The organism is Halomonas organivorans, from assembly GCF_014192055.1.
GTDB lineage: Bacteria > Pseudomonadota > Gammaproteobacteria > Pseudomonadales > Halomonadaceae > Halomonas > Halomonas organivorans.
In genome coordinates this window covers 1-43,083 of sequence record NZ_JACHXM010000030.1, presented here as the reverse complement: position 1 = coordinate 43,083, position 43,083 = coordinate 1, and the positions used below count along the sequence as shown (strand labels likewise).

Annotated in this window: 34 protein-coding genes and 8 tRNA genes; 20 read left to right on the top strand and 22 right to left on the bottom strand. The window is 65.8% G+C overall.

Going from position 1 to position 43,083, the window contains the following annotated elements; translation table 11 throughout:
• Window positions 1-91 precede the first annotated feature (91 nt).
• On the bottom strand, window positions 92-763 hold the full coding sequence (locus FHR96_RS19035; protein WP_183389303.1) for a YecA/YgfB family protein: 672 nt from the start codon (window positions 761-763) through the stop codon (window positions 92-94).
• A 69-nt stretch (window positions 764-832) separates the two neighbouring features.
• Here FHR96_RS19035 and FHR96_RS19030 point away from each other — a divergent pair, with 69 nt between their 5' ends.
• The 3 genes from FHR96_RS19030 to FHR96_RS19020 all read left to right on the top strand — a co-directional run bounded on the left by FHR96_RS19030 (window position 833) and on the right by FHR96_RS19020 (window position 4,360).
• Window positions 833-1,393: a SprT family zinc-dependent metalloprotease gene (locus FHR96_RS19030; RefSeq protein ID WP_183389302.1), complete on the top strand. Its 561-nt coding sequence runs from the start codon at window positions 833-835 to the stop codon at window positions 1,391-1,393.
• Between the two features lie 150 nt (window positions 1,394-1,543).
• The gene (acs, locus tag FHR96_RS19025) at window positions 1,544-3,493 is read left to right on the top strand and encodes an acetate--CoA ligase (protein WP_183389301.1); all 1,950 of its coding nucleotides are present in this window, start codon (window positions 1,544-1,546) and stop codon (window positions 3,491-3,493) included.
• A 201-nt stretch (window positions 3,494-3,694) separates the two neighbouring features.
• On the top strand, window positions 3,695-4,360 hold the full coding sequence (locus tag FHR96_RS19020) for a response regulator (protein WP_183389300.1): 666 nt from the start codon (window positions 3,695-3,697) through the stop codon (window positions 4,358-4,360).
• A gap of 432 nt (window positions 4,361-4,792) precedes the next feature.
• On the opposite strand, the gene mntR is transcribed toward FHR96_RS19020, so the two are convergent.
• From mntR to FHR96_RS18990, 6 genes are all read right to left on the bottom strand, one after another.
• Window positions 4,793-5,203, bottom strand: coding sequence for a manganese-binding transcriptional regulator MntR (gene mntR, locus FHR96_RS19015; RefSeq protein WP_183389299.1), 411 nt, complete (start codon window positions 5,201-5,203; stop codon window positions 4,793-4,795).
• 7 nt (window positions 5,204-5,210) lie between these two features.
• Entirely contained in the window at window positions 5,211-6,494 is a 1,284-nt protein-coding gene (locus tag FHR96_RS19010) for an Nramp family divalent metal transporter (protein WP_183389298.1), read from the bottom strand.
• 160 nt (window positions 6,495-6,654) lie between these two features.
• Window positions 6,655-10,599 carry a hybrid sensor histidine kinase/response regulator gene (locus FHR96_RS19005; RefSeq protein WP_183389297.1) on the bottom strand — a complete coding sequence of 1,315 codons (3,945 nt, stop codon included), beginning with the start codon at window positions 10,597-10,599 and terminating at the stop codon, window positions 6,655-6,657.
• Between the two features lie 103 nt (window positions 10,600-10,702).
• On the bottom strand, window positions 10,703-11,218 hold the full coding sequence (locus FHR96_RS19000; RefSeq protein WP_183389296.1) for a hypothetical protein: 516 nt from the start codon (window positions 11,216-11,218) through the stop codon (window positions 10,703-10,705).
• 93 nt (window positions 11,219-11,311) lie between these two features.
• A complete protein-coding gene (locus FHR96_RS18995; RefSeq protein WP_183389295.1) occupies window positions 11,312-13,093 on the bottom strand; it encodes a sodium:solute symporter family protein in 1,782 nt (593 codons plus the stop codon).
• Window positions 13,094-13,099: 6 nt separating this feature from the next.
• Window positions 13,100-13,360 (bottom strand): DUF4212 domain-containing protein, encoded by a 261-nt coding sequence (locus FHR96_RS18990; RefSeq protein WP_183389294.1) that lies wholly within the window; start codon window positions 13,358-13,360, stop codon window positions 13,100-13,102.
• 735 nt (window positions 13,361-14,095) lie between these two features.
• Between FHR96_RS18990 and FHR96_RS18985 the strand changes: the two genes are divergently transcribed.
• From FHR96_RS18985 to ttcA, 3 genes are all read left to right on the top strand, one after another.
• Window positions 14,096-15,922 (top strand): DUF294 nucleotidyltransferase-like domain-containing protein, encoded by a 1,827-nt coding sequence (locus FHR96_RS18985; protein ID WP_183389293.1) that lies wholly within the window; start codon window positions 14,096-14,098, stop codon window positions 15,920-15,922.
• Window positions 15,923-15,953: 31 nt separating this feature from the next.
• On the top strand, window positions 15,954-16,580 hold the full coding sequence (locus FHR96_RS18980; protein WP_183389292.1) for a 3'-5' exonuclease family protein: 627 nt from the start codon (window positions 15,954-15,956) through the stop codon (window positions 16,578-16,580).
• Between the two features lie 82 nt (window positions 16,581-16,662).
• Window positions 16,663-17,565, top strand: a complete 903-nt coding sequence (ttcA, locus tag FHR96_RS18975) for a tRNA 2-thiocytidine(32) synthetase TtcA (protein ID WP_183389307.1) — start codon at window positions 16,663-16,665, stop codon at window positions 17,563-17,565.
• 185 nt (window positions 17,566-17,750) lie between these two features.
• Here the strand turns inward: ttcA and fnr are convergent, their stop codons facing one another.
• The 11 genes from fnr to ccoN all read right to left on the bottom strand — a co-directional run bounded on the left by fnr (window position 17,751) and on the right by ccoN (window position 28,286).
• The gene (gene fnr, locus FHR96_RS18970; RefSeq protein ID WP_183389291.1) at window positions 17,751-18,494 is read right to left on the bottom strand and encodes a fumarate/nitrate reduction transcriptional regulator Fnr; all 744 of its coding nucleotides are present in this window, start codon (window positions 18,492-18,494) and stop codon (window positions 17,751-17,753) included.
• Window positions 18,495-18,562: 68 nt separating this feature from the next.
• Window positions 18,563-19,525, bottom strand: a complete 963-nt coding sequence (locus tag FHR96_RS18965) for a hypothetical protein (RefSeq protein ID WP_183389290.1) — start codon at window positions 19,523-19,525, stop codon at window positions 18,563-18,565.
• Between the two features lie 78 nt (window positions 19,526-19,603).
• Window positions 19,604-20,326, bottom strand: a complete 723-nt coding sequence (locus tag FHR96_RS18960; RefSeq protein WP_183389289.1) for an urease accessory protein UreH domain-containing protein — start codon at window positions 20,324-20,326, stop codon at window positions 19,604-19,606.
• The gene (gene ccoS, locus FHR96_RS18955; RefSeq protein ID WP_183389288.1) at window positions 20,327-20,548 is read right to left on the bottom strand and encodes a cbb3-type cytochrome oxidase assembly protein CcoS; all 222 of its coding nucleotides are present in this window, start codon (window positions 20,546-20,548) and stop codon (window positions 20,327-20,329) included. It lies immediately after the preceding gene.
• Window positions 20,545-22,995, bottom strand: a complete 2,451-nt coding sequence (locus FHR96_RS18950) for a heavy metal translocating P-type ATPase (RefSeq protein WP_183389287.1) — start codon at window positions 22,993-22,995, stop codon at window positions 20,545-20,547. Before FHR96_RS18950 ends, ccoS begins: the two co-directional genes overlap by 4 nt.
• Window positions 22,996-23,004: 9 nt before the next feature.
• Window positions 23,005-23,517 carry a FixH family protein gene (locus tag FHR96_RS18945; RefSeq protein WP_183389286.1) on the bottom strand — a complete coding sequence of 171 codons (513 nt, stop codon included), beginning with the start codon at window positions 23,515-23,517 and terminating at the stop codon, window positions 23,005-23,007.
• Window positions 23,517-24,953 carry a cytochrome c oxidase accessory protein CcoG gene (gene ccoG / locus FHR96_RS18940; protein WP_183389285.1) on the bottom strand — a complete coding sequence of 479 codons (1,437 nt, stop codon included), beginning with the start codon at window positions 24,951-24,953 and terminating at the stop codon, window positions 23,517-23,519. The genes FHR96_RS18945 and ccoG overlap by 1 nt, the downstream gene beginning before the upstream one ends.
• 132 nt (window positions 24,954-25,085) lie before the next feature.
• A complete protein-coding gene (gene ccoP / locus FHR96_RS18935; protein ID WP_183389284.1) occupies window positions 25,086-26,015 on the bottom strand; it encodes a cytochrome-c oxidase, cbb3-type subunit III in 930 nt (309 codons plus the stop codon).
• Window positions 26,012-26,227, bottom strand: coding sequence for a cbb3-type cytochrome oxidase subunit 3 (locus FHR96_RS18930; RefSeq protein WP_183389283.1), 216 nt, complete (start codon window positions 26,225-26,227; stop codon window positions 26,012-26,014). The genes ccoP and FHR96_RS18930 overlap by 4 nt, the downstream gene beginning before the upstream one ends.
• 1 nt (window position 26,228) lies before the next feature.
• Window positions 26,229-26,837, bottom strand: coding sequence for a cytochrome-c oxidase, cbb3-type subunit II (gene ccoO, locus FHR96_RS18925; protein WP_183389282.1), 609 nt, complete (start codon window positions 26,835-26,837; stop codon window positions 26,229-26,231).
• Between the two features lie 18 nt (window positions 26,838-26,855).
• Window positions 26,856-28,286 (bottom strand): cytochrome-c oxidase, cbb3-type subunit I, encoded by a 1,431-nt coding sequence (gene ccoN, locus FHR96_RS18920; protein ID WP_183389281.1) that lies wholly within the window; start codon window positions 28,284-28,286, stop codon window positions 26,856-26,858.
• Window positions 28,287-28,535: 249 nt separating this feature from the next.
• On the opposite strand from ccoN, the gene FHR96_RS18915 reads away from it, so the two are divergent.
• From FHR96_RS18915 to FHR96_RS18870, 10 genes are all read left to right on the top strand, one after another.
• Window positions 28,536-29,210, top strand: a complete 675-nt coding sequence (locus FHR96_RS18915) for an alpha/beta family hydrolase (protein ID WP_343066382.1) — start codon at window positions 28,536-28,538, stop codon at window positions 29,208-29,210.
• Between the two features lie 98 nt (window positions 29,211-29,308).
• Window positions 29,309-29,384, top strand: a tRNA-Val gene (locus FHR96_RS18910).
• A gap of 41 nt (window positions 29,385-29,425) precedes the next feature.
• Window positions 29,426-29,502, top strand: a tRNA-Asp gene (locus FHR96_RS18905).
• A 28-nt stretch (window positions 29,503-29,530) separates the two neighbouring features.
• Window positions 29,531-29,607, top strand: a tRNA-Asp gene (locus FHR96_RS18900).
• A gap of 30 nt (window positions 29,608-29,637) precedes the next feature.
• A tRNA-Val gene (locus FHR96_RS18895) sits at window positions 29,638-29,714 on the top strand.
• Window positions 29,715-29,717: 3 nt separating this feature from the next.
• A tRNA-Asp gene (locus tag FHR96_RS18890) sits at window positions 29,718-29,794 on the top strand.
• 228 nt (window positions 29,795-30,022) lie between these two features.
• Complete coding sequence (locus tag FHR96_RS18885) at window positions 30,023-32,035, top strand: oxidoreductase (RefSeq protein ID WP_446685372.1); 2,013 nt, start codon at window positions 30,023-30,025, stop codon at window positions 32,033-32,035.
• Between the two features lie 214 nt (window positions 32,036-32,249).
• Entirely contained in the window at window positions 32,250-34,172 is a 1,923-nt protein-coding gene (locus FHR96_RS18880) for a PrkA family serine protein kinase (RefSeq protein ID WP_183389279.1), read from the top strand.
• 70 nt (window positions 34,173-34,242) lie between these two features.
• Window positions 34,243-35,523, top strand: a complete 1,281-nt coding sequence (locus FHR96_RS18875; RefSeq protein WP_183389278.1) for a YeaH/YhbH family protein — start codon at window positions 34,243-34,245, stop codon at window positions 35,521-35,523.
• 24 nt (window positions 35,524-35,547) lie between these two features.
• Window positions 35,548-37,101 (top strand): SpoVR family protein, encoded by a 1,554-nt coding sequence (locus FHR96_RS18870; protein WP_183389277.1) that lies wholly within the window; start codon window positions 35,548-35,550, stop codon window positions 37,099-37,101.
• Between the two features lie 66 nt (window positions 37,102-37,167).
• On the opposite strand, the gene FHR96_RS18865 is transcribed toward FHR96_RS18870, so the two are convergent.
• On the bottom strand, window positions 37,168-37,482 hold the full coding sequence (locus tag FHR96_RS18865; protein WP_183389276.1) for a high-potential iron-sulfur protein: 315 nt from the start codon (window positions 37,480-37,482) through the stop codon (window positions 37,168-37,170).
• A 389-nt stretch (window positions 37,483-37,871) separates the two neighbouring features.
• Here FHR96_RS18865 and FHR96_RS18860 point away from each other — a divergent pair, with 389 nt between their 5' ends.
• Both FHR96_RS18860 and FHR96_RS18855 read left to right on the top strand, forming a co-directional pair.
• Window positions 37,872-38,147: an Lrp/AsnC family transcriptional regulator gene (locus FHR96_RS18860; RefSeq protein ID WP_183389275.1), complete on the top strand. Its 276-nt coding sequence runs from the start codon at window positions 37,872-37,874 to the stop codon at window positions 38,145-38,147.
• 9 nt (window positions 38,148-38,156) lie between these two features.
• A complete protein-coding gene (locus FHR96_RS18855; RefSeq protein WP_379685198.1) occupies window positions 38,157-39,023 on the top strand; it encodes a DNA/RNA non-specific endonuclease in 867 nt (288 codons plus the stop codon).
• A 174-nt stretch (window positions 39,024-39,197) separates the two neighbouring features.
• On the opposite strand, the gene FHR96_RS18850 is transcribed toward FHR96_RS18855, so the two are convergent.
• The 3 genes from FHR96_RS18850 to FHR96_RS18840 all read right to left on the bottom strand — a co-directional run bounded on the left by FHR96_RS18850 (window position 39,198) and on the right by FHR96_RS18840 (window position 39,571).
• Window positions 39,198-39,284: transfer RNA gene (locus tag FHR96_RS18850), tRNA-Leu, on the bottom strand.
• Between the two features lie 47 nt (window positions 39,285-39,331).
• Window positions 39,332-39,418 (bottom strand) — tRNA-Leu (locus tag FHR96_RS18845).
• A gap of 66 nt (window positions 39,419-39,484) precedes the next feature.
• A tRNA-Leu gene (locus FHR96_RS18840) sits at window positions 39,485-39,571 on the bottom strand.
• A gap of 233 nt (window positions 39,572-39,804) precedes the next feature.
• On the opposite strand from FHR96_RS18840, the gene rnr reads away from it, so the two are divergent.
• Together rnr and rlmB are read left to right on the top strand one after the other, a co-directional pair.
• Window positions 39,805-42,183, top strand: coding sequence for a ribonuclease R (gene rnr, locus FHR96_RS18835; protein WP_183389274.1), 2,379 nt, complete (start codon window positions 39,805-39,807; stop codon window positions 42,181-42,183).
• A 22-nt stretch (window positions 42,184-42,205) separates the two neighbouring features.
• Complete coding sequence (gene rlmB / locus FHR96_RS18830) at window positions 42,206-43,003, top strand: 23S rRNA (guanosine(2251)-2'-O)-methyltransferase RlmB (protein ID WP_183389304.1); 798 nt, start codon at window positions 42,206-42,208, stop codon at window positions 43,001-43,003.
• The last annotated feature ends 80 nt before the right edge of the window (window positions 43,004-43,083 follow it).

Sequence of the window (43,083 nt, the reverse complement as noted above, 5' to 3'; positions counted from 1 at the left end):
TTCCAGCTTCCAGCTTCCAGCTTCCAGCTTCCAGCTTCCAGCTTCCAGCTTCCAGCTTCCAGCTTCCAGCTTCCAGCTTCCAGCTTCCAGCTTACTTCTTGCGTTTGGGCTTGCCCCTGTCTTTCCCCTTGCCCCGCCCGGCAGCCTGCTTGCGCCGGGGCTTGGGCTTGGGCGTTTCCGGCGGCACCCGGTAGTGCAGGTAGAGATCCAGCACCAGTTCGGGCAGTTGGGCGGTGAGGCCTTCCAGGCGTTCGCCGTCCTTGGCCAGCTCGGCCATGTCCGGCTCCTCGGCGAACAGCCCCGAGAGCAGCATGAAGGGCAGCAGCAGGGTGGCGGCGGCTTCCTCGTCGTCGGCGAACCAGGCGGTCTCGTCGAGGAACACGCCTTCCATGAAGCCGGCGCACCAGTCGCCGATGGGGGTTTCCTCGGGGGGCAGGCCGCCCAGTTCCAGGTCGAAGGGCAGTTCGGGCAGTCCGCCCCCTTCCAGCACCTCGATGGCGGTGTGCCGCAGCCGCTCCAGCATCCCCAGCACGTCTTCGCGCTCGGCGTCGTCGGTGAAGTCCGGCTCGCCGTGGAAGAGTTCCGCGACCCAGGCGGCCGGTGCCGCATCGCAGGGTGCCACGGCCAGGGCGACCAGGAAGCCGTGGGCGCCGATCAAGTCGAGCGCGTCGGCGTCCACGCGCTCGGACTCGAGGAAGTCGTCGAGCCGCTCCAGGGCCTCGTCGTCGAGGAGCGGCAGGGGCTGGGGCTTGTCGTCTGACATGTCTCTCACTCGCAGGTATCGTCGCGCGGGGCTTTACGCCATCTCAACGGGGCGCCATTCTAGCATCCCATGACGTCTCCCGCGCTGCCTGACCCCGATCCCCAGTGGCTGGCGGACCTCGATACCGAGGCCTGTCGGACGGCGCTGCTCGACCGTGTCGAGGCGGCCTTCGCGCTGTGTGTCGACGTGCATCCGGGGCTACCACGGCCCCGAGTATGGCTGGATCTGCGGGGACGCTCCGCCGGCCAGGCGCATTTCGGACGCGGCGGGCTGCGCTTCAATCCGGTGCTGCTCGAGGAGAATCGCCACGCCTTCCTGGTCGAGGTGGTGCCCCATGAGATGGCACACTGGCTGGTGCATCATCTCGAGGACGGTCATCGGGCCAGGCCCCACGGCCATGAGTGGCGCACCGTGATGCGCCGATTGTTCGGGCTGGCGCCGCGGGTCACCCATCGCTTCGACACGGCGCGCTCGAGCCCCGCGCCTCATCGCTATCGCTGCGGCTGCCGGGAGCATGCCTTGTCCGCCAGGCGTCATGCCCTGGTACGCTCGGGACGCGCCTATCGCTGCCGACACTGCGCTCAGACCTTGGTCTACTGTGGCCTGAGGAAGCTTGAAAAACAGGCTTAACTATTTGTTATAAAAAAGAAAACCGTTCATACCAATGTCTAAGGGGAAGGCGGATCACCGGGGGGTTATGCTGAAATCATCTTATGGCGCCGGTCGCCTCGACCGGCATCGTCAACCTGAAGGGGCCACCCCGAGGACAGAGGCAATTCCATGAGTGATCAACCGCACGTCTATCCGGTACGCGAGGACATCGCCGCCAAGGCCTGGGCCGACAAGGCCACTTACCAGGCCATGTACCAGCGCTCGCTGGATGATCCGGAAGGCTTCTGGGCCGAGCAGGCCGAACGCCTCGACTGGTTCCAGGCGCCGACCAAGGTCAAGCACACCGTCTTCGACACCCACAACGTCGATATCCGCTGGTTCGAGGACGGCCGGCTCAACGCCAGCGTCAACTGCCTGGACCGCCACCTGGAAACCCGCGGCGACCAGACCGCGATCATCTGGGAAGGCGATGATCCCAACGATGCCAAGACCCTGACCTACCGCCAGGTATACGAGCGCACCTGCCAGCTGGCCAATGCCCTCAAGTCGCTGGGCGTGGCCAAGGGGGACACCGTCACCCTGTACATGCCGATGATCCCGGAGGCCGCCATGGCCATGCTGGCCTGTGCCCGCATTGGTGCCGTGCACTCGGTGGTGTTCGGCGGCTTCTCGCCGGATGCCCTGGCCCAGCGGGTCAAGGATGCCGGCTCCAAGCTGGTGATCACCGCCGACGAGTCGGTGCGCGGCGGCAAGCACGTGCCGCTCAAGGACAACGTCGATGCGGCTCTGACCCGTGACGGTACCGACGTGGCCGAGAAGGTGCTGGTGGTCCAGCGCACCGGCGGCGAGATCGACTGGAAGGAAGGGCGCGACGTCTGGTTCCATGAACTGGTCGATCAGCAGGCCACCGACTGCCCGGCCGAGGAGGTGAACGCCGAAGACCCGCTGTTCATCCTCTACACCTCCGGCTCCACCGGCGCGCCCAAGGGGCTCAAGCACACCACCGGTGGTTACCTGCTGCACGCGGCCATGACCCACCAGTACGTCTTCGACTACCAGGAAGGCGAGATCTACTGGTGCACCGCCGATGTGGGCTGGGTCACCGGGCATAGCTACATCGTCTACGGTCCGCTGGCCAACGGCGCCACGACCCTGATGTTCGAGGGCGTGCCCAGCTATCCGACCACCGGCCGCATGGGCGAGGTGGTCGACAAGCACAAGGTCAATATCCTCTACACCGCGCCCACCGCGGTGCGCGCCCTGATGGCCCACGGCGACCACGTCATGGATTCCAGCTCCCGGGACAGCCTGCGGCTGCTGGGGTCGGTGGGCGAGCCGATCAATCCCGAGGCCTGGGAGTGGTTCTATCGAGTGATCGGCAAGGAGCGCTGCCCGATCGTCGACACCTGGTGGCAGACCGAGACCGGCGGCATCATGATCGCCCCGCTGCCGGGCGCCACCGACCTCAAGCCGGGCTCCGCGACCCTGCCGTTCTTCGGCGTGCAGCCGGCGCTGGTCGACAACCAGGGCAACATCCTCGAGGGGGCCACCGAGGGCAACCTGGTGATTCTCGACTCCTGGCCGGGCCAGGCACGCTCGATCTGGAACAACCACGAGCGCTTCCTGCAGACCTACTTCTCGGCCTACAAGGGCATGTACTTCACCGGCGACGGCTGTCGCCGCGACGAGGACGGCTACTACTGGATCACCGGCCGCGTGGACGACGTGCTCAACGTCTCCGGCCACCGCATGGGCACCGCGGAGATCGAGTCCTCGCTGGTGGCTCACGAGTCCGTGGCCGAGGCCGCCGTGGTCGGTTTCCCCCATGACATCAAGGGGCAGGGCATCTATATCTACGTGACCCTGGCCGACGACGTGGAGCCCAGCGACGAGCTCAAGAAGGAGCTGACCCAGTGGGTGCGCAAGGACATCGGTCCTATCGCCTCGCCGGACGTCATCCAGTGGGCGCCGAGCTTGCCCAAGACCCGCTCGGGCAAGATCATGCGCCGCATCCTGCGCAAGATCGCCGCCAACGAGTGCGATGGGCTCGGCGACACCAGCACCCTGGCGGATCCGTCGGTGGTGGAAGAACTGATCGAGCACCGCGCCAACCGCTGATGGCAGGCTGCTTGCCAAGAGCCTCGCCAACCTCGAAACCGGCCATCACGGCCGGTTTCTTCATCGCGCGAGACAGAATGTCGACAATGGTCATGAGTGGTTGGGCATCGCCTCGGCCATGGGGTAACATGCTGTAAACGATCAAAGCGTCCCGCAGGCGGCGGCCGGCCCCCCGCTGCTCCCGGATCCGGAGGAGAATCCATGGCCTTTGCCCAGAAGTTCATCGTCGCCGATGATCATCCGCTGTTCCGCGCTGCCCTGACACAGGCGCTGCGCCAGGTGGCCCCACAGGCCGAGATCGTCGAGTCCGACACCATGGAGGCCACCACTGAGGTCGTCACCCGGCATCCGGACGCTGACCTGATCCTGCTTGACCTGCACATGCCGGGGGCGCACGGCTTCTCCGGGCTGATCCAGCTGCGCGGCCAGACCCCGGACATCCCGGTGGCCGTGGTCTCGGGCAGCGATGAGCTGCACGTGGTGCGCCGCGCCATCGACTATGGCGCCTCCGGCTTCATTCCCAAGTCGTCGTCGCTGTCGCTGATCGCCGAGGCGGTGGGCGAGATCCTCGACGGTGAGGTGTGGCTGCCGGAGGAGATGGCCGAGGCGCTGGGCGAGGCCGACGAGGAAGAGGCCCGCTTCGCCGAGGCCATTGCCTCGCTGACGCCCCAGCAGTTTCGGGTGCTCAACATGCTCACCGAGGGCCTGCTCAACAAGCAGATCGCCTTCGAGCTCAACGTTTCCGAGGCCACCATCAAGGCCCACGTCACCGCCATCCTGCGCAAGCTCGGCGTGCACTCCCGCACCCAGGCGGTGATCGCCGCCCAGAAGCTCGAGGTCGAGCCGCCCAAGGTCGAGCAGTCCTGAGCCGGCGGAGCCGGCTCAGGACGCGGCTACGCCGCTCGAAGACGTAAGAACGGCGCTTCGCGCCTTGATGAGGGAAGACAAGCTCATAGCCTGTCTTCCTTCTTCCAGCTCGCGTATCGCGCAGCTGGCCTGCAGGGTGCCGGTCAGCAGGGCGCGCAGGTCTTCGTGGGGGGCCATATAAGCCCAATTCATTGGGCGAAAGGCGCCGATAGGCGCCCGGGGGAGATCCTGCAGCGGTACCGCCAACGCCGCCGCTGCGTCGGACCGGATCTGAAGGTCGCTCACACGAAGCGCACTCCACGATGCCAAACTGGACTGGGCAGTGGCTACACGCCGATCTGCGATGCCCCGTTTTTTTGAGTGGCGAGGGGACACAGGCGTGCGACATCGTCGCCCAGGCCGTGGGCGAGTGCCGGTGAGTGCCGACGCCTCTCAGGATGAGGCCAGGAAGCGGCGCATGGCGGCCACCGTCTCCTCGCTGCAGTGGTGTTCGATGCCCTCCGAGTCGGCCCGCGCGATTTCCTCGGGCACCCCCAGCCGGCGCAGGGTGTCCAGTACCACCTGATGGCGGCTGGCCACGCGTTCGGCCATGGCCTCGCCCTCCGGCGTGAGGAAGATGCCGCGGTAGGGACGCGCGATGACCAGGCCGTCGCGCCTGAGCCGTGCTACCACCTTGGAGACGGCAGCGCCGCTGACGCCGAAGCATTCGGCGAGATCGCTGGCGCGCGCCTCGCCGTGCCGCGCATGAAGGTGCGCGATCTCCTCGACGTAGTCCTCGACGAGCTCGGTCTGGTGGTCCTGTCGGACGCGCTGGAAATAGGCATGTTTGGGCAGTGAGTGCATCTGACGATTATCCGTTGCCCAGCAGGGTGAAGAACAGCACATAGCCGTTGAGGGCGATGATCAGCGCGCAGATGATCCCGCCGATGGCGGTGACCGTCCTGGCGTTGACCAGATTGCCCATCAGGCGGCGATCGGCGGTGAAGCACAGCAGCGGAACCAGGGCGAAGGGGATCCCGAAGCTGAGGATGACCTGGCTGGCCACCAGCGCCTTCTGCTCGGAGATGCCCAGCATGATCACCGCCAGCGCCGGCAGCATGGTGATCAGGCGGCGCAGCCACAGCGGGATGGTGAAGCGGACAAAGCCCTGCATGATCACCTGGCCCGAGAGGGTGCCGACGATCGATGAGGAGAGCCCCGCCAGCAGCAGTGCCACGCCGAAGATATGGCTGGCCAGTTCCTGGCCCATCATCGGCGTGAGCAGCTGGTAGCTGTCGCTGATGGTGGCGACGTCCAGGCGCCCCTGGGCATGAAACACCGCCGCCGCCATGGCCAGCATGCTCAGGTTGACCAGCCCCGCGATCGCCATGCCGACGATGACGTCGAGCCGATAGTAGCGCATCAGCCGCTTGCGCTGGTGGTCGTCGCTGGCCTGGATACGGTTCTGCGACAGCGCCGAATGCAGATAGATGACGTGAGGCATCACCGTGGCGCCGAGAATGCCGGCGGCCAGGTAGAGCGAATAGTCGTCGGGGAACCCCGGTACCAGCAGGCCCTTGAGCAGCGGCTCCGGGTCCGGGGTGCCGAGCAGCATCTCCAGCAGGAAGCCACTGGCCACCGCCAGGATCATGGCGCCGATGACGATCTCCATCAGCCGGAAGCCCTGGCGATGCATCAACAGGGCCAGGTAGGTGATGACTCCGGTGAGCAGGGCGCCTTCGATCAGCGACAGGCCGAACAAGAGGTTGAAGGCCAGGGCTGCGCCCAGGAACTCGGCGAGATCGGTGGCGATGGCGACGATCTCGGCTTGCACCCAGTAGAACCACACCACCGGGCGCGGATAGCGTTCGCGGATCACTTCGGCCAGGTTGCGGCCGGTGGCCAGTCCCAGGCGCGCCGACAGGGTCTGGATCAGCATCGCCATCAGATTGGCGCCGAGCACCACCCACAGCAGCGCATAGCCGTAGCGGGAGCCGGCCTCGATATTGGTGGCGAAGTTGCCGGGATCGATGTAGGCCACGGCGGCGATCAGCGCCGGCCCGAAGAAGGGCGTCCAGCCCCAGCGGCGGCGCTGGCCGTTCAGCGTCCTGGCCGCCTTGGAGCGTATGGCGTCGTTGGAAAGGGCGGGCAGCATCGGCTCACCTGTTAACCATGGTTAATTTCTAGTCTTCAGGTTAAGCCAGGGGCGAGTCATTGCCCAATAGTCTTTGCCCGCCGCAGTGATCGCCGTGCGCTATCGAACGGGATGCCGCCGTCATTCGGCCCCGGCGGTGCCGGGGCCTGGCCTGCCTGGATCACTCGCGAGCGGCAGCGCGGCTGGCCTGGAGCGTGCGGGTCAGCAGCGCGCGCAGGGCGGCGGGTCGCACCGGCTTGAGCAGCAGGTGGTAACCGGCGCGCTTGATGGTCTCGGCGACCTCTTCAGTGCGGTCGGCGGTGATCACGATGCCCGGCACCGCGCCCTCCAGGCGTTCGCCCAGCGCCTCCATGGCCATCAGGCCGGTGACTTCGTTGTCCAGGTGATAGTCGGCGAGAATGGCATCCGGGTCCTCGTCGAGATGGCGCAGCACCGACTTGGCACCACCGATCGAGGTGGCGGTGAAGACCTCGCAGCCCCAGCCGGAGAGCATCGCCTTCATGCCCTCGAGGATCAGCGACTCGTTGTCGATGCACAGGATACGCTTGCCGGCCAGCTTGTTGCCGGCGCGCCGCGGACGGGCTTCCTCGGCGTGTTCCTGCTGTCGGGCGGCGACGACCGGCACGCTGACCGCGAACATGGTGCCCACGCCTTCCCAGGAGCGCACTCGAATGGGGTGGTCGAGCACTCGGCTCATGCGATCGGCGATCGACAGCCCCAGGCCCAGGCCCTTCTCGCTCTCCTTGTGGCGCGAGGCCTGGTCCAGGCGACGGAACTCCTGAAAGATCTCGGCCTGCTTGGCCTCGGGGATGCCGGGGCCGGAGTCCCACACCTCGATGGACAGGCGTTCGCCCTGGCGGCGACAGCCCAGCAGCACTCGCCCCTCCTGGGTGTAGCGGATGGCATTGGACAGGAAATTCTGCACGATGCGCCGCAGCATCTGGGCATCGCTGTCCACCCAGATGCCGGTGGAGACCACCACCAGGTCGAGGCCGCGGTCCTCGGCCATCACTTCGAACTCGGCGCGCAGCGGGCGGAAGACGTCGGCCAGGGCGAAATGGCTGCGGCGTGGCGTCAGTGCCCCGGCATCGAGCTTGGAGATATCGAGCAGGGTGCCGAGCAGTTCCTCGGCGGCCTGCAGCGAGTTGTCGATGTGGCCGATGGTGCGCCGCATGTCGGTGGCGTCCATCTCCTGGGACAGCGCCGAAGTGAACAGTCGCGCGGCGTTGAGCGGCTGCAGCAGGTCGTGGCTGGCCGCGGCCAGGAAGCGGGTCTTGGAGGCGTTGGCGTCCTCGGCGACCTGCTTGGCCTGGCGCAGCGCCTGCTCGGCCTCGGCGCGTACGCGGTTCTCCTGGCGCAGGGCGGCGTTGGCCTCGGACAGCGCCTGGGTGCGCTCGCGGACGCGTTCCTCCAGGGTCTCGTTGGTCTCCTTGAGGGCGATCTCGGCGCGGCGGCGCTCGGTGATGTCCTGGTAGAGGGCGAAGAAGCCCAATATCGCGCCGCTGTCGCCGAAGTGCGGCGTATAGGTGACCAGCATGTAGCGAATGCCCTCGGACAGCGACAGCGAGACCTCGAAGCTGACCCGCTCGCCGTCGAGCGCGCGTGCGATCCAGGGCTCGCGTTCACGGGCCAGGGCGCTGGGGATCACCTCCTGCAGCGGCTTGCCGATCACCGCGTTGCGATCGATGGCGAAGGCCTGTTCGTAGGCGCGGTTGGTGAAGAGGTAGCGGCACTCCTTGTCGAAGTAGGCGATCAGTGCCGGGACATTGTCGGTGTAGATGCGGATGTTGTTCTCGGAGCGGATCAGCGCTTCTTCGGTGCGTTTCTGCTGGGTGATGTCCTGGTAGGTGTAGACGAAGCCGCCGCCGGGCATGGGATTGCCCTGCACCTCCAGCACGCTGCCGTCCTGGCGATAGCGCACGTAGCGGTGCGGCTGGCCTTCGCGAATGTTGTCGAGCAGCAGCTGGACGTGCTCTTCGGGGTCGCCGGGGCCGTATTCGCCGTTGTGGGCGTTGTAGCGGAAGATGCGATCGATCGGCGCGCCGACCCGGATCAGGTGGTCGGGGAAGCGGAACAGCTCGAGATAGCGCTGGTTCCAGACCACCAGGCGCAGGTTCTGGTCGACCACGCTGATGCCCTGGTTGATGTTCTCGATGGTGGCCTGCAGCAGGGCGCGGTTGAACTCGAGCACCTGGGAGGCCTCGTCGACGATCGAGATCACGTCCGAGATGCCGATGCCGCGGCCCTGCAGCGCCGAGTTGACCACGATGCGTGCCGAGGAGGCGCCGAGCACCGAGGCCAGGAAGCGTTCGGTGAACTGGATGACGTCGATCGAGGCCCGGGCGTTGTCGTCCAGCGGAGTGCCGGTGCGCCGCGCGTAATCGTCGAAGGCCCGGCCCACCTGGTCGGCGCTCAGGAAGCGCTCGCACAGCACCTTGAGGTCGCCCACCGTGGTGGCACCGGTCCAGGGGCGGTTCACCGAGGTCTGGCGAGTCTCCACGCTGTCGACGAACAGCGAGGCCTGGATGCGTTCCACCACCCGCTGTGGCGTCATCTGCGAGATGAAGATGTAGCTGACCAGGTTGACGCCCAGCGACAGCATCACCCCGTGGGTGAAGCCGTCGCCGACGTTGAGGCCGAACAGCGACGTGGGCGACAGCCAGCCGACGCCCAGCGGGCCACCGTCGAGCCAGGCCTGGGGCAGCACGCCGGCACCGATCATCGCCGGCATCAGCAGGCTGTAGGCCCAGATGGCGAAGCCGGCGTTCATGCCGACGATCACCCCCAGGCGGTTACCGCGTTTCCAGTACAGCCCGCCGATCACCGCCGGGGCGAACTGGGCGGCGGCGGCGAATGACAGCATGCCGATCGAAGCCAGCGAGCTGAAGTCGCCGATCAGTTGGTAGGCGCCGTAGGCCAGCGCCAGGATCACCGCGATGGTGATGCGCCTGGCGCGCAGCACCAGGCGGCCATAGTCCCGTGCCTTGGTGTCGAACCAGCGCAGCCGGAACAGCGCGGGGATGACGATCTCGTTGGAGATCATGATCGACACCGCCACCGCGGCGACGATGACCATGCCGGTGGAGGCCGAGAAACCGCCGATGAAGGTCAGCAGAGCGAGCCACTCGCTGCCGGCGGCCATGGGCAGGGCCAGTACGTAGCTGTCGGGATCGACGCTGCCGTCGGCGAAGACGGTCAGGCCCGCCGCGGCCAGCGGCAGCACGAAGAAGCCGAAGGCCACCAGGTAGAGCGGGAACAGCCAGCGGGCCTTGGCAGCGTCGTCGCGGTGGGTGTTCTCCACCACCGCGACGTGGAACTGCCGAGGCAGGCAGAGGATCGCCAGCATCGCCAGCAGGGTCTGGGCCCAGAAGCTCTGGCCGAAGTCCTGCTGGGCCAGCTGGCGCTGAAGCTCGAGCTGGATGTCGGCGAAAGCCAGCAGATCGCCGAGCCCGTCGAACATGCCCCAGGTGACGTAGGCGCCGAGCACCAGAAAGGCTACCAGCTTGACCAGCGACTCAAAGGCCACGGCGTGGATCAGCCCCTCGTGGTGCTCGGTGGCATCGGTGTGGCGAGTGCCGAACAGGATGGCGAAGGCGGCCATCACCAGCGCCACATAGAAGGCGGTGTCACCGAACAGCGGGGCGCGAGTGATGTCCGACGCCTCGGTGAGCATGCTGAAGGAAGTCGACACCGCTTTCAGCTGCAGCACGATGTAGGGCAGGGTGCCGATCAATGCCACCAGGCTGGCGAAGGCGGCCAGCGACTGGGTCTTGCCGTAGCGCGAGGCGATGAAGTCGGCGATGGACGTGACGTTCTGGTGCTTGGCGACGCGGATCATCTTGGCCAGCACCGGCCAGAACAGCAGCAGCGTGAGGATCGGGCCGACGAAGATGCTGGCGAACGACCAGCCCGAGGTAGCCGCCTGACCGACCGCGCCGTGGAAGGTCCAGGAGGTGCAATAGATCGCCAGTGCCAGGCTGTAGATCACCGGGCGTCGGCGGCTGGCGCCATGGTGGCGAGCCAGGCGATCGCCCCGCCAGGCGATGGCGAACAGCACGGCGATGTAGAGCAGCGAAACGGCGATCAGCAGCCAGCCAGCGAACATGGTCATCTCCCTCGGGTTCCCGACCATTCTAAGGCTCGCCAGAAAACTGTCCACGCTCGGCAGGTGTGAGTGGCCGGCGGTCAACCGGCCGGGAAGATCAGTCTCAGGCGTTCGGGCAGAGCGTTTGACGCAGCGGGTCGTCGTCGCCGAGCTGGCGCAGGGCCTGGGTGGTGGGCTGGCGCGTGGTGTCGTCGAGCGGCACCAGCTCGCCGGAGGCGCAGTTCAGCAGGTGCGGACGGTGCGTGAGCCGGTCGGCGGCGCCCATCTCGAAGCGGTAGAGGATGAATTCGACCAGCGGCTGGCCGTCGGCTCGGGAGCGGGTCAGGCCGTCCTCGTCGACGACCGTGAAGGCCGTGGTCAGCGGGGCCAGGTAGGTCCAGGGGCGCCAGAACGCCGGGTTCTGCTCACTGGCGACCACTCGGGTCGAGTCCGGCAGCTGGGCTCGCTTGTGATCGAACCAGGTGTATTCGTGGTGGATCTGGTAGGCCAGCATGCCGAGGCCGGCGAAGGCCGGCACGATCCAGCGCGGCAGCCGCTTGGCGGAGAGCGTGCGCAGCAGCAGGGCGATGCCCGCCGCGCCGAGCCCGGCGAAGATCGCCGCGATCAAGTGCCAAATCATAGGGAGCTTCCTGACAGCAGTCGGGCTTCCCGGAGGAAGCCCGACATGGCGGTTTGGGGCCGGCGCCTTCGAGGCGCCGGGGTGGATTATGACTCAGTGGTCGACGGCCGTGCCAGCGCCCTTGGGATAGCGCACGCTCTCGACCAGTTCCTGGATCTCCTGGGGCGGCTCGGCGGTCGCCTTGGAGACGCCGAAGGCCACGGCGAAGTTGATGATCGCACCGATCGAGCCGATGGACAGCGGCGAAATGCCCAGCACCCAGTTTTCCGGTGTGTCCGCCAGGTTGTTGGTGCCCGGGATGAAGAACCAGCCCTTGTAGACGAAGATGTACACCAAAGTGAAGGCCAGGCCGGTGAGCATGCCGGCGATGGCGCCGTAGTTGTTCACCCGCTTGGAGAAGATCCCCATCATCAGCGCCGGGAACAGCGAGGCGGCGGCGATACCGAAAGCCAGGGCCACTACCTGGGCGGCGAAGCCCGGTGGGTTGGCGCCCAGGTAGGTGGCGACGACGATGGCCACCGACATCGAGATGCGGGCCGCCATCAGTTCCCCTTTCTCGGTGATATGGGGATTGATCGAGCCCTTGATCAAGTCGTGGCTGATCGCCGATGAGATGGCCAGCAGCAGGCCGGCGGCCGTCGACAGCGCCGCGGCCAGACCGCCGGCGGCGATCAGGCCGATGACCCATCCCGGGAGGTTGGCGATCTCGGGGTTGGCCAGTACCAGGATATCGTTGTTGACCGACAGCTCGTTGCCGGCCCAGCCGCGATCGCTGTAGTCGGCCTTGTCGTTGTAGAACTGGATGCGGCCGTCGCCGTTCTTGTCCTCGTACTGGATCAGCCCGGTCTCTTCCCAGGTGCGGATCCACTCGGGACGATTCTCGTATAGGATCGGGTTGGTGGCCGCATCCTCGACGTTCTCGACCTGGCCGGCCATGTCGGGGTAGACGGTGGTCACCAGGTTGAGGCGTGCCATGGAGGCGACGGCGGGGGCGGTCAGGTACAGCAGGCCGATGAACACCAGCGCCCAGCCGGCGGACCAGCGGGCGTCGGCGACCTTGGGCACGGTGAAGAAGCGAATGATGACGTGGGGCAGGCCGGCGGTGCCGATCATCAGCGACAGCGTGAACAGCACCATGTTGAGCTTGTTGTCCACGTCCGCGGTGTACTGGTTGAAGCCGAGCGCGGTGATCACCTCGTTGAGCTTGGACAGCAGCGGCTCGCCAGATGCCTCGTGGGTTGAGAACAGGCCCAGCGGCGGCAAGGGGTTGCCGGTCAGCTCCAGCGAGATGAACACCGCCGGGATGGTGTAGGCGATGATCAGCACGATGTACTGGGCCACCTGGGTATAGGTGATGCCCTTCATGCCGCCGAGCACCGCGTAGAAGAACACCACCACGGCGGCGATGATCAGGCCGGTGGTGGCATCCACCTCGAGGAAGCGCGAGAAGGCGACGCCGGCGCCGGCCATCTGGCCGATGACGTAGGTTACCGAAGCCACGATCAGGCAGATCACCGCGACCAGTCGGGCTTGCTTGCTGTAGAAGCGGTCGCCGATGAATTCCGGCACGGTGAACTTGCCGAACTTGCGCAAGTAGGGGGCCAGCAGCATGGCCAGCAGCACGTAGCCGCCCGTCCAGCCCATCAGGAAGGTGGAGTTGGCATAGCCGCCGGCGGCGATCAGGCCCGCCATGGAGATGAAGGAGGCCGCCGACATCCAGTCGGCACCGATGGCCATGCCGTTGGTGATCGGATGCACCCCGCCGCCGGCGACGTAGAAGTCCTTGGTCGAACCGGCTTTCGCCCAGATGGCGATGCCGATATAGAGGGCGAAGGAGGCACCCACGAAGAGAACGTTGATGGCGAATTGACTCATGCTGGCTTACTCCCCGAGCCCGTATTGCTTGTCGAGCCGATTCATCTTCCAGGCATAGAAGAAGATCAAGGCGATGAAGGTCAGGATGGAGCCCTGCTGGGCGAACCAGAAGCCCAGATCGGTGCCGCCGACGGGAATGCCCGACAGCAGCGGTCGTAGCAGGATGGCGCAGCCATAGGAAACGGCCGCCCAGACGACCAGACAGCCGGCGATCAATCGCAGGTTGGCCTTCCAGTAGGCTTCGGCGTTGGATGTCTCTTCAGCCATGGTATTGCTCTCCATTTGTTATTGGGGGCGGGGCCGTGCATCGACCTCGTGGGCTCAATGCATGTTCCTCCGGTCGAGCGGACGAGCCGCAGACAAATGCCCGGGAGGTTCTGTTGCAGCGAGAAAGCCATTGGTCGTCCCTTGATGGTCAGGGTCGTCTCGCTCGTTCCTCCCGTTTCCAGCAGTGACGGCCCGACGCAGCTCCCCCGGAGTTCGTTGTCGTGATATGCCGTCGATGGGCGATGGGAATGGCTCATTACCCATCGTCAATGCTGGTCAACAATCCCGAAAAATTCATCGCAGACTTTCGTATCATGAGAAGAAAATGATGGAAGAAGGTTTTTGTTGATGCTTTTTAATTCAATGGCTTGGTGAGGTTGTTGTGATTTATATTGGCCGTGTGTCGTGGTTTGTTAAACGATCGTCTATCCATGATACGGATGGCATCTTGATCTCGATCAAGCGGGATTAGTACCTTGGTATTATCATCGAAGGTCGAAAAGGCAGTGTGTAAAAAAGTCGGATTTGACCTTGGTAGTAGTTCCGGGAGCGTGGCTGGCGTACGTATAACACCATGGTCTAGATTCTGGCCGATGGTGCAGCTTTGCTACTCTGGAGTCCTGCCTTCCCGGCTCCGACATGTGTTTGCCTCGTGGAGGCATCTGACCTGGGTTCAGAAACGTGTGTTGGAGAGAGTGTGTCGGGAGAGGGTGTTTCCGTCATGAGGGCTCTTCGATGGTCGATGTCGATCTCTCCCATCCGCCATTCAGCCTCCTCGACGACACGGGTCGAGAGCGCATACGTGGAGGGCTCGACCTCGCCTATTACGATCGCGATGAGGTCATCCTCGAGGCCGGTCAGCCCGGCGAGTACGTGTTTCTCATCCACAAGGGTGAGGTCGCGGAGCTCGACACCTCCCAGCCCGGGGAGAGCGAGCGCATCGGTCACTACACCAGCGGTGACCTGTTCGGGGCCATCAGCATCCTCAATGGCCAGAGTCGCTATCGTTTCCGCGCCGAGCAGGAAACGCTGTGCTATCTGCTGCCCAAGGCACTGTTCACCCGGCTGTGCGACGCCTATCCAGCCTTCGCCGCGTTTTTCCACCAGCGCCTGGCTCACAAGGCGCGTCTGCTGAGCGAGCGGCGTGCCACGGGTGGGATCAGCATGGCCGACTTCATGCTGGCCCGCGTCGCGGACTGCATGCGTCCGCCGCTGTGCCTCGCGGAAGACGCAACGATCGCCGAGGCCGTGCGTCGCCTGCACGAGGGGTATGCCGACAGCCTGCTGGTGACGGGGGGGCAGGGAGCGGGGATGGTCACCAAGACCGATCTGCTGGAGGCGCTGGTGCTGGAGGACCACGAGGCGGACAGTCGGCTCGCTCCGCTGGCGCATTTCTCGCTGATCACCGCGCGGCCCGACCAGTACCTCTTCGAGGTGCTGGTGCTGATGACTCGCCATCGCGTGGAACGCGTGGTGGTGACCGATCGGGGCTCGCCGGTCGGTGTGGTGGAGCTCACCGACGTGCTCAGTCACTTCTCCAATCGCAGTCATGTGGTGAGCCTGCAGGTGGAGCAGGCCGATGATCTGGCAACGCTTGCCGCGGCGAGTCTGCGTACCCCCGAGCTGGTCAGCGGACTGATGACTCAGGGCGTCAAGCTGCGCTTCGTCATGGGGCTTCTCGCGGCCCTGAACGGCCGTATCATTCACAAGGCCTGGGAGTTCTCGATCGCCGAGCGTCATCGCCGTGCCAGCTGCCTGATGGTGATGGGCAGCGAAGGACGCGGCGAACAGATCCTCAAGACCGACCAGGACAATGGACTGATCCTCGATGACGAGCTGGACTGGCCGGGCTGCGTCGAGCAGATGGCCGGTTTCACCGAGACGCTGGTCGCGTTGGGGTATCCGCGTTGTCCGGGCAACATCATGGTATCCAACCCCGATTGGGTCGGCACCGAGAGCCAGTGGAAGTCACGCATCGCTCGTTGGGTCGAGCAGCGTGACGGCGACAGCCTGATGAAACTGGCGATCATGCTCGATGCCCACTCGGTGGCCGGCAATGCGGCCCTGCTGGACGGCGTGCGTGCCACGCTCTTCGAGCAGGCCTCGCGGGATCAGCTGCTGCTGTCCTACTTCGCCCGCCCGGTATTGCACTTTTCCACGCCATTGACGCTGTTCGGTTCGCTGAAGAAGCCTCAGCACGGCATCGATATCAAGAAGGGCGGTATCTTCCCGATCGTGCACGGCGTGCGAGTCATGGCGCTGGAGCGTGGCATCGCGGCGACCGGCACCCTGGAACGCCTCGACGCCCTGGTGGTAGATGGTCGGCTCGACGGCCGCGTTGCCGAGGACCTGGGCGAAGCCTTGTCGCTGTTCACCCAGTTGCGACTCGAGCAGCAGCTCGCCCGGCGCGAGGGCGGCGAGGCCACTTCGGACATCGAGCCGGACCGGGTGGTGGTGCAGTCGCTGTCGTCGCTGGAGCGCGACCTGTTGCGCGAGGCGCTGCACATCGTCAAGGACTTCAAGCAGCGGATATCGCATCGCTATCACCTGGAATATTCGTAGGTCAGATCGTCGACATGACAAGGAGCCCGACATGCTCAGAACCCTGCGTCGTGTGGTCGACCGCCATCGTCACGCTCACGGCCACTACGGATGGCTTTTCCACCCTTATACCGGGGAGGAACTGGTGGCACTGGCCGTGCAGGCCACGGAGGGCGACGCTCGGCTGGCCGAGCCGCTGGTCATTGCCGCGGTCCGCCTGCGTGGCGATCGGATCCTGACCAGTGAGTCGCTGGAGCTGCGACTGGCACCCACCTCGGGCCTGGACGCCGACACCATTCGCCATCATTGCCTGCGCGGCATCGATCTGGACGACGGGGTGGGCATGGACCAGGCCCTGGCCGGCCTGCTGGACTTCGTCGGCAATCGTCCCCTGGTGAGCTGGCGCCTGGATCAAGAACTCGCGCTGATCAATCGTCAGCTGCGCCGACATTTCGGCTTCGATCTACCCAATGCGGGGATCGACCTGGCCCAGCTCTATCAACGCCGCCAGCGTCACTATCATCCCCAGCTCGAGCCGGTGGCGCCCTTCGAGCGGGTCGCCGAGCGCCTGGGTGTGCCGGTGATGGGGCGTCACAGCGCTCTGGGCACGGCAGTGACGACTGCCCTGATGCACCTGCGGCTGGCGCGGCAAGCGACGCCGGCACGACACAGCGGCTGAGGTCGGCCGCATCGCCAGCCCCGGACGAGGGTGGTAGCATAGGCGCCCGTTCCACTCCTGAAGCCCTGGCAGCGCCGTGACCATGCAAGATGCCGTGACGTTCGACCCCCGCCCCGCCGAAGCGCCGTCCTTCGCCGATACGCCTGAACCGGCTGCCGCCGCGAAGGCCAAGCGCGAGTTCAACAAGCTGCAGAAGCGCCTGCGCCGCCAGGTCGGCAACGCCATCATCGACTTCGGCATGATCCGCGAGGGCGACAAGGTGATGGTCTGCCTGTCCGGCGGCAAGGACAGCTACACCATGCTCGAGATCCTGCGCAACCTGCAGCGCAATGCGCCGGTGGACTTCTCGCTGGTGGCGGTGAATCTCGACCAGAAACAGCCGGGCTTCCCCGAGCACGTGCTTCCCGAATACCTGGACGGCATCGGCGTCGATTATCACATCCTCGAGCGCGACACCTACTCGGTGGTCAAGGAGAAGACTCCGGAGGGCAAGACCACCTGCGCGCTCTGCTCGCGGCTGCGGCGCGGTTCCCTCTATGGCTTCGCCGAGCAGATCGGCGCCACCAAGATCGCCCTGGGCCACCATCGCGAGGACATCCTCGAGACGCTGTTCCTCAACATGTTCTTTGGCGGCAGCCTGAAGTCGATGCCGCCCAAGCTGCTGTCCGACGACGGCAGGAACATCGTCATTCGCCCGCTGGCCTACTGCCGCGAGGCGGATATCGCCGAGTTCTCGCGCCAGATGGCCTTCCCGATCATTCCCTGCAACCTGTGCGGCTCGCAGCCGAACCTGCAGCGCCAGGTGGTCAAGGAGATGCTCGCCGAATGGGAAGCCAAGCATCCGGGGCGCCTGGAAAGCATGTTCAAGGCGGTGACCAACGTGGCGCCCTCCCAGTTGGCCGACCGTGAGCTGTTCGACTTCGCCGGCCTGGAGGAGAAGCAGGCGAAGATGCAGGCCGATCGCATCGATCTGCACAACGAATAGCCGGGCTTCGCCCGGAGCTGGAAGAACGCCCGCTTCGCGGGCTCAAGCTGGAAGCTTGAAGAAAACCCTTGACCCCATGAGGCGGGGTTCATGCTGTCTTCCAGCTTCCAGCTTCCAGCTTCCAGCTTCCAGCTTCCAGCTTCCAGCTTCCAGCTTCCAGCTTCCAGCTTCCAGCTTCCAGCTTGCTAGTGACACCCTTCCTCTTCGGCCAGCTCGATCAGGGCATCCAGGTCGAGGATGTTGACCTCCCGGCCGGAGACGGCCACCAGCCCCTGCTGCTGGAAGCGACCGAGGATGCGGCTGACGGTTTCCACGGCCAGTCCCAGGTAGTTGCCGATGTCGGCCCGCGACATCGATAGGCGAAAGCTGTAGGGCGAGTAGCCGCGGCGACGAAAGCGATCGGAGAGGCTGGCGAAGAAGGTGGCCAGCCGCTGGTCGGCGGTCTTGCGTGACAGCAGGCGCATCATGCGGCGATCGTCGCGCATCTCCTTGCTCATGCTGCGGTAGAGCTGGGTGCGCAGCTTCGGCAGGCGCTCCGACAGGGCGTCGAGGCGGTCGAAGGGAATCTCGCACACCGTGGTGGTTTCCAGGGCGATCACCGAGCCCGGATAGGCGTCCTCGTCGATGCCGTCGAGCCCTACCAGCTCACTGGGCAGGTAGAAGTTGGTGAGCTGGTCCGCCCCGCTCCCCTCGCTGGTGACCTGCTTGAGGCTCCCCGAACGGACCGCATAGACGCTGGTAAAGGCACCACCCTGCCGAAACAGTGACTCACCCTTCTTGAGCGGGGCGCGGCGGCGAATGATGGCGTCGAACTGATCGATGTCCTCCAGCTCTAGTGCCAACGGCAAGCACAGGGAGCTCAAGCTGCAGTTCCCGCAGCGCGTCTCGTGCAACAACGAGCGTCGCCGGCCGGCAGCGGTGTCAGGCATGCTGTCCTCCTTGATGTAGGATATATGCCACATTATGGCGGATGGCTGCTGCCTGAGCATAGCTTTGCTTAGGAGGGAGCCGCCGCCTGGCTATCCTCATCGGCTCGATGCCAGTTGCCGGTTGCCGTGGCGAGCCGTCCGGCGTCGAGTGCCGCGGCATAGGCCATGGCGTTTCGCGTGTTGCGGGCCTCGGCATCGGGCAGCCTGGACACCCCACCGGTGCCCAGGCCAAGCCGGTCCCGGACCGTCTCGCGGCGAGCCTGCTCGAGGGCGTCCTCCAGCGCGCCGCCCCGTCGGGCGTATGCACCCGGGCCCAGCAGGCCATAGCCCCTGGCAAGCAGTAGCGCATCGGCGGCGTTCAATGCATGGTGCCATTGCAGGCTCGACAGCGTACCCGACGGACGCAGCGTGATGCGCGGGGGGGCCATGGCGCCCAGCGTGAGCAGGATCTCGAGCAGCGTATGGCGGGATTGGCACCAGGGGCCGATGGTGTGGACCAGTTCCAGCGAGTGCCAGCCCACCCGCTGCGTCTCGTCCAGCAGCGGTTCGACGCGACGCGCCCAGTGAGAGGGAGAGGTGACGCGCCTGCCCGTCACGAACGGGAGCATCAGCTTCAGGCGATTGAACCCCAGCGCTTGCAGGTGGCGCAGGGCGAAGACGTCCGTGGCCCGGGGGGCGAGTTCGACGATGAAGTCACGATCGCCGCTGGTATCCAGGGCAAAGCGCGCCTCCAGGCGGTCGGCCAGTTCGCTCATCTGCGCCAGGCTCATCCCGGGTAGAGCGTGACCTTCCCAGTGCAGGGCCTGGATGCGGCGACCGGCGGACAGGCAGCGTCGGATCAGCACCATTTCCCGGTCCAGCCTGGCCAGGCCAACCCCGAAGGCCCCCATGCCCGTGTCCTCTCTGGCTGCTCCCCCCCCACACAGCGGCAGACGAAGATGCACTGACAAGGGCCGGTCGGCCATGTTGCTGGCGGTCAGGGCCGCGACGTAATCGTCGGCACCGAAGCTGTCCTGGGCAGTGGCGGGCATGAGGCAATTCCCGGAGGCTGATGCCGTCATGCTAGTGCCCCCGAAGACGTTCGGCGTTGCGCTGGATCAAGCGCGGCGTCACTGGGGATCGCAGTACGGTATCAGGTGCTGCATGTCGGCGGGCCACAGGCCCCATAGCTGCCAGAGGGCAAAGCCGATGATCGCCAGGGCGGCCAGCGTGCGAGTGGCGGGATGACGGATCAGCGTACCCAGCCGCCGGGCGGCCAGGCCGGTCACCAGCAGCGCCGGCAGGGTGCCGAGCCCGAAGGCTCCCATCAGTGCCGCCCCGTGTCCGGCGTCGGCGCTTGCCAGGCTCCAGACCAGCATCGAATAGACCAGGCCACAGGGTAGCCAGCCCCAGATCGCGCCAAGCGCCACCGCCTGGGGAATCTTCACTACCGGCATCAGGCGCCGGCCGAGCGGCTCGAGCCGCTTCCACAGGCGTCGGCCCAGGGCCTCGATGCGCAACAGCCCCTTCCACCAGTCGGCGATGTAGAGCGCCATCAGCACCAGCATCACTGCCGCCAGTATCTGCAGGGTCAAGCGCACGCCCGGTGCGACGCCGATCAGGGTGCCGAGGCCGGCTGCCAGGCCGCCGGCCGCCATGTAGCTGGCGATGCGCCCCAGGTTGTAGCCCAGCAGCAGGCCGGTCAGGCGCGCGGGATGGCGCAGGCTGGGCGGCACGGCGAAGCTCAGGGCACTCATGATGCCGCCGCACATGCCGATGCAGTGGGCGCCGCCGAGCAGGCCGAAGACGAAGGCGGCGGCCAGCGGCGGCAGGTCGAGTCCGGTGGGATTCACTCAGGCGTCCTTGTCGTGATCATCGCGGGGCGGGGCGCCGCTGTCGCGACGCTCGGGTCGCGCCTCGGGCGGCAGGTCGTTGTCGTCATCGTCGAACAGGATGCGATGTGCCGGGCCCTCCAGGTCCTCGAACTGGTCGTTGCGGACCGCCCAGAAGAAGGCCCACACCGCCAGGCCGAGCAGGATCAGCGACAGCGGAATCAGCAGGTAGAGGATGCTCATGGCGTCTCCGTGGCGCTGGCGGAGGCCTGGCGAGTCAGGCGCAGGGCGTTGCCGACCACCACCAGCGAACTCGCCGACATACCGAGTGCCGCCAGCCAGGGCGGGACCCAGCCCAGCGCCGCCGGAGGCAGCGCTAGCAGGTTGTAGGCCAGCGCCCAGCCGAGGTTCTGGCGGATGATGCGGCGTGTGGCATGGCCCACCTCGAGGGCCTCGACGATGCGACCCAGGCGTGGGCCGAGCAGCACGGCATCGGCCCGGGTGCGTGCCAGGTCGGTGGCGCCGTTCATGGCGATGGCCAGGTCGGCGCCGGCCAGTACCGGCACGTCGTTGATGCCGTCGCCGACCATCGCTACCCGTTGCCCCTCGGCCTGAAGTTCACGCAGGCGGGCCAGCTTGTCTTCGGGGCTGGCCTGGGCCCGCCACTCGTCGATGCCCAAGCGTTCGGCCAGGGCCCGGGTGGGGGCCTCGCCGTCGCCAGACAGCAGCTCCACCGCCAGTCCGCGCGCCTTGAGGGTGGAAACGGTCTCGGCGGCATCCTCGCGCAGCCGATCGCTGAGCGAGAACCAGGCGCGTGGCTCGCCGTCTTCGGCAAGCAGCAGCCATTGACCGTCGCCGGGCGGGACGTGCGTCGACCGGGGAGAGGCAAAGTCCGCCCTGCCCAGCCGCCAGCGCCTGCCGTCGAGACGCCCCTCCAGCCCCCGGGCGGGTCGACCGAGCACCTCGGTGGCGACGACGTCGCGTCTCCGGAGGGGGCGAAAGGCGCGGGCGATGGGGTGCTCGGAGTGCGCTTCCAGGGCGGCGGCCACCGCCGTCAGGCGCTCCTCGCCGACGCCACCCAGCGGCATTACCTGCTCCAGGCGCATCTCGCCTGCGGTCAGGGTGCCGGTCTTGTCGAAGATCACACGGTCCAGCCGGGCCAGCGTTTCCATGGCGTCGGCGCGAGTCAGCAGTACGCCGCGGCGATAGAGCCGGCCGTGGCCCGCGGTCAGGGCGGTCGGCGTGGCCAGCGCCAGGGCGCAGGGACAGCTGACCACCAGCACCGAGAGGGTGATCCAGAAGGCCCGGTCGGGGTCGAGGATCCCCCACACCATCGCGGTGGCGGCGGCGATCAGCAGTACCTGGAGCACGAAGTGGTGGGCCAGCCGGGCGGCCTGTCGCGCGATGCGCGGGCGGCTGGCGAAGGCTCGGTCGGTGAGATCGAGCAGGCGGGCCGCCCGGGCGTCGCGGCCGGCGCGCGTGACGCGCATCGTCAGCGGGCTCTCGACGTTGTGGCTGCCGCCGGTCACGGCGTCGCCGACGCCGCGGTTCACCGGCAGCGGCTCGCCGGTGAGCATCGACTCGTCGAGGCTGGACTCGCCGTCTTCGATCACCCCGTCGGCGGGCACGCCGTGGCCGGGCTTGATCAGCACCCGGTCGCCGGCGACGAGCTCGCTGGCGGGCAGGATGCGCTCCTCGCCGGCCTCGTCGAGGCGGATCGCCGACAGCGGCAGGATCCCGGCCAGGGCATTGCCACGGCGCCCGCTGCGCCGCCGGGCGCGCACCTCAAGGTAGCGGCCGAACAGCAGGAAGAAGGTGAACATGGCCGCGGAGTCGAAATAGACGTCGCCGTGGCCGGCGATCACCGCCCAGGCGCTGGCCAGGTAGGCGCTGCCGATGGCCAGCGAGACGGGGACGTCCATGCCCAACTGGCGGTTGCGCAGGTCACGCCAGGCGCCGGCGAAGAACGGCTGGGCGGAATACAGTACCACCGGTGTGGTCAGGGCGAAGGCCAGCCAGTGGAAGAGCGCGTCGAAGTCGGCGCTGAGCCCGTCCTCGCCGGCCACGTAGAAGGGGATCGAGAACATCGCTACCTGCATCATGCCCAGCGCGGCGACGATCAGCCGGCGGACCTGCCGACGCTCCTCGCGCTGCAGGCGGCTCTGGGCGGCGTCGGGCTCGAAGGGCTGGGCCGGATAGCCAATGGCCGCCAGTTCGGCCAGCACCCGCGAGAAGGCGACGCATTCGGGGTCCCAGTGGACCCGGACCCGGTGGTGGGCGAGGTTGACGGCGCTGGCGGTGACGCCTTCCAGGGCATTGAGGCGGTGCTCGATCAGCCAGGCGCAGGCGGCGCAGGTGATGCCGTCCACCGCCAGGGTCGCGTGCACGCCACCGTCGTCATCGGCGTGCACGAAGCGCGCCTGCAGCCCCGGATCGTCGAACACCGCCCAGGTCTCGGCCTGGGCAGTGCGGCGATCGTCGGGTCGCTCCGGCAGTTCGGTGCGGAACCGGTAATAGTTGGCCAGCCCGCCATCGACGATGGCTCGCGCCACGGCCTCGCAGCCGGGGCAGCATAGCGGATGCACGGTGTCGTCGAGGGTCAGCGTCCAGCAGGCGTCCTCGGGCACCCGGGCGCCGCAGTGGTAGCAACTGGCCGTCTCGACGTCAGGGGGCAGGGTGGTCGTCGTCATGGCAGCGGATCAGATCCCGGGTACCAGGGTGATCTCATCCCCGGTGGGGAAGCGGGCCTCGCCGGTCAGTCGCCAGGCGGCCTCAGGGCCGTCGTCGGGTTGCAGGTGCAGATACCAGCGATAGCGTAGCGGTTCGTCGAGCATGGTCACGTAGCGTCCGGCACGCACATGCTCGAGCGTCAGCTCGCGGTCGCGGTGGCTCTCGGTGGGAAAGATCAGCTTGAGGATCAGCCGCTCGGGATGATCGTCGCCGGCCAGGTCGACGACGATGTCGCCGGTGGTCGGGTCGGCGCGCAGGGTCGCCGACAGCCCCAGCGCCTGGGCCCGCTCCTGCTTGGCGATCTGCTGGTTGATGGCCAGGCCTTCCTTGTAATAGTCCTCGGCCACGGTGCCGTCGAAGTAGTGGATCGAGAGGGTCAGGTAGACCAGGCTGAAGGCCACCGAGGAGCCTAGCAGCCCGATCAGGAACCAGGGCCAGAACTGCTTGTACCAGGGTGGAATGTGCTCGTGTTCCGCCGTCATCAGCGGGTGTCTCCTATGAAGCGGCTGTCGCGCTCGAGGCGAATGTCGGGATCGTCGACGGCCTCCAGGCGCAGCAGGATCTCATGGCTGGGTTGCTCGAGGGACGCGGGAGGCGCGATGGCCTCCACCACCAGCCGGCGTGACTCGCCGGCGGGCACGCTGAGCCGCCGGGTATCCAGGCTCAGTCCGGCCAGGCCCGAGGCCTCGAGCCGATAGGTGTGGTCCTTGCGGTCCAGGTTGCGCACGGTCAGGGTGTAGACGTTGCGGATATCGCCTGAGTCGGTCATCTGGAACAGCTGGTTGCGGTCGCGCTCGACCTCGAAGCCCAGTGGCGTGCGATCGCCGACCGCCCAGCCGAACAGACCGATCATCACCAGCAGCGCCGCCAGATAGCCGATCAGCCGTGGGCGCAGCACGTGGGTCGGCTTGCCCTCCAGGGCGTTTTCGGTGGTGTAGCGTATCAGCCCGCGCGGGTAGCCCATGCGATCCATGACGCTGTCGCAGGCATCGATGCAGGCCGCACAGGTGATGCATTCGTACTGCAGGCCGTCGCGGATGTCGATGCCGGTGGGGCAGACCTGGACGCACAGCTCGCAGTCGATGCAGTCGCCATGGCCGGCGTCGCGGGCCTGCTGGTGGCCGAGGCGCCTGCTGCGCGGACCGCGTGGCTCGCCGCGGGCGGCATCGTAGGACACGATCAGGGTGTCGGCGTCGAACATCACCCCCTGAAAGCGCGCATAGGGACACATGTAGATGCATACCTGCTCGCGCAGCCAGCCGGCATTGAGGTAGGTGAACAAGGTGAAAAAGCCGACCCAGAAGTAGGACCAGCCGTTGGCCGAGAGGGTCGGCAGTTCCACCACCAGCTCGCGGACCGGGGTGAAATAGCCGACGAAGGTCAGGCCGGTGGCGGCGGCGATGGTCAGCCAGACGGCGTGCTTGGCGACCTTGCGCCGGACCTTGTCGGCATCCCAGGCGCGCCGGTCTAGCTTGATGCGCCGGTTGCGCGGGCCCTCGAGGCGATGCTCGACCCAGATGAACAGGAACGTCCAGACGCTCTGCGGGCAGGTGTAGCCGCACCACACGCGGCCGGCGAACACGGTGATGAAGAACAGGCCGAAGGCGCAGATGATCAGCAGCCAGGAGAGCAGCATGAACTCCTGGGGATAGAAGGTGGCGGCGAAGACGTGGAACTCGCGGCCGGGCAGGTCGAACCATACCGCCGGGCGGTCCCCCCAGGGGATCCATGGCGTCACGAAGTAGGCCAGCAGCAGCGCCCAGTTGGCCCCGCGCCGCAGGCGCTGGAACACGCCCTTGATCTCGCGCACGTAGATATGGCGGCGGCTGGCATACATTTCCCGGGTGACGGTCTCGCCCGGCGAGTGGTGTTGCACGGCGTCCGGGGTGACGTCACGGGTGGGGATCTTGTCGCTCATGACAGGCTCTCGACAGGCGAGGCGAGGGCGCGGCGGCCCTGCTGGATGGTTCGATTCTAGCCAGTGCGGCGGTCGGCGAGGAAGGGCGCGACGCCGCGTCGCGCCCTTGTCTCGTGCATCTGGCCTGGCCGATCAGTCGCGGCGGCTGAGGTGGTAGACGTAGGCGGCCACCAGGTGGACCTTGTCCTCGCCGATATAGGCGGCCTGGGCCGGCATGTGACCGTTGCGTCCGTTGCGCAGGGTCTGGCGGATGGCGGCGTCCAGCGGTTGGCCGGGCTGGCGATACAGCCAGGTGTCGTCGGTCAGGTTGGGCGCGCCGAGTGCCTGGTTGCCGGTGCCGTCGGGCATGTGGCAGGCGGCGCACACCGAGGCGAATACCGCCGCCCCTTGCTCGGCACGCTGTGGGTCCTGTGCCTGGCCGGACAGCGACATCACGTACTGGGCGAGGTTGGCGATGTTGTCCTCGCCGAGCTGCTGCCAGGCGGGCATCAAGCCATTGCGCCCGTTGGTGATGGTGGTCACGATATTGTCCGGCGCCCCGCCATAGAGCCAGTCGTCGTCGGTCAGGTTGGGGAAGCCGTAGCCGCCCTGGGCGTTGGAGCCGTGACAGATCGCACAGTTGTTGAGAAACAGGCGTTCGGCGACCTGCATGGCCTCGCCGTCCTGGGCCAGCTCGGGAATCGGTACCTGCTGGTACTGCTCGAAGATCGGGGCGTACTGCTCTTCTGCTCGGGCCATCTCGTCTTCCCATTGGCCTTCCTGGCTCCATCCCAGCAGGCCGGCATAGTTGCCAAGCCCCGGGTAGAGCACCAGGTAGCCCAGGGCGAAGATCACCGTGCCCACATAGAGCTGGAACCACCAGCGGGGCAGGGGATTGTCGTACTCCTCGATCTCGTCGGCCGCATGGCCGGTGGTCTCGACGTTGCCCTCGGCATCCGCGGCCTTGTCGGTCTTGCGGTTGGCGAACAGCACCCAGGCGCTGATGGCGATGGTGCCCAGCGTGATGACGATGATCCAGGCGCTCCAGAAACCGGACAGGGAGTCTCCCCAGAGATTGTTCATGTGTTGCTGTCTCCCTTTTCTTGTCGGGATGCGGCGTTCTCGGCGCCGCTCGAGTCACGCTGCTGCGGCCACTCCTCCTCGTCGGCGAAGGGCAGGTTGGCCGCTTCGTCGAAATCCGGCCGGCGTCGCTTGGAATAGGCCCACCCGATCAGACCGACGAAGCTGACCAGCAGGATGGCGGTGATGATGCCGCGTAGGGTCCCGATATCCATGTCAGCGCGCATCCTTCAGCACGGTGCCGAGCTGCTGCAGGTAGGCCACCAGCGCGGTGATTTCGCGTTCGCCGCGCACCTCGTCCCGGGCGCCGGCGATCTGCTCGTCGCTGTAGGGCACGCCCAGCGAGCGCATGGCGCGCATCTTGTCGGCGATGTGCTCTCCGTCGAGGGTGTTCTCGAACAGCCAGGGATAGGCCGGCATCACCGATTCCGGCACCACATCGCGCGGGTTGTAGAGATGAGCGCGATGCCAGTCGTCGCTGTAGCGACCGCCTACCCGGGCCAGGTCGGGACCGGTGCGCTTGGAGCCCCACAGGAAGTTGTGCTCGTAGACCGACTCGCCGGCCACGCTGTAGTGGCCATAGCGCTCGGTCTCGGCGCGGAAGGGGCGAATCATCTGCGAGTGGCAGCCCACGCAGCCCTCGCGGCGGTAGATGTCGCGTCCCGCCAGCTCCAGGGCGGAGAGCGGCTCGAGGCCTTCCACCGGCTCGGTCGTCTGTTTCTGGAAGAACAGCGGCACCACCTCGGCCAGGCCACCGAAGCTGATTACCACCAGCACCAGCACGGCGAGCAGGCCGACATTCTTTTCGACGATCTCGTGTCTCATTGGCGTTCTCGTTCCCTGTTAGGCTCCGGCACTCTGGGGCAGCGGCCGGCGGAGGCTTTCCTGACGGCGTACGGTCATGAAGACGTTGAAGGCCATGACCAGCATGCCGGCCACCCAGCACAGGCCGCCGATCATGCGCACGATGTAGCCCGGACCGCTGGCCTCGACGGATTCGACGAAGGTGTACATCAGGGTGCCGTCAGGGTTGACCGCCCGCCACATCAGGCCCTGAAGGATGCCGTTGACCCACATGGCAGCGATGTAGAGCACGGTGCCGATGGTGGCCAGCCAGAAGTGCACGGCGATCAGCGACACCGAGTACATCTCGGTACGGCCATACAGGCGCGGAATCAGGTGGTACATGGAGCCGATGGTGATCATCGCCACCCAGCCGAGGGCGCCGGCATGCACGTGGCCGATGGTCCAATCGGTGTAGTGCGAGAGCGCATTGACGGTCTTCACCGCCATCATCGGGCCCTCGAAGGTAGACATGCCGTAGAACGACAGCGCCACCACCAGGAAGCGCAGGGTGGGATCGGTGCGCAGCTTATGCCAGGCGCCCGACAGGGTCATCATGCCGTTGATCATGCCGCCCCAGGACGGGGCCAGCAGGATGATGGACATCACCATGCCCAGTGACTGGGCCCAGTTGGGCAGGGCGGTGTAGTGGAGGTGATGGGGGCCGGCCCACATGTAGACCATGATCAGCGCCCAGAAGTGAACGATCGACAGGCGGTAGGAATAGACCGGGCGCTCCGCCTGCTTGGGCACGAAATAATACATCATGCCCAGGAAGCCGGCGGTCAGGAAGAACCCCACTGCGTTGTGGCCATACCACCACTGGGTCATGGCATCGATGGCGCCGGAGTACAGCGAGATCGAATACATGGCCGAGACCGGAATCGCCGCGCTGTTGACGATGTGCAGCACCGCCACGGTGAGGATGAAGGCGGCGAAGAACCAGTTGGCCACGTAGATGTGGGAGGTTCGGCGCTGCTTGATGGTCCCCAGGAAGACGATGGCGTAACTGATCCATACCACCGCGAGCAGGATGTCGATCGGCCACTCCAGCTCGGCATACTCCTTGACCTCGGTGTAGCCCAGCGGCAGCGTTACCACCGCCGACAGGATCACCGCCTGCCAGCCCCAGAAGGTGAAGGCGGCCAGCTTGTCGGAGATCAGGCGGGTCTGGCAGGTCCGCTGCACCACATAGTAGGAGGTGGCGAACAGGGCCGAACCGCCGAAGGCGAAGATCACGGCGTTGGTGTGCAGCGGGCGCAGGCGGCCGAAGCTCGTCCAGGGCAGTCCCAGGTTGAGTTCCGGCCAGACCAGCTGCGCGGCGATCGTGACGCCGAGGGCCATGCCCACGATACCCCAGACCACGGTCATGATCGCGAACTGCCGCACGACCTTGTAGTTGTAGGTAGGATGTTCCAGTGCTCTGCTCATGTCAGGTTTCCATCGAACGCGGTGGAGGGAGACGCGCTTGGGCTGCAGTCTAGCCCAGGCCGTTCGCCCACATGATGATGCCGGTCAAGTCGAATTCGGAGCGATTCGCCCGTCTTTGTGGCCTTGCGAGCGTATCGATTTCCTCATGCATCATCAGCATAGAATAATTGTCGTCACTAAGTGTATACAATGGATGAATACAAAAAAGTAGCCCCCTGCGATCGGCAAAGCGGCCGTTGCAAGCCGCTCGTGGAGCGCCATGACATCCAGGGCCTCGGGCCGCTGGTGATCACCGGGCAGGCCCGGCGGGGCCGACTGTTGCTGGCGCATGGTGCCGGCGCCGGCCAGGATTCGCCCTTCATGCAGCGTCTTCGGGAAGCGCTGGCGGTCGAGGGTGTGCAGAGCCTGGCCTTCGAGTTCGCCTACATGCAGCGCATGCGCGACGAAGGCAGGCGTCGTCCGCCGCCTCGGGTCGAGACGCTGGTGGAGGAATTCGCCTGCTGGCGCGACAGTATGTCGCAGGGCTCGCCTGGCCCGCTGTGGCTCGGCGGCAAGTCGATGGGCGGGCGGGTCGCGAGCCTGTTGGCGGCTCGTGACGGTGCCGATGGCCTCGCTCTTTGCGGCTATCCGTTTCATCCGCCGCGCAAGCCCGAATCGCTGCGCCTTGACCACTGGCCGCGGCTGTCCAGTCCGACCCTGGTGATCCAGGGCACTCGGGATGCCTTCGGTACCCGTGACGAAGTGGCCGGCTATGCGCTGCCGGATGCCGCCGAGCTGCACTGGCTGGAAGACGGCGACCATGACTGGAAGCCGCGTCGGGCCTCGGGGCGCGATCAGGATGGCCTGATCGTGGAAGGCGCGCGTGCTATCGCCGAGGCCATGAGCCGTCATGCTTGTGGCGATGATGCGTGGCCAAGTGAATGAATGTCCTGCGGAAAGTTCGTGCCTCGATATCGAGGTCGATGAAAAAAACGCGTTGACAATCACCGGGGTCCCTGTAGAATGCAGCGCCACGTGACCGGGGGTGGTTAGCTCAGTTGGGAGAGCACCAGCCTTACAAGCTGGGGGTCACAGGTTCGAACCCTGTACCACCCACCACTGTCCTCGACAGTGCCCGATTACGTAGCAGAAACGAGTGCGGACCGGTAGTTCAGTTGGTTAGAATGCCGGCCTGTCACGCCGGAGGTCGCGGGTTCGAGTCCCGTCCGGTCCGCCAGCGTTTTCTGCACCGCATCATCAGTTGCGGACCGGTAGTTCAGTTGGTTAGAATGCCGGCCTGTCACGCCGGAGGTCGCGGGTTCGAGTCCCGTCCGGTCCGCCACGATGACGCCACAATCTAAGCAGTACGCGTGGGCGATTAGCTCAGTTGGTTAGAGCACCAGCCTCACATGCTGGGGGTCACTGGTTCGAGTCCAGTATCGCCCACCACGCGGACCGGTAGTTCAGTTGGTTAGAATGCCGGCCTGTCACGCCGGAGGTCGCGGGTTCGAGTCCCGTCCGGTCCGCCATCTGCTCAGAATTCCAGAAGCCTCGCGGTTCTCGCCGCGGGGCTTTTTCGTGTCTATCTTTCTAGCGCCCGTCGCCCCTCACGCATCCGCATCATGCCGCGAGGGTGGCCTGAGGCCTTCCTCGGTGATGACTCGGAACGGGACGATGTCTTCCCGGACTTTGCGGTTCGTGCGAGGCTATCATACAGTTGTTTTAATTTCTGTCGCTCGACACGAGGAGCCGCAACCGTGATCGCCTTCCCGAACCTGTTCCGATCCCTCGAGCTGGGGCCGCTGAGCCTGCCCAACCGGGTGTTGATGGGCTCGATGCACACCAACCTGGAGGAAGCGCCCGACGGATTTTCCCGGCTGGCCGCCTTCTACGCCGAGCGCGCTCGAGCGGGCGTATCGCTGATCGTCGGTGGCGGCATCGCGCCCAACGCCGAAGGCGCGGTCTTCGCCGGCGCCGCGACGCTGGAGCGCCCCGAGCAGGTGGCCGATCACCGGCGGGTGACCGCGGCGGTGCAGGCCGAGGGCGGCCACATCTGCCTGCAGATCCTGCATGCCGGGCGCTACGCCTACACCGAGGCGCCGGTCGCGCCGTCGGCGATTCAGGCGCCGATCAATCCCCGCGCGCCGCGCGCCTTGAGCGAGGAGGAGATCGAGCGGACGCTCGAGGACTACGTGCGTTGCGCGAGCCTGGCGCGGGAGGCCGGCTACGACGGTGTGGAAGTGATGGGCTCCGAGGGGTATCTGATCAATCAGTTCGTGTGCCGGCGCACCAATCGACGCGAGGATGCCTGGGGAGGGAGCTTCGACAAGCGTATCCGCTTCCCGGTGGAAGCGGTGCGGCGCATCCGTGCGGCGCTGGGGCCGGATTTCCTGATCATCTTCCGGCTGTCGATGATCGATCTGGTGGACGAGGGCAGTACCCATGACGAGGTGGTGGCCCTGGGACGCGCGGTGGTGGACGCCGGTGCCGATGTGCTCAACACCGGTATCGGCTGGCACGAGGCGCGGGTGCCGACCATCGTGACCAGCGTGCCGCGTGCGGCGTTTGCCGAGGTCACCCGGCGGATTCGCTCCGAGATCGCGGTGCCGTTGATTACCACCAATCGCATCAACATGCCTGACGTGGCCGAGCGGCTGCTCGCCGAGGGCTATGCCGACATGGTGTCGATGGCGCGTCCCTTCCTGGCCGATCCGGCCTGGTTGGCCAAGGCGCGCGATGGACTGGCCGAGGAGATCAATACCTGTATCGCCTGCAACCAGGCCTGTCTGGATCATACCTTCCAGGGCAAGCTGACCTCCTGCCTGGTCAATCCGCGGGCCTGCCACGAGACCGAGCTGGTCGTCGAGCCGGCCGCCGAGCCTCGCACCATCGCGGTAGTGGGCGGCGGACCGGCGGGGCTTGCCGCTGCGGTGACCGCCGCCGAGCGTGGCCATGCGGTGACGCTCTTCGAGCGTCAGTCGACGCTCGGCGGCCAGTTCAACCATGCCCGTCGGATTCCCGGCAAGGAGGAATTCGACGAGACGCTGCGCTACTACCGAGTGATGCTCGACAAGCATGGTGTGACCGTGCGCCTGGGAGCTGAACCCGAGCTGCACGCGCTGCACGGTTTCGATGAGGTGGTGCTGGCCACCGGGGTGCGTCCGCGTCGCCTCGAGCTGCCCGGTATCGACCACCCCAAGGTGATCTCGTATCCGCTGGCCATCCAGCATCCGGAGCGTGTCGGGCCGCGGGTAGCGATCATCGGCGCCGGCGGCATCGGCTTCGACGTGGCTGAACTGCTGACTCATGCCGGCTCTTCCGCGCCGGACGCCGCGGCCTGGTGCGACGAGTGGGGCGTGGATCTGTCGGTAACGGCGCCGGGCGGGCTGCGTGAGCCCGAACCGCCGGCGGTACCGCGCAAGGTCACCCTCCTGCAGCGTAAGGACAGCAAGCCGGGGCGCGGGCTCGGGACCACCACCGGCTGGGTGCACCGGGCCTCGCTGCGCCATCGCGGCGTCGAGATGCTGGCCGGATGCGAGTACGTGGGCATCGACGATGCCGGCCTGCACATTCGACTCGATGGCGAGCCTCGGCTGCTCGAGGTCGATTCGGTGGTGATCTGCGCCGGCCAGGAGGCGGTCTGCGAGTGGCTCGAGCCGCTGCGCGAGGCGGGCGTCTCGGTGCACGTCATCGGGGGAGCCCTGGAACCCGCCGAACTCGATGCCAAGCGTGCCATCGATCAGGGCGTGCGGTTGGCCGCCAGGCTGTGACGGAGCGTCGTCAGGAGCGTTCGTCGCCTCTTGCGTTGAAAATCTGCTGCTCGGGAGATGAACCGCCGCGGGTTCGAGGGCTCATAGGAAGTAGTAGCCTGCGTTGAAGATTCCGGGCGCCATCGTCCGGTCGAGCTGACTACGCTGAAGCTACCGAACCCGGTCATTGGGCCAGGATTGCCAGGCCGGAGCCCCGGGCTTTAAGGAGGCATCGATGAGCATCTTCGATCATGTGCAGAACCGCTTCGAACGTATCCAGCAGGAAGAGTTGAGCCTGCAGGAGTATCTGGAACTCTGCCGTGAGGACCCCTCGGTCTATGCCAGTGCGGCCGAGCGCATGCTGGAAGCCATCGGCGAGCCCGAGGTGATCGACACGGCCAAGGATCCCCGCCTGTCGCGGATCTTCTCCAACAAGGTGATTCGCCGCTATCCGGCGTTCTGTGAGTTCTACGGCATGGAGGAGGCCATCGAGCAGATCGTCGCCTATTTCCGCCATGCCGCCCAGGGGCTCGAGGAGAAGAAGCAGATCCTCTACCTGCTCGGCCCGGTGGGGGGCGGCAAGTCGTCGCTCGCCGAGCGGCTCAAGCTGCTGATGGAGCACGTGCCTTTCTATGCCATCAAGGGCTCGCCGGTTCAGGAGTCCCCGCTGGGCCTGTTTTCGCCGGAACATGACGGCGAGCTGCTCGAGAAGGAATACGGCATTCCGACGCGTTGCCTGAAGAGCGTGATGTCGCCCTGGGCGGCCAAGCGACTCAAGGAGTACGGTGGCGACATCACCCAGTTCAAGGTGGTACGCCTGTACCCATCGCGTCTCAACCAGATCGCGATCTCCAAGACCGAGCCCGGCGACGAGAACAACCAGGACATTTCCTCGCTGGTCGGCAAGGTGGATATCCGCCAGCTCGAGCTCTACTCCCAGGACGACCCGGACGCCTACAGCTTCTCCGGTGGCCTGTGCCGGGCCAACCAGGGGCTGATGGAGTTCGTCGAGATGTTCAAGGCGCCGATCAAGGTGCTGCACCCGCTGCTGACGGCCACCCAGGAGGGTAACTACAACCCCACCGAAGGCATGGGGGCGATTCCCTTCGACGGCATCGTGCTGGCGCACTCCAACGAGAGCGAGTGGCAGACCTTCCGCAACAATCGCAACAACGAGGCCTTCCTCGACCGGGTGTATATCGTCAAGGTGCCCTACTGCCTGCGGGTAACCGAAGAGATCAATATTTACAAGAAACTGCTCGAGCATTCCACGCTGGCCGAGGCGCCCTGCGCGCCGGACACGCTGCGCATGCTGGCGCAGTTCTCGGTGCTCTCGAGGCTCAAGGAGCCCGAGAATTCCAGCGTCTATTCCAAGATGCGGGTCTATGACGGCGAGAACCTCAAGGATACCGACCCCAAGGCCAAGTCGATCCAGGAGTATCGCGATGCCGCGGGTGTCGACGAGGGCATGGACGGGCTCTCCACCCGCTTCGCCTTCAAGATCCTCGCCAAGGTGTTCAACTTCGACAATGTCGAGGTGGCGGCCAACCCGGTGCACCTGCTCTACGTGCTCGAGCAGCGCCTCGAGCAGGAGCAACTGCCCAAGGAAACCTTCGAGCGCTACCTGCGCTTCATCAAGGAGTTCCTGGCGCCGCGCTACGTGGACTTCATCGGCAAGGAGATCCAGACCGCGTATCTCGAGTCCTACTCCGAGTACGGCCAGAACATCTTCGACCGCTACGTCACCTATGCCGACTTCTGGATCCAGGACCAGGAGTACCGGGATCCGGAGACCGGCGAGCTGTTCGACCGCCAGTCGCTCAACGAGGAGCTGGAGAAGATCGAGAAGCCGGCCGGCATCTCCAACCCCAAGGACTTTCGCCACGAAGTGGTCAATTTCGTGCTTCGGGCCCGCGCCCAGAACAACGGCATGAACCCGAGCTGGCAGTCCTACGAGAAGCTGCGTGGGGTCATCGAGCACAAGATGTTCGCCAATACCGAGGAACTGCTGCCGGTGATCTCGTTCAACGCCAAGGCCTCTACCGCGGATCAGAAGAAGCACGAGGATTTCGTGGCTCGGATGGTCGACCGCGGCTATACCGAGAAGCAGGTGCGACTGCTGTCCGAGTGGTACCTGAGGGTGCGCAAGTCGCAGTAGCGCCCGAGGGCCGGGCAGGGTGCCGCGAGGCGGCGCCCTGCGCAAGCGAGTGGCAGCCAAGGAGGTCCGCATGACCTACTTCATCGACCGCCGTGCCAATGCCAAGCACAAGAGCGCGGTCAATCGCCAGCGCTTCCTCGATCGCTATCGCACCCATATCAAGCGCTCCGTCGAGGAGGCGGTCAATCGTCGCTCCATCACCGATATGGAGCGCGGTGAAAAGGTGTCGATCCCCGCGCGAGACATCTCGGAGCCCGTTTTCCAGCACGGCCCCGGCGGCAAGAGGACCATCATTGCTCCCGGCAACAAGGAGTTCGTCGAGGGCGATCGCCTACGCCGCCCCGGTGGAGGTGGCGGCGGCGGGGCCGGCGAGGGCAGCGCCTCCAATCAGGGCGAGGGCATGGACGAGTTCGCCTTCACCCTGTCCCGCGAGGAGTTTCTGGACTTCGTGTTCGACGGCCTGGAGCTGCCGCATCTGGAGCGCAAGAACCTGGTGGACCTCGACGAGGTGCGCCCGGTCCGGGCCGGTTTCACCCGAGACGGGGTGCCGGCGCGGATCAATATCGTGAGATCGATGCGCGAGGCCCAGGCGCGACGCATTGCCATGCGCGGCCCCATCCGGCGTGCCCTGCGCGAGGCCCAGGAAGCGCTGGAGGCCGAGGAGCGCAAGGATCCGGTGCTGCGCAATCCGGCGCGAATCAGCGAGCTCAAGGCCGAGATCGAACGGCTCGAGAAACGCCTCGAGGCGGTGCCGTTCATCGATACCTATGATCTGCGCTACAACAACCTGATCAATCAGCCCCAGCCGTCGAGCAAGGCGGTGATGTTCTGCGTGATGGACGTCTCGGGCTCCATGACCCAGGCCCACAAGGACATTGCCAAGCGCTTCTTCCTGCTGCTCTACCTGTTTCTCGAGCGCAACTACGAGAAGGTCGAGCTGGTCTTCGTGCGTCACCATACCGCCGCCAAGGAGGTCGACGAGGAGGAGTTCTTCTATTCCCGCGAAACCGGCGGCACCATCGTCTCCAGCGCCCTGACGCTGGTCGACGAGATCATCCGCGACCGCTACCCGCCAGGTCAGTGGAACCTCTACGTGGCCCAGGCGTCCGACGGCGACAACTGGGACGACGACTCCCTGACCTGTCGCGATCTGCTGGCCAATACGCTGATGCCACGGTTGCAGTACTTCACCTATGTGGAGATTACGCCCCATGCCCATCAGGCCCTGTGGGAAGAGTACGAGCGGGTGGAAGCCGAGTATCCGGAGCGCTTCGCCATGCGCCAGATCGTCGAGGCCGGCGACATCTATCCGGTGTTCCGCGAACTGTTCCGCCGCCGCACCGCCCAGTGAGTGAGGCGAGGCCAAGGAGGCAGCATGACCGATCGCAAGCCCATTGCCAGCGGCTCCGACTGGAACTTCGAGATCCTCGAGGAATTCGAAACCGAGATTGCGCGTCTGGCCGACGAGTATCGACTGGATACCTACCCCAACCAGATCGAGATCATTACCACCGAGCAGATGATGGATGCCTACGCCAGCGTGGGCATGCCGGTGGGCTATCATCACTGGTCATTCGGCAAGCAGTTCCTGGCCGTGGAGCAGGCCTATCGGCGCGGCCAGATGGGGCTCGCCTACGAACTGGTCATCAACTCCGATCCGTGTATTGCCTACCTGATGGAGGAGAACACCCTGATGATGCAGGTGCTGGTCATGGCCCACGCCTGCTACGGTCACAACTCCTTCTTCAAGGGCAACTACCTGTTCCGTACCTGGACCGATGCCGGCTCCATCGTTGACTACCTGCTGTTCGCTCGACGCTACATCGCCGAATGCGAGGAGCGTCATGGCGTCACCGCCGTCGAGCAGTTGCTCGACGCCTGCCACGCCCTGCAGAACTACGGGGTCGACCGCTACAAGCGCCCTTCGCCGGTGTCCGCCGAGGAGGAATCGCGACGGCAGAAGGAGCGTGAAGCTTACCTGCAGGCCCAGGTCAACACCCTGTGGCGGACCATCCCCGGGCGGCCCCGGGAAGACGGCAGCGAGAACTTCCCGGATGAGGAAGACCCGCTGGGCCTGCATGCCGGGGGGCGCTATCCTCCCGAGCCCCAGGAGAACCTGCTCTACTTCATCGAGAAGAATGCCCCGCTGCTGGCGCCCTGGCAGCGCGAAGTGGTGCGCATCGTGCGCAAGCTCGCCCAGTACTTCTATCCCCAGCGCCAGACCCAGGTGATGAACGAGGGCTGGGCGACCTTCTGGCACTATACCCTGATGAATCGCTTGTACGACGACGGCCTGGTGGACGAGGGGTTGATCCTGGAGTTCCTGCAGTCCCACACCTCGGTGGTCCAGCAGCCGCCCTTCGACAGCCCCCACTTCGGCGGCATCAACCCCTATGCCCTGGGCTTCGCCATGTTCACCGACCTGCGGCGGATCTGCGAACACCCCACCGAGGAGGATCGCCGCTGGTTCCCGGACACCGCCGGCAGTGACTGGCTGGAAACGCTGCACTTCGCCATGCGCAACTTCAAGGATGAGTCCTTCATCCAGCAGTATCTGTCACCCAAGGTGATCCGGGATCTCAAGCTGTTCATGGTGCTCGACGACGACCAGGACGAAATGCTCGAGGTGGCCGCGATTCACGACGAGCGCGGCTACCAGCGGATCCGAGACGGGCTGGCGACGCAGTACGCGCTTTCCGTGCGTGAGCCCAATATACAGATCTACTCGGCGGATATTCGCGGCGATCGTTCGCTGACCCTGCGCCATGTGCAGGATAGTCGTCGCCCGCTGGCGCGCAGCGTCTATCCGGTGATGCGCCACCTTCACCAGCTATGGGGGTTCCCGGTCAAGCTCGATTCCCTGGAGGGCGACGAGATCGTGCGTCGCTACCACTGGCCGCTGCCGGAGGATGAGCAGAAGGAAGAGTAGGGCGGGGCTCGATACGAAGCGGCCCGCGCCGAAAGGCGCGGGCCGTTTGTGTGGCGCAGGGCGTTATCAGGCCTTCGCGGTCCAGGATTGGCACCACCCTTCGGGCTTGACGCTGTTCTGCGGGAACAGTTGACAGCCCTGGGTATCGGCCTGGTAGAACATGCAGTTGGCGCAGTGTTCGCCCTCCGCATAGGCCGGGTTGTCGCTGGCGTCGCCGGCAACCTCGACGTAGTTCAGGGCCTTGGCCTGATCGCTTTCGGGGTCCAGAAGGGGCAGCTCCTGGGCGAAGGCTGTCTTGGACAGGATGCCGGCACCCAGCGGCAGGGCGGCGAGGCCCAGCAGGCTATGGCGTATGAAGTCGCGGCGGCTATGGTTGGCCATGTTGGCTCCTCATTGATCTGCTTGGTGCTTCACGGTGTGGCACTGGCTCGTTCAGGCAAGCAGTGCCGATATTGTCGTCGTGCCGGGAGGTGTGTCCTCCTCTTCCTAGCCTAGTCATAGTGTATACAATTATCCAGGGCGAAGTGTATACACTTTGGCGGGCGACGATCATGGCCGGTGTTCCGGCTCTCGTGTCGTTCGACAGGCGTTTCGCCGTCGGGGTTGCACGTTCATGATAGCCAAGCTGCTGGGGTGGGACGAGCCGGTGCGGTAAGTCACCGCATCGTTCGCCGAAGGTGCTGCCTCGGCGAGGACGCTGTTATACTCGGCGCAGTGAAGGCGGAGCCCCGCCGAGCGAGATGCCTGACGGAGCCAAAGGGAGACAGCCCATGCAGAATGCCGTGATCCTGATCAACACCGAGAAGGGACAGGTCAAGTCAGTGGCCGAGCGCCTGGCCGAGGTGGAGGGCATCAGCGAGGTGTTTTCCACCTGTGGGCGCTATGACCTGGTCGCCATCGCCCGGACGCGAGATTTCGAGGGTTTGGCGGAGCTGGTCACCGGACGGCTCAACGACGTCGAGGGAATTCGCGAGACCGAGACCCTCAACGCCATGCAGGTCCATTCCCGCCACGATCTCGAGACCATGTTCTCGCTGGGCTGGTAAGGCCCGCCGGTGCTGCAGCGCCTCTTTCGCCTGCCGTCATGGCGGGGTTCGCTTCGTCGCCTGGGCATCGCCGTGCTCTTCGCCGGGGTCGGCAGTGGCCTGTGGTACATGGAAGAGCGCGAGGTGCGCGAACGACTCAGTTGGATGGGCGTGCCGACCTGGGAGCGACTGACGCCACTGAGCCTGCACCGAGTGCTTCGCAATGACGGCTTCCTGGTGGGTTGGTCGGACGTGCGGGTCAGTGCGCTGTGGGCCAGCTACGTGCTGCGCGCCGATAGTGCGGTCGATGTCGGCGAACGCCCCGGGTTTCGGCGCGACTGGCGCACCCTGTGGCCGGTGACGCCGGACAGCTACTTGCGCAGCGGCTACGATCGCGGCCACCTGGCGCCCAACTATGCCATCGCCCGGGTGTACGGTCCGGCCGCCCAGCGCGATACCTTCCTGATGAGCAATATGGTGCCCCAGCGCCCGGAGCTGAATCGGCAGCTCTGGCAGCGCCTGGAGGAGGTGGTGATCGACCGCTTCGTGCCGCGCCTCGGAGCCTTGCAGGTGATCGATGGCCCGGTGTTCGATGCGGACTTCACCCGCGGCGCGCTGAGCCGTGTCGGTCTGGTGGAAGTTCCGAAGGCCTTCTACAAGATCCTGGTGGTGCCGGGCGACCGGCCGCAGGCGTTGGCCTTCGTCATGCCCCAGGAGGTTCGCGGTGACGAGCCGCTCGACCGCTTCTTGGTCAGCATCGATCGCGTCGAGGCGCTGACCGGGCTGGATTTCTTTCCAAATCTTCCGGATGCCACCGAGCGCGCCCTGGAAGGGCAGGTGGACGCTACTGGCTGGGGGCTCGAGGCGGTGGCGAATCTGCCGGGCCGCTTCGACTGAGCGAGGTGGGCGGTGACCAGGGGCGCAGCAAGGTGCCGAGCGTGTCGCCGGGTTCCATAAGCCGGAAACGCAAAAAACCGCAAGATGTGCGGCCGGGGGAGATAGGAAACGATATGACGATGTGGGGGCGAGGACGAAACCTCGATGCTCTGCTCTTGTCTGCATAACGCGAAATGGTGCCCAGGAGAGGACTTGAACCTCCACGTCCGTAAGGACACTAGCACCTGAAGCTAGCGCGTCTACCAATTCCGCCACCTGGGCGCGTCATGCATATCGTCGTGTTCCAAGCCATCGCGTGATGCGATGTATGGTGCCCAGGAGAGGACTTGAACCTCCACGTCCGTAAGGACACTAGCACCTGAAGCTAGCGCGTCTACCAATTCCGCCACCTGGGCGAAACACGATCGATTCGAGCTTTTAAAGAGCGTGATACCTGGCGATCTGACTGTCAGTGTATCAAATGGTGCCCAGAAGAGGACTTGAACCTCCACGTCCGTAAGGACACTAGCACCTGAAGCTAGCGCGTCTACCAATTCCGCCATCTGGGCAAGTGGCGCGTATATTACCGTATCTCTTCGCAAATGCAACCCCTGGCGACCCTGCCAGGCGGGAATCTTCGCGGCAATTGTCCCTCGGCGCGCCCGATCATGGTTGGGTGAGTCTCGCCACGACGCTATACTGCCGCCATGACAATATATCCCTATCGCATCACCGCATGCCCGCGGCGCCAGAGCGCCATCTCCCCCATGCCGTCCCCGACCCTGCCAAGGATGCACTCCGCATGAATCACTGGACGCTCGAAGGCGATACGCACGCCAGCCGCGAGGCCCACAAGTACGACAAGCCCGCGCCCAGCCGCGAATACCTGTTGGCCCGACTGGAGGAGCACGGCAAGCCCATCACCCACGAGGCCATGAGCCGGATGCTGGGGCTCGAGGACGAGGACCTGCAGGAAGCGGTGCGTCGCCGGCTGTCGGCCATGGAGCGCGATGGTCAGGTGCTGCGCAATCGACGCGGCGCCTACGCCTTGATCGACAAGCTCGACCTGATCAAGGGCAAGGTGCTCGGCCACCGCGACGGCATCGGCTTTCTGCTGCGTGACGACGGCAAGAAGCCCGACCTGGTGCTGCCTCCGCGGCAGATGCGTCGGGTCTTTCACAACGATCACGTGCTGGTGCGCGTCAGCGGGCGCGATCGTCGTGGCCGTGACGAGGCCACTATCGTCGAGGTGCTGGCCCGCAATACCCAGACCATCGTCGGCGTCTATCGCGAGAACACCCCCGAGTTCGGCGTGCTGATTCCCGAGAATCCGCGCATTGCCCAGGAGATCATCATCCCCCACCACGCCAGCGGCGGGGCCAAGGACGGCCAGGTGATCTCGGCCAAGATCGTCCAGCAGCCGGCGACCCGAGTGCAGCCGGTGGGCGAGGTCGTCGAGGTGATGGGGGAGCGAATGGATCCCGGCATGGAGATCGATATTGCCATCCGCAGTTACGAGATCCCGTCCGAGTTCCCGCCCGAGGTGCAGGATCAGATCGCCGGCATGTCTGCCGAAGTGGCCGAGGAGGACAAGGCGCACCGCATCGACCTGCGTGATGTGCCGCTGGTGACCATCGACGACGAGTCCGCGAAGGATTTCGACGATGCCGTCTGCGCCTGGAAAACCAAGTCCGGGAGCTGGAAGCTGCTGGTGGCGATCGCCGATGTTTCCCACTACGTGCGTTCCGGCAGTCCCCTGGATCAGGAAGCGATCACTCGCGGCAACTCGGTCTACTTCCCGGGACAAGTGGTGCCCATGCTGCCGGAGCTGCTGTCCAACGGCCTGTGCTCGCTCAATCCCGATGTCGACCGGCTGGCCATGGTCTGCGAGATGAATATCTCCCAGAAGGGCGTGATCAGCCGCTATCGCTTCTACGAGGCGGTGTTCCGCTCCCATGCGCGGCTGACCTACAACAAGGTCGCTTCGATTCTCGACGACGAGGACGAACAGGGAGAGGCGCTGCGCAAGGAGTATCGCGAACTGGTGCCCTCACTGAAGAATCTCCACGCCCTTTACAAGGTGCTGCGCGGGGCCCGGGAAGAGCGGGGGGCGATCGACTTCGAGACCACCGAGACGGCGATCGTCTTCAACGACGAGCGCAAGATCGAAAAGATCGTCCCGCGCTCGCGCAACGATGCCCACAAGATCATCGAGGAGTGCATGCTGGCGGCCAACGTGGCCACCGCGCGCTTCCTCGACAAGCACGACCTGCCGGCGCTGTATCGCATCCACGAACGGCCCTCCCCGGAGCGCCTCGACAAGCTGCGCCTGTTCCTCAACGAGCTGGGGCTGTCGCTGCCCGGCGGCGACGAGCCGACGCCCCAGGACTACCAGGCGCTGGCCGAGACCATCCGCGATCGCGACGACGCCGACATCATCCAGACGGTGATGCTGCGCTCCATGAGCCAGGCGGTCTACTCGCCCCAGAACGAGGGTCACTTCGGCCTGGCCTATCCGGCCTATGCGCACTTCACCTCGCCGATTCGCCGCTATCCCGACCTGATCGTGCACCGGGCCATTCGCTCGGTGGTTCGCGGCCCGCGCCAGACCAATACCGTGCTGCGTGCCGACGGGGCGCCGGTGGAGCCGCCGAGCAAGTGGTGCCCCTACACCTTCGAGCAGATGCTCGAACTGGGCGAACACTGCTCGATGACCGAGCGCCGTGCCGACGATGCCACCCGTGACGTGGAAAGCTGGCTGAAATGCGAGTTCATGTCCGACAAGCTCGGCGAGACCTATGACGGCACCATCGCCTCGGTGACCCAGTTCGGCATCTTCGTCAGGCTCGATACCTTCTATGTGGAAGGCCTGGTGCACGTGACCTCGCTGCCTTCCGACTACTACCACTATGAGCCGGAAAAGCACCGTCTCAAGGGCGAGCGCAGCGGCATGAGCTATCGGCTCGGCGATGGCGTCTCTGTGCAGGTGGCTCGCGTCGATCTGGACGATCGCAAGATCGACTTCGAGCTGGCCGACGACAAGCCCCGGCCGCAGCGCAAGCCGCGCAAGTCGCGCGGTGGTGGTGGCCAGGGGGCGCCGAAGGGCGGCGCCGGCGACCAGGCTGGCGAGGGCGACAAGTCCGGGCGCAAGCGTCGCCGCCGCGGCCCGCGTCGTCGCTGATGCTCGGAGAGACGCCATGTCGATGAAGAAGAAGCCCAGGTCGGCGCCGCGCCGTGGGCCCAAGGTGCCGGGCGGGCTCGAGGCGGTCTACGGGGTGCACGCCGTGCAGGCGCTGCTCGCGCGGGGCGAGACGCCCCGAGAGCTCTGGCTGCAGGAAGGGGAGGCCGCAGGCCGCCTTTCCGAGCTGGTGGAGCGGGCGCGTGCGCGGGGCGCCCGGGTGATATCGCACCCCCGCGACGACCTGGATCGGCTCGCCCAGGGCGCTGCCCACCAGGGGGTCGTGGCCTTCTGCCCGCCGTTGGCCTTCGAGGCCGAGGCCTCCCTCTGGCATCGGCTGCAGGGCTGGTCGAACGCCGAGGCGCCGCTGCTGCTGGTGCTGGATGGCATCACCGACGTCCACAATTTCGGCGCCTGCCTGCGCAGCGCCGATGCCGCGGGGGCCCATGGCGTGCTGGTGCCCAAGGACAGGTCGGCGCCGCTCAACGCCACCGTGCGCAAGGTGGCCTGCGGCGCCGCCGAGAGCGTGCCGGTCTATCAGGTGACCAACCTGGCACGCGCTCTCGGCAAGCTCAAGGAACTCGGCGTATGGGTCACTGGCACCGCCGGCGAGGCCGAGGCGAGCCTGTATGATGCGGACTTTACCGCCGCCACCGCCCTGGTGATGGGGGCCGAAGGCAAGGGCATGCGGCGGCTGACCCGCGAGGCCTGTGACCAGCTGGTGAAGCTGCCCATGGCCGGCAGCGTCTCCAGCCTCAACGTCTCGGTGGCCACCGGCATCGGCCTGTTCGAGGCGATACGGCAAAGAAGCTTGAAGTCATAAGCTTGAAGCTGGAAGAAAACCCTTGACCCGATGATGGCGGGGTTCATGCTGCCTTCCAGCTTCCAGCTTCCAGCTTCCAG

Excerpts from the sequence above, each read along its gene's own strand:
- FHR96_RS18990 (WP_183389294.1), bottom strand. The coding sequence starts at position 13,360 with ATGGCTGAAGAGACATCCAACGCCGAAGCCTACTGGAAGGCCAACCTG.
- rnr (WP_183389274.1), top strand. The coding sequence starts at position 39,805 with ATGAATCACTGGACGCTCGAAGGCGATACGCACGCCAGCCGCGAGGCC.
- FHR96_RS19005 (WP_183389297.1), bottom strand. The coding sequence starts at position 10,599 with ATGTTCGCTGGCTGGCTGCTGATCGCCGTTTCGCTGCTCTACATCGCC.
- mntR (WP_183389299.1), bottom strand. The coding sequence starts at position 5,203 with ATGCACTCACTGCCCAAACATGCCTATTTCCAGCGCGTCCGACAGGAC.
- FHR96_RS18995 (WP_183389295.1), bottom strand. The coding sequence starts at position 13,093 with ATGAGTCAATTCGCCATCAACGTTCTCTTCGTGGGTGCCTCCTTCGCC.
- ccoS (WP_183389288.1), bottom strand. The coding sequence starts at position 20,548 with ATGAGCATCCTCTACCTGCTGATTCCGCTGTCGCTGATCCTGCTCGGC.
- FHR96_RS18875 (WP_183389278.1), top strand. The coding sequence starts at position 34,243 with ATGACCTACTTCATCGACCGCCGTGCCAATGCCAAGCACAAGAGCGCG.
- ttcA (WP_183389307.1), top strand. The coding sequence starts at position 16,663 with ATGCAAGATGCCGTGACGTTCGACCCCCGCCCCGCCGAAGCGCCGTCC.
- FHR96_RS19020 (WP_183389300.1), top strand. The coding sequence starts at position 3,695 with ATGGCCTTTGCCCAGAAGTTCATCGTCGCCGATGATCATCCGCTGTTC.
- ccoN (WP_183389281.1), bottom strand. The coding sequence starts at position 28,286 with ATGAGCAGAGCACTGGAACATCCTACCTACAACTACAAGGTCGTGCGG.
- acs (WP_183389301.1), top strand. The coding sequence starts at position 1,544 with ATGAGTGATCAACCGCACGTCTATCCGGTACGCGAGGACATCGCCGCC.
- fnr (WP_183389291.1), bottom strand. The coding sequence starts at position 18,494 with ATGCCTGACACCGCTGCCGGCCGGCGACGCTCGTTGTTGCACGAGACG.
- ccoG (WP_183389285.1), bottom strand. The coding sequence starts at position 24,953 with ATGAGCGACAAGATCCCCACCCGTGACGTCACCCCGGACGCCGTGCAA.
- FHR96_RS18950 (WP_183389287.1), bottom strand. The coding sequence starts at position 22,995 with ATGACGACGACCACCCTGCCCCCTGACGTCGAGACGGCCAGTTGCTAC.
- FHR96_RS19030 (WP_183389302.1), top strand. The coding sequence starts at position 833 with ATGACGTCTCCCGCGCTGCCTGACCCCGATCCCCAGTGGCTGGCGGAC.
- FHR96_RS18945 (WP_183389286.1), bottom strand. The coding sequence starts at position 23,517 with ATGACGGCGGAACACGAGCACATTCCACCCTGGTACAAGCAGTTCTGG.
- FHR96_RS18880 (WP_183389279.1), top strand. The coding sequence starts at position 32,250 with ATGAGCATCTTCGATCATGTGCAGAACCGCTTCGAACGTATCCAGCAG.
- FHR96_RS19010 (WP_183389298.1), bottom strand. The coding sequence starts at position 6,494 with ATGCTGCCCGCCCTTTCCAACGACGCCATACGCTCCAAGGCGGCCAGG.
- FHR96_RS18965 (WP_183389290.1), bottom strand. The coding sequence starts at position 19,525 with ATGCCCGCCACTGCCCAGGACAGCTTCGGTGCCGACGATTACGTCGCG.
- ccoP (WP_183389284.1), bottom strand. The coding sequence starts at position 26,015 with ATGAACAATCTCTGGGGAGACTCCCTGTCCGGTTTCTGGAGCGCCTGG.
- FHR96_RS18870 (WP_183389277.1), top strand. The coding sequence starts at position 35,548 with ATGACCGATCGCAAGCCCATTGCCAGCGGCTCCGACTGGAACTTCGAG.
- FHR96_RS18980 (WP_183389292.1), top strand. The coding sequence starts at position 15,954 with ATGCTCAGAACCCTGCGTCGTGTGGTCGACCGCCATCGTCACGCTCAC.
- rlmB (WP_183389304.1), top strand. The coding sequence starts at position 42,206 with ATGAAGAAGAAGCCCAGGTCGGCGCCGCGCCGTGGGCCCAAGGTGCCG.
- FHR96_RS18985 (WP_183389293.1), top strand. The coding sequence starts at position 14,096 with ATGGTCGATGTCGATCTCTCCCATCCGCCATTCAGCCTCCTCGACGAC.
- FHR96_RS18860 (WP_183389275.1), top strand. The coding sequence starts at position 37,872 with ATGCAGAATGCCGTGATCCTGATCAACACCGAGAAGGGACAGGTCAAG.
- FHR96_RS19035 (WP_183389303.1), bottom strand. The coding sequence starts at position 763 with ATGTCAGACGACAAGCCCCAGCCCCTGCCGCTCCTCGACGACGAGGCC.
- FHR96_RS18865 (WP_183389276.1), bottom strand. The coding sequence starts at position 37,482 with ATGGCCAACCATAGCCGCCGCGACTTCATACGCCATAGCCTGCTGGGC.
- FHR96_RS18930 (WP_183389283.1), bottom strand. The coding sequence starts at position 26,227 with ATGGATATCGGGACCCTACGCGGCATCATCACCGCCATCCTGCTGGTC.
- FHR96_RS19000 (WP_183389296.1), bottom strand. The coding sequence starts at position 11,218 with ATGATTTGGCACTTGATCGCGGCGATCTTCGCCGGGCTCGGCGCGGCG.
- ccoO (WP_183389282.1), bottom strand. The coding sequence starts at position 26,837 with ATGAGACACGAGATCGTCGAAAAGAATGTCGGCCTGCTCGCCGTGCTG.